This is a genomic window from Salmonella sp. 741265055_HSA (assembly GCF_046569525.1).
Taxonomy (GTDB): domain Bacteria; phylum Pseudomonadota; class Gammaproteobacteria; order Enterobacterales; family Enterobacteriaceae; genus Salmonella; species Salmonella enterica.
Window position 1 is genome coordinate 1 of the sequence record NZ_JBKFSQ010000033.1, and the last position, 48,898, is coordinate 48,898.

Annotated in this window: 40 protein-coding genes and 1 pseudogene; 23 read left to right on the forward strand and 18 right to left on the reverse strand. The window is 54.5% G+C overall.

Annotation, left to right across the window (positions count from 1 at the left end):
- Positions 1–75: 75 nt before the first annotated feature.
- The 4 genes from rtcB to ACLD4K_RS17010 all read left to right on the forward strand — a co-directional run bounded on the left by rtcB (position 76) and on the right by ACLD4K_RS17010 (position 3,108).
- On the forward strand, positions 76–1,290 hold the full coding sequence (gene rtcB, locus ACLD4K_RS16995) for an RNA-splicing ligase RtcB (protein ID WP_001105529.1): 1,215 nt from the start codon (positions 76–78) through the stop codon (positions 1,288–1,290).
- A gap of 3 nt (positions 1,291–1,293) precedes the next feature.
- Positions 1,294–2,313, forward strand: a complete 1,020-nt coding sequence (gene rtcA, locus ACLD4K_RS17000; RefSeq protein ID WP_411012201.1) for an RNA 3'-terminal phosphate cyclase — start codon at positions 1,294–1,296, stop codon at positions 2,311–2,313.
- Between the two features lie 256 nt (positions 2,314–2,569).
- Positions 2,570–2,830, forward strand: a complete 261-nt coding sequence (locus tag ACLD4K_RS17005) for a type II toxin-antitoxin system RelB/DinJ family antitoxin (protein ID WP_411012202.1) — start codon at positions 2,570–2,572, stop codon at positions 2,828–2,830.
- 2 nt (positions 2,831–2,832) lie between these two features.
- Positions 2,833–3,108, forward strand: a complete 276-nt coding sequence (locus tag ACLD4K_RS17010) for a type II toxin-antitoxin system YafQ family toxin (RefSeq protein ID WP_001526148.1) — start codon at positions 2,833–2,835, stop codon at positions 3,106–3,108.
- An 87-nt stretch (positions 3,109–3,195) separates the two neighbouring features.
- Here the strand turns inward: ACLD4K_RS17010 and malT are convergent, their stop codons facing one another.
- Complete coding sequence (malT, locus tag ACLD4K_RS17015; RefSeq protein WP_411012203.1) at positions 3,196–5,901, reverse strand: HTH-type transcriptional regulator MalT; 2,706 nt, start codon at positions 5,899–5,901, stop codon at positions 3,196–3,198.
- A 594-nt stretch (positions 5,902–6,495) separates the two neighbouring features.
- On the opposite strand from malT, the gene malP reads away from it, so the two are divergent.
- Complete coding sequence (gene malP / locus ACLD4K_RS17020; protein ID WP_080095297.1) at positions 6,496–8,889, forward strand: maltodextrin phosphorylase; 2,394 nt, start codon at positions 6,496–6,498, stop codon at positions 8,887–8,889.
- 9 nt (positions 8,890–8,898) lie between these two features.
- Positions 8,899–10,977 (forward strand): 4-alpha-glucanotransferase, encoded by a 2,079-nt coding sequence (gene malQ / locus ACLD4K_RS17025; protein WP_108638884.1) that lies wholly within the window; start codon positions 8,899–8,901, stop codon positions 10,975–10,977.
- A 118-nt stretch (positions 10,978–11,095) separates the two neighbouring features.
- Here the strand turns inward: malQ and gntT are convergent, their stop codons facing one another.
- From gntT to gntX, 3 genes are all read right to left on the reverse strand, one after another.
- Entirely contained in the window at positions 11,096–12,412 is a 1,317-nt protein-coding gene (gntT, locus tag ACLD4K_RS17030) for a gluconate transporter (RefSeq protein WP_001131737.1), read from the reverse strand.
- 376 nt (positions 12,413–12,788) lie between these two features.
- Positions 12,789–13,364: a Fe-S biogenesis protein NfuA gene (gene nfuA, locus ACLD4K_RS17035; protein WP_000619387.1), complete on the reverse strand. Its 576-nt coding sequence runs from the start codon at positions 13,362–13,364 to the stop codon at positions 12,789–12,791.
- Between the two features lie 58 nt (positions 13,365–13,422).
- Entirely contained in the window at positions 13,423–14,106 is a 684-nt protein-coding gene (gene gntX, locus ACLD4K_RS17040) for a DNA utilization protein GntX (protein ID WP_000958733.1), read from the reverse strand.
- Between the two features lie 37 nt (positions 14,107–14,143).
- On the opposite strand from gntX, the gene bioH reads away from it, so the two are divergent.
- Positions 14,144–14,914, forward strand: a complete 771-nt coding sequence (bioH, locus tag ACLD4K_RS17045; protein ID WP_000998138.1) for a pimeloyl-ACP methyl ester esterase BioH — start codon at positions 14,144–14,146, stop codon at positions 14,912–14,914.
- 35 nt (positions 14,915–14,949) lie between these two features.
- Here the strand turns inward: bioH and ACLD4K_RS17050 are convergent.
- From ACLD4K_RS17050 to greB, 6 genes and pseudogenes are all read right to left on the reverse strand, one after another.
- Positions 14,950–15,876 (reverse strand): annotated as a pseudogene (locus ACLD4K_RS17050) (Rpn family recombination-promoting nuclease/putative transposase).
- Between the two features lie 234 nt (positions 15,877–16,110).
- Entirely contained in the window at positions 16,111–16,347 is a 237-nt protein-coding gene (gene feoC / locus ACLD4K_RS17055) for a [Fe-S]-dependent transcriptional repressor FeoC (protein WP_000157587.1), read from the reverse strand.
- 12 nt (positions 16,348–16,359) lie between these two features.
- Positions 16,360–18,678, reverse strand: a complete 2,319-nt coding sequence (gene feoB, locus ACLD4K_RS17060; protein WP_000736983.1) for a Fe(2+) transporter permease subunit FeoB — start codon at positions 18,676–18,678, stop codon at positions 16,360–16,362.
- An 18-nt stretch (positions 18,679–18,696) separates the two neighbouring features.
- Positions 18,697–18,924 (reverse strand): ferrous iron transporter A, encoded by a 228-nt coding sequence (gene feoA, locus ACLD4K_RS17065; protein ID WP_001160955.1) that lies wholly within the window; start codon positions 18,922–18,924, stop codon positions 18,697–18,699.
- 436 nt (positions 18,925–19,360) lie between these two features.
- Positions 19,361–21,691 carry a Tex family protein gene (locus ACLD4K_RS17070; RefSeq protein ID WP_023138606.1) on the reverse strand — a complete coding sequence of 777 codons (2,331 nt, stop codon included), beginning with the start codon at positions 21,689–21,691 and terminating at the stop codon, positions 19,361–19,363.
- A gap of 98 nt (positions 21,692–21,789) precedes the next feature.
- Positions 21,790–22,263, reverse strand: coding sequence for a transcription elongation factor GreB (greB, locus tag ACLD4K_RS17075; RefSeq protein WP_000856695.1), 474 nt, complete (start codon positions 22,261–22,263; stop codon positions 21,790–21,792).
- A gap of 225 nt (positions 22,264–22,488) precedes the next feature.
- Here greB and ompR point away from each other — a divergent pair, with 225 nt between their 5' ends.
- Together ompR and envZ are read left to right on the forward strand one after the other, a co-directional pair.
- A complete protein-coding gene (ompR, locus tag ACLD4K_RS17080; RefSeq protein ID WP_001157751.1) occupies positions 22,489–23,208 on the forward strand; it encodes a two-component system response regulator OmpR in 720 nt (239 codons plus the stop codon).
- On the forward strand, positions 23,205–24,557 hold the full coding sequence (gene envZ, locus ACLD4K_RS17085) for a two-component system sensor histidine kinase EnvZ (protein WP_411012204.1): 1,353 nt from the start codon (positions 23,205–23,207) through the stop codon (positions 24,555–24,557). The genes ompR and envZ overlap by 4 nt, the downstream gene beginning before the upstream one ends.
- A 74-nt stretch (positions 24,558–24,631) precedes the next feature.
- Here the strand turns inward: envZ and pckA are convergent, their stop codons facing one another.
- Positions 24,632–26,251: a phosphoenolpyruvate carboxykinase (ATP) gene (gene pckA / locus ACLD4K_RS17090; RefSeq protein ID WP_001265689.1), complete on the reverse strand. Its 1,620-nt coding sequence runs from the start codon at positions 26,249–26,251 to the stop codon at positions 24,632–24,634.
- Positions 26,252–26,630: 379 nt separating this feature from the next.
- Here pckA and ACLD4K_RS17095 point away from each other — a divergent pair, with 379 nt between their 5' ends.
- On the forward strand, positions 26,631–28,340 hold the full coding sequence (locus tag ACLD4K_RS17095) for a DUF4153 domain-containing protein (protein ID WP_411012205.1): 1,710 nt from the start codon (positions 26,631–26,633) through the stop codon (positions 28,338–28,340).
- A 108-nt stretch (positions 28,341–28,448) separates the two neighbouring features.
- On the opposite strand, the gene hslO is transcribed toward ACLD4K_RS17095, so the two are convergent.
- From hslO to igaA, 4 genes are all read right to left on the reverse strand, one after another.
- Positions 28,449–29,327 (reverse strand): Hsp33 family molecular chaperone HslO, encoded by an 879-nt coding sequence (gene hslO, locus ACLD4K_RS17100; RefSeq protein ID WP_001135571.1) that lies wholly within the window; start codon positions 29,325–29,327, stop codon positions 28,449–28,451.
- Between the two features lie 24 nt (positions 29,328–29,351).
- Positions 29,352–29,753 carry a ribosome-associated heat shock protein Hsp15 gene (gene hslR, locus ACLD4K_RS17105; protein WP_411012206.1) on the reverse strand — a complete coding sequence of 134 codons (402 nt, stop codon included), beginning with the start codon at positions 29,751–29,753 and terminating at the stop codon, positions 29,352–29,354.
- Between the two features lie 10 nt (positions 29,754–29,763).
- The gene (yrfG, locus tag ACLD4K_RS17110; protein ID WP_001520508.1) at positions 29,764–30,432 is read right to left on the reverse strand and encodes a GMP/IMP nucleotidase; all 669 of its coding nucleotides are present in this window, start codon (positions 30,430–30,432) and stop codon (positions 29,764–29,766) included.
- Between the two features lie 64 nt (positions 30,433–30,496).
- Positions 30,497–32,629 carry an intracellular growth attenuator protein IgaA gene (gene igaA / locus ACLD4K_RS17115; RefSeq protein WP_000104092.1) on the reverse strand — a complete coding sequence of 711 codons (2,133 nt, stop codon included), beginning with the start codon at positions 32,627–32,629 and terminating at the stop codon, positions 30,497–30,499.
- A gap of 322 nt (positions 32,630–32,951) precedes the next feature.
- Here igaA and nudE point away from each other — a divergent pair, with 322 nt between their 5' ends.
- A complete protein-coding gene (nudE, locus tag ACLD4K_RS17120) occupies positions 32,952–33,515 on the forward strand; it encodes an ADP compounds hydrolase NudE (RefSeq protein ID WP_411012207.1) in 564 nt (187 codons plus the stop codon).
- A 95-nt stretch (positions 33,516–33,610) separates the two neighbouring features.
- On the opposite strand, the gene mrcA is transcribed toward nudE, so the two are convergent.
- Complete coding sequence (mrcA, locus tag ACLD4K_RS17125; RefSeq protein WP_023237398.1) at positions 33,611–36,163, reverse strand: peptidoglycan glycosyltransferase/peptidoglycan DD-transpeptidase MrcA; 2,553 nt, start codon at positions 36,161–36,163, stop codon at positions 33,611–33,613.
- Positions 36,164–36,283: 120 nt separating this feature from the next.
- On the opposite strand from mrcA, the gene ACLD4K_RS17130 reads away from it, so the two are divergent.
- The 12 genes from ACLD4K_RS17130 to trpS all read left to right on the forward strand — a co-directional run bounded on the left by ACLD4K_RS17130 (position 36,284) and on the right by trpS (position 46,569).
- Positions 36,284–37,063 (forward strand): DNA utilization protein HofM, encoded by a 780-nt coding sequence (locus ACLD4K_RS17130; protein ID WP_411012208.1) that lies wholly within the window; start codon positions 36,284–36,286, stop codon positions 37,061–37,063.
- Entirely contained in the window at positions 37,063–37,602 is a 540-nt protein-coding gene (locus ACLD4K_RS17135; protein ID WP_000951390.1) for a PilN domain-containing protein, read from the forward strand. The genes ACLD4K_RS17130 and ACLD4K_RS17135 overlap by 1 nt, the downstream gene beginning before the upstream one ends.
- On the forward strand, positions 37,586–38,059 hold the full coding sequence (locus ACLD4K_RS17140; protein ID WP_411012209.1) for a hypothetical protein: 474 nt from the start codon (positions 37,586–37,588) through the stop codon (positions 38,057–38,059). The genes ACLD4K_RS17135 and ACLD4K_RS17140 overlap by 17 nt, the downstream gene beginning before the upstream one ends.
- Positions 38,049–38,450, forward strand: a complete 402-nt coding sequence (locus tag ACLD4K_RS17145) for a HofP DNA utilization family protein (protein WP_411012210.1) — start codon at positions 38,049–38,051, stop codon at positions 38,448–38,450. The genes ACLD4K_RS17140 and ACLD4K_RS17145 overlap by 11 nt, the downstream gene beginning before the upstream one ends.
- Positions 38,365–39,603 carry a DNA uptake porin HofQ gene (gene hofQ, locus ACLD4K_RS17150; protein ID WP_017441586.1) on the forward strand — a complete coding sequence of 413 codons (1,239 nt, stop codon included), beginning with the start codon at positions 38,365–38,367 and terminating at the stop codon, positions 39,601–39,603. The genes ACLD4K_RS17145 and hofQ overlap by 86 nt, the downstream gene beginning before the upstream one ends.
- 464 nt (positions 39,604–40,067) lie before the next feature.
- On the forward strand, positions 40,068–40,589 hold the full coding sequence (aroK, locus tag ACLD4K_RS17155; RefSeq protein WP_000818621.1) for a shikimate kinase AroK: 522 nt from the start codon (positions 40,068–40,070) through the stop codon (positions 40,587–40,589).
- Between the two features lie 56 nt (positions 40,590–40,645).
- On the forward strand, positions 40,646–41,734 hold the full coding sequence (gene aroB / locus ACLD4K_RS17160; RefSeq protein WP_000439824.1) for a 3-dehydroquinate synthase: 1,089 nt from the start codon (positions 40,646–40,648) through the stop codon (positions 41,732–41,734).
- Positions 41,735–41,831: 97 nt separating this feature from the next.
- The gene (gene damX, locus ACLD4K_RS17165; protein ID WP_411012211.1) at positions 41,832–43,109 is read left to right on the forward strand and encodes a cell division protein DamX; all 1,278 of its coding nucleotides are present in this window, start codon (positions 41,832–41,834) and stop codon (positions 43,107–43,109) included.
- A gap of 180 nt (positions 43,110–43,289) precedes the next feature.
- Complete coding sequence (gene dam / locus ACLD4K_RS17170; protein ID WP_000742132.1) at positions 43,290–44,126, forward strand: adenine-specific DNA-methyltransferase; 837 nt, start codon at positions 43,290–43,292, stop codon at positions 44,124–44,126.
- A 17-nt stretch (positions 44,127–44,143) separates the two neighbouring features.
- On the forward strand, positions 44,144–44,821 hold the full coding sequence (gene rpe / locus ACLD4K_RS17175) for a ribulose-phosphate 3-epimerase (RefSeq protein ID WP_000816287.1): 678 nt from the start codon (positions 44,144–44,146) through the stop codon (positions 44,819–44,821).
- Positions 44,814–45,572, forward strand: coding sequence for a phosphoglycolate phosphatase (gene gph, locus ACLD4K_RS17180; protein WP_411012212.1), 759 nt, complete (start codon positions 44,814–44,816; stop codon positions 45,570–45,572). The genes rpe and gph overlap by 8 nt, the downstream gene beginning before the upstream one ends.
- Entirely contained in the window at positions 45,565–46,569 is a 1,005-nt protein-coding gene (gene trpS, locus ACLD4K_RS17185; protein ID WP_000165562.1) for a tryptophan--tRNA ligase, read from the forward strand. Before gph ends, trpS begins: the two co-directional genes overlap by 8 nt.
- Before the next feature lie 143 nt (positions 46,570–46,712).
- Here the strand turns inward: trpS and ACLD4K_RS17190 are convergent, their stop codons facing one another.
- Both ACLD4K_RS17190 and ACLD4K_RS17195 read right to left on the reverse strand, forming a co-directional pair.
- Positions 46,713–46,883 carry a YhfL family protein gene (locus tag ACLD4K_RS17190; RefSeq protein WP_000472323.1) on the reverse strand — a complete coding sequence of 57 codons (171 nt, stop codon included), beginning with the start codon at positions 46,881–46,883 and terminating at the stop codon, positions 46,713–46,715.
- 193 nt (positions 46,884–47,076) lie between these two features.
- Positions 47,077–48,898 (reverse strand): autotransporter outer membrane beta-barrel domain-containing protein (locus ACLD4K_RS17195; protein WP_411012213.1); only part of this gene is annotated, 1,822 nt, incomplete at its 5' end.

Sequence of the window (48,898 nt, forward strand, 5' to 3'; positions counted from 1 at the left end):
CTGTCCGTGTCCAAACTGGCTGCGCCAATAACGCCTGGTGGGATAGGCTCTTAACAAATAAATTGAGAAAAAATAATGAATTACGAATTAATGACCACCCAGAACGCACCGGTAAAAATGTGGACCAAAGGCGTACCGGTAGAAGACGATGCCCGTCAGCAACTGATCAATACGGCGAAAATGCCGTTTATTTTCAAACATATTGCCGTCATGCCGGATGTGCATTTGGGGAAAGGATCGACCATCGGTAGCGTGATCCCGACGAAAGGGGCGATTATTCCGGCGGCGGTGGGCGTGGATATCGGTTGTGGAATGAACGCGCTGCGTACCAGCTTAACGGCGGCCGATCTGCCGGAAAATCTGGCGGAACTGCGTAGCGCCATAGAGGCCGCTGTGCCTCACGGGCGTACCACCGGACGCGGGCGTCGCGATGTGGGCGCATGGGGAAACCCGCCCGCCAATGTTGATGAAAAATGGGCGCAACTGGAAGCGGGATATCAGTGGCTAACGCAAAAATATCCGCGCTTTTTGAATACCAATAACTATAAGCACTTGGGAACGTTGGGAACCGGTAACCACTTTATTGAGATCTGTCTGGATGAAACCGATCGGGTATGGATCATGCTGCACTCCGGTTCGCGCGGGATCGGTAACGCCATCGGCACCTATTTTATCGGCCTGGCGCAGCAAGAAATGCAAGAGCAGTTAGAAACGCTGCCGTCCCGCGATCTGGCGTATTTTAATGAAGGAAGCGAATATTTTGACGATTACCTGAAAGCGGTACACTGGGCGCAGCAATTCGCCAGCCTGAACCGCGAGGCGATGATGGAAAACGCGCTGGCGGCGCTCCAGCGCTGCGTGGAAAAACCGATCGCCCTCGATATGGATGAGATCAACTGCCACCATAACTATGTGCAAAAAGAGCAGCACTTTGGCGAAGAGATCTATGTGACGCGTAAAGGGGCGGTTTCGGCGCGGCGCGGTGAGTTCGGTATCATTCCCGGTTCGATGGGAGCGAAAAGCTTTATCGTGCGCGGGCTGGGTAACGAAGAGTCGTTCTGTTCGTGCAGCCACGGCGCCGGACGTGTGATGAGCCGAACGAAAGCGAAGAAACTGTTTAGCGTTGACGATCAGATTCGCGCCACCGCGCACGTCGAATGCCGTAAAGATGCGGACGTGATCGACGAGATCCCAATGGCGTATAAAGATATTGATGCGGTGATGGCGGCGCAGTCTGACCTGGTGGAAATCATGTACACCCTGCGGCAGGTGGTGTGCGTTAAAGGATAGAAAATGGTAAGGATCATCGCGCTGGATGGCGCACAGGGAGAGGGCGGCGGGCAGATTTTGCGTTCGGCGCTGAGTTTATCAATGATAACCGGCCAGCCGTTTGAAATGAGCGGCATCCGCGCCGGGCGCGCCAAACCGGGGCTGCTGCGCCAGCATTTAACGGCGGTGCGGGCGGCGACGGAAATCTGCGGCGCGCAGGTGAACGGCGACGAGCTGGGCTCGCAACAGTTGCGTTTTACGCCGGGGCCGATTCGCGGCGGCGAGTACCGTTTCGCGATTGGCAGCGCGGGCAGTTGTATGCTGGTGCTGCAAACCGTCCTGCCCGCGCTGTGGTTTGCCGATGGTTCATCCCGCGTGGAGGTTCACGGCGGGACGCATAATCAGGCCGCGCCCAGCGCCGATTTTATCTGCCGCGTCTGGGAGCCGCTGTTGGCGAGGATGGGCATCAGCCAGCGCACCACGCTGATAAAACACGGCTTTTATCCGGCAGGCGGCGGCGCGGCGGCAACGGTCGTCGAACCGGCGGCTTCTTTACGCGGGCTAACGCTGATATCGCGCGGCGAGACGCTGCGCACCACCGCCGAAGCTTTGCTGGCGGCGGTTCCTTACCACGTTGGCGAACGTGAAGTCGCAACGCTGGAGGCCCACTTCCCGCTGGCGGAGAAAAACGTCGTTGCGCTGGAAGGCGGCTGCGGGCCGGGCAATGCGCTGTCGCTGATGATTCAAAGCGAACAACTGACCGAACTGTTCGCCGCGTTCGGCGTAAAAGGCACCAGCGCGGAAGCGGTAGCTAATCAGGTTGCGCATGAAGCGCGGCGCTATCTCGCAAGCCCGGCGGCGGTGGGAGAGCATCTGGCCGACCAGCTGATTTTACCGCTGGCGCTGGCGGGCGAAGGCGCGTTTACCGTGGCGCGGGCTTCCGCTCACTTGCTTACCAATATTGCGGTGGTGGAACGGTTTTTGCCGGTCAGATTTTCCTGTGAATTAACCGAAAGTGGCTATCTTGTCCGGGTAAGCGACTAAGAGCCTATCCCACCAGGCGTTATTGGCGCAGCCAGTTTGGACACGGACAGCGCGCAAAAACCGGAGCGTACACGTAGTACGTGAGGATTTTGAGCACTGCCCAGGACCAGAATGGCAAGTAAAATAGCCCTAATGGGATAGGCTCTAAGTCATCTTTACGAGCATTGCAAGGCAAACATCCAGGCCCTGTTTGTATGTGTGTCTCAGTTGAGCTACAATTTGAACTGTATAGAGACACAGTACAGGAGACTAATCGATGGCTGCAAATGCGCTTGTTCGTGCCCGTATCGACGAAACGCTGAAGAATCAGGCGGCAGATGTTTTAGCTGAAATGGGGTTAACCATTTCTGATTTGATGCGGATTACACTGACTAAAGTTGCGCGTGAAAAGGCATTGCCTTTTGATTTGCGCATACCCAATGAGTTAACGTCCCGAACGATAGAAAATAGCGAAGCTGGCGTTGATATTCATAAAGCCAAAGATGCTGATGATTTGTTTGACCAGTTAGGGATCTGACTATGGGGCAAAGGGAAATTGAATATTCGGGACAGTTCCAGAAAGATGTAAAACGGGCACAAAAGCGTCATAAGGATGTCGGCAAACTTAAAACACTTATGACGCTTCTGATTCACCACCCTTTTCCCCTTCCTGCCATTTATAAAGATCACCCGTTACAAGGTTCATATAGCGGATACCGGGATGCCCATATTGAGCCTGACTGGATTCTTATTTATAAGATAACGGATGAATGCCTGCGATTTGAACGAACAGGAACGCATGCCGATTTATTTTGAAGGCACCGTTTTTGCCCATATGTTAACCGGTGCTTTCAGGTTTTATGATTAAACAAATTTACACACCAGAGCGTTGCCTGTTTTGCCTCAAACCCCGTACCCCATCATCTTCAGCAACTGCTGCGCGTGCTGTACCGCGTCCTGACGGTGCGCGACGCCGAGTTTCTGGTAGAGGTTGCGGATATGCGTCTTAATGGTGGTTGCGGCCACCGCCAGTTCGCCGGCAATCTGTTCGTTGCTGTAACCGGAATAGATAAGCCCTAACACCTGCCATTCACGCTGGGTGAGCGGGCTGGTGCGAATAAGCTCCGGGACATCCGGATGGTTAAGCAGGCGCTCGACGAAGCCCTCGTCAAAATGGGCGAATTTATGCCGGTGATGTTGGTTAATCTCTCGCAGGATGCGCTGCGCGCGATGCTGCTCCATCTCCGGCAGCGTATTGAGCTGGATAAGCTGACGCAATTGTTGCGCCATGGCTTCGCCTTCAATCACAAAATGGCTGATAAATCCGGTGCGGTTGGCAAGCTGTAAGGCATCAAGCAATACGCGCTGGGCGTCGTTTTTCCGCCCGGATTGCCAGTAAAGCTGATTGAGTAACAGCAGATTGCGGTTTAAATCGCTCATTAAGCGCAGGCTACGGGCATTCTCATTTAACTCTTCCAGCACGATTTCCGCAGGCTCGAATTCGCCCAGCAGGATCTGCGCGCGGGCGATATTCCGCCATTGTCCTTGCAGAAAATGGTTATTGGCAAACGCCGGTTTGGGCGTATGGCGCAACCAGTTGGCGGCGGATTTTTTGTCGCCGGTTAACTGCCAGTAAATGACACGCACTTTATCGGCGTTAGAGATCCAGTCGCAGTGATAACGGCCATTGCCTAATAAGTTTTCCAGTCGGTTAAGCTGACTACGGGCATTATCCAGATCGCCGCGCGCCAGCGAGCACTGCACCAGTAACGTCAGGCACTGCAACTGTTGTTGCGGCTGGAAGGTGGACAGCACAGCGATACCGCTGCGCGCCGAGGCTTCCGCTTCGTCAAGGCGCGCCCACGCCCACAGCAATTGCGCGCGGATACGTACCAGAAACTCATGCATCGGCAGTTGTTCCAGATGTTGCTCTTTGATCAACTGGAAGGCTCTCTCCTGCGTTTCCCATGCGGCCTGCAGGAATCCCTGGGCGAACTGAATTTCGCTTTGTTGAATTAAGCTCCACAGCGCGTAATGCCAGACGTCATGATGGCGCGCCATTTGTTCAGTTTGCTGCATCAGCGATAAAGACTGGCTGAGATCGCCTTTACAGTGCAGCACTTCGCCGTGAACGGAGGTCGCGACAATGCGGCTATAAAACCAGGCGAGAGGAAGCTCATCCAGCGCCAGTTTCGCCAGCCGCTCTGCTTCTTCCGGATTGCCGTCGTTGATGGCGACCTGGGCGCGCAGCGCGTTAAATTCAGCATGTAGCGTGCCGTCCATGACCCCTTTGATCTCTTGCTCGGCGCGCGCCAGCAGCGTATTCACTTCGCTGTAGCGGTGTTGGCTTTGCATCAGCCAGGCCTGTAACAACACCAGCCGCGGATTTTCCAGCAGGCTTTCCCACGGCAGCGCTTTTAATGACTCTTCCAGCAGCGCCAGTTCACTGTGATTAAACAGCCCCCACGCATGGTTAAGCAGGATATCGCGTAGCATTTGCGCGTCACCCGCCGCCAGCGCATGATGTATAGCTTCGCTGGGAAAACCCTGTTCCATCCAGCTTTCCGCGGCCGCACGGTGGATCTCCGGCAGTTCCGCCGCCAGTTCCCACTGGCAACGCTGGCGCAGAAAGCTACCAAACAACGGGTGATAGCTAAACCATTCGCCTGTGTCGTCCATGCGTTGCAGGAATAACCCCTGACGCTCAATCTCCTCCAGCCGCATCTGGCCATTTTCTTCGCCGGTCACGCGCACGATCAACGCGTCATTCATTGAGCGTAAGATCGCGCTTTTAAGTAAGAAATGTCGGGTGCTGACATCCACATTATCCAGTACTTCGTCCACCAGATAATCAGAAAGGTGGCTGGCATTAATCCCGGCAAGACGGCGGGCGGAGTGATGCGCAGAGGTATGGTTCTGGCGCGCGGAGAGGGCGATCAACTGTAGCGCAGTGGCCCAACCGGCCACATCATCGCACATGCGGCTGCTCTCAGCGGCTTCAATGGGCGACGAAAGACGACGGTCAAAAAATTGCTTTGCTTCCTGATGGTTAAAAGCCAACTGCTGGCTACCGATTTCCAACAGCTGATCGCGCACGCGCAGGTTAGCGATGCCCAGTTGCGGTAAATTACGCGATAACACCACCAGGGTGAAATTTTCCGGCTGATGCCGTAAGAAAAAGCGCATCGCGTCGTGAATCACCGGATTGGTAATCAAATGGTAGTCGTCAATCACCAGATAAAGCGGGCGATGCCACTGCGCCAGTTCAATAAAGAGCTGTGCGAAGAGGGACGTCAGGCTGGCGTACTGACGTTTTTGCGCCATCGCTTCGCTGGTAGTGCAGTGTCCGCCGGTGGCCTGCTGGATAGCGGCAATTAAGTAACTGGCGAATCGCTCTTGCTGGTTATCGCCTTCGTCGAGAGAGTACCAGCCTAATTCATTTTTGCCCGCCGCCCACTGTGAGACAAGCGTGGTTTTCCCATAGCCAGCAGGACTGGTTACCAGGGCGAGCCTGAAATTGTTCGCGCCGGAAAGTTTAGCCAACAGCCGCTCACGAACCACGGTATGGTCGAGACGAACCGGACGACTTAATTTAGACGGAATCAACATAGCAATCACTTCACTGTGGGAAATGGGGGGAACTGCGATTTTTTTTGCGCTTCGTAATTAATAGATATAAGGTCGGCCAGAAAGCATTTTAATGCAAGCTAAGCAGACTTTTTATGTGTCTGAATTTGCACTCTGTCACAATTCTAAATAACGGTATTAAAAAAGTATTCGGCGCGGTTGAAACGAGCGTCAGAGCTGGGCTGAGGTCATATTTTCGTTATTGTAAATAATGTCCTGGACATCATCCGGATTTAACACAATGGCGATACCAGGCGTTTAATTAATTATGTTTAGTGAGTGAATCTCCCGCCGCTGAATATTTCAGGTAAGAAACTATTTCGGCGTTCATATAATCTTTCGAAAATACCCCTTCGCGATTTACTGTTATTTCTGTTTATTCATTTGATTATGCGTAACACTGGGTGTCGTTGACAGGAATCGGCGCGTTTATACAGGGGTAAGTGGCGGCGATCACACTTTTATGCTCATCCCCGCTCCTCCTCCCTCCCTAATCATTGCCGGGAGGAGGAAGGTCAACATCGAGCCTGGCAAACTAGCGATAACGTTGTTTTATTACCCGAGGACGGATTTCCTATGTCACAGCCAACCTTCAATAAAGATCAATTCCAGGCCGCCCTGACGCGTCAGTGGCAGCGTTTCGGTTTACTGTCGGCGTCCGACATGATGCCTCGTCAGTGGTGGCAGGCCGTTAGCGGCGCGCTGGCGGAATTACTGAGCGCGCAACCGGTAGCGCAGCCGACGAAAGGCCAGCGTCATGTGAACTACATTTCGATGGAATTTTTGATTGGCCGCCTGACGGGAAATAACCTGTTAAATCTGGGATGGTACCAGGACGTTAGCGATGTACTGAAAGCGCACGATATTAATCTGACCGATCTGCTGGAAGAGGAAGTCGATCCGGCGCTCGGCAACGGTGGTTTGGGACGTCTGGCCGCCTGCTTCCTCGATTCGATGGCCACCGTCGGGCAGTCCGCTACGGGCTATGGTCTGAACTACCAGTATGGGCTGTTCCGTCAGTCATTTGTTGAAGGCAAGCAGATGGAAGCGCCGGATGACTGGCATCGCGGCAGCTATCCGTGGTTCCGCCACAACGAGGCGCTGGACGTCCAGGTTGGGATCGGCGGTAAAGTCACCAAAGAAGGGCGCTGGGAGCCAGGTTTTGTGATTACAGGCCAGGCCTGGGATCTGCCGGTGTTAGGCTATCGTAACGGCGTCGCGCAACCGCTGCGTTTGTGGCAGGCGACCCACGCGCATCCGTTTGATCTGACCAAATTCAACGACGGCGCTTTCCTGCGGGCGGAACAGCAGGGTATCGATGCGGAAAAACTGACGAAGGTGCTTTATCCCAACGATAACCACACGGCGGGCAAAAAACTGCGTCTGATGCAGCAATACTTCCAGTGCGCCTGCTCGGTAGCGGATATTCTGCGTCGCCATCATCTGGCCGGACGCAAACTGCATGAGCTGGCGGATTACGAGGTCATTCAGTTGAACGATACTCACCCGACCATCGCCATTCCGGAACTGCTGCGCGTGCTGATTGACGAGCACCAACTGAGCTGGGATGACGCCTGGGCTATCACCAGCAAAACCTTCGCCTACACCAACCACACCCTGATGCCGGAAGCGCTGGAGTGCTGGGATGAGAAGCTGGTGAAAGCGCTGCTGCCGCGTCATATGCAGATTATCAAGCAGATTAACGATCGCTTTAAGACGCTGGTCGATAACACCTGGCCTGGCGATAAGCAGGTATGGGCAAAACTGGCGGTGGTGCACGACCGTCAGGTACGCATGGCCAATATGTGCGTGGTCAGCGGCTTTGCGGTCAACGGTGTGGCGGCGCTGCACTCCGATCTGGTGGTGAAAGATCTGTTCCCGGAATATCACCAGCTTTGGCCGAACAAATTCCACAATGTCACCAACGGCATTACGCCGCGTCGCTGGATCAAACAGTGCAATCCGCAGCTTGCGGCGTTGCTGGATAAAACGCTGAAAAAAGAGTGGGCTAACGATCTCGACCAGTTGATCAACCTCGAAAAATACGCTGACGACGCCACATTCCGTCAGCAGTATCGCGACATCAAGCGGGCGAACAAAGAACGGCTGGTGAAATTTATCCAGGCCCGTACCGGGATTGAGATTTCGAGCCATGCGATTTTTGATATTCAGATCAAACGTCTGCACGAGTACAAGCGTCAGCATCTGAATCTGTTGCATATTCTGGCGCTGTACAAAGAGATTCGCGAAAACCCGCAGGCTGACCGCGTACCGCGCGTATTCTTGTTTGGCGCGAAGGCGGCGCCGGGCTATTACCTGGCGAAGAACATCATTTTTGCTATCAATAAGGTTGCGGAAGCCATTAATAACGACCCGGCGGTGGGTGATAAGCTGAAGGTGGTTTTCCTGCCGGATTACTGCGTCTCGGCGGCGGAAATGCTCATTCCGGCGGCGGATATTTCCGAGCAAATTTCCACTGCCGGGAAAGAGGCGTCCGGCACCGGCAACATGAAACTGGCGCTGAATGGGGCGTTGACTGTGGGAACGCTGGACGGCGCTAACGTTGAAATCGCTGAGAAGGTGGGTGAAGAGAATATCTTTATCTTTGGCCATACTGTGGAAGAGGTCAAGGCGCTCAAAGCCAAAGGCTACGATCCGGTGAAATGGCGTAAAAAAGACAAAGTGCTGGATGCGGTGCTAAAAGAGCTGGAAAGCGGTCAATACAGCGATGGCGATAAACATGCCTTTGACCAGATGCTGCATAGCCTCGGCAAACAGGGGGGCGATCCGTACCTGGTCATGGCGGACTTCGCCGCTTATGTCGAGGCGCAAAAGCAGGTGGATGCGCTGTATCGCGACCAGGAAGCGTGGACGCGCGCCGCGATCCTCAATACCGCGCGCTGCGGTATGTTCAGTTCCGATCGCTCTATTCGCGATTATCAGGCCCGTATCTGGCAGGCAAAACGCTAAGGGAGCGCGATGGAAAATAAACGTCTCGATAGTGCCGCGCTGGCGGCGGGGATCAGCCCCAGTTACATCAATGCTCATGGCAAACCGCAGTCTATTGGCGCTGAAACCAAGAGACGTTTGCTGGCGGCGATGCACGGCACGACAACAGGACCACAGGCGGTCGTGCCGAATGTGAAGGTTTATACCGCGGGTAAAAAAATGGCGTTGCCGGTAGAGGGACGCGGTGAGTTTGCCTGGCTGCTGACTACGGAAGAGGGCGTGCATTACAAAGGGCGCGTGACGGGCGGTAAAAAACTTAACCTTCCGGCTACATTGCCGGAGGGCTACCACACCCTGACGTTGACCCTGGATGAACAGCGTACGCACTGCCGGATTATCGTCGCCCCGCCGCGATGCTATGAGCCGCAGGCGCTGCTGGAAGGGAAAAAACTGTGGGGGGCCTGCGTCCAGCTTTATACTCTGCGTTCAGAAAAAAACTGGGGTATTGGCGATTTCGGCGATTTGAAGTCGATGCTGGTCGACGTGGCGACACGCGGCGGCGCGTTTATCGGCCTGAACCCGATCCACGCGCTTTATCCGGCGAATCCGGAGAGCGCCAGTCCCTACAGCCCCTCGTCTCGTCGCTGGCTGAACGTGATATATATCGACGTCAACGCCGTCGAAGATTTCCGCCTGAGCGAAGAGGCGCAGGCATGGTGGCAAATGCCCGCCACACAGCAAAAGCTGCGACAGGCACGCGATGCGCAATGGGTGGATTACGCTACCGTTACCGCGCTGAAAATTACGGCGCTGCGGATGGCGTGGACGCGGTTTGCCGCTCGCGACGATGCGCAAATGGCGGAGTTTCGTCACTTTATCGCCCGCGAAGGCGAGAGCCTTTACTGGCAGGCGGCATTCGACGCGCTGCATGCGTATCAGGTAAAAGAGGATGAGCAGCGCTGGGGCTGGCCAGCCTGGCCGGAGGCGTACCAGTCGGTAGAGTCTTCCGCTGTAAAACAATTCTGTGAAGCGCACCGCGAAGAGGTGGAGTTTTACCTCTGGCTTCAGTGGCTGGCCTGGCGCCAATTCGCCGCCTGCTGGGATACCTGCCAGAGTTTTAAACTACCGATTGGTCTGTACCGCGATCTGGCGGTTGGCGTAGCGGAAGGCGGCGCGGAAACCTGGTGCGACCGGGAGCTGTACTGCCTGAAAGCATCTGTCGGCGCGCCGCCGGATATCCTCGGCCCGCTCGGTCAGAACTGGGGGCTGCCGCCAATGGACCCGCATATTATTGTCGCCCGGGCCTATGAGCCCTTTATCGACCTGCTGCGCGCCAATATGCAAAACTGCGGCGCGTTGCGCATTGACCATGTTATGTCGTTGCTGCGTCTGTGGTGGATACCGTATGGCGAAACAGCGGATCAGGGGGCTTACGTCCATTATCCGGTTGACGATCTGTTGGCTATTCTGGCGCTGGAGAGCCAACGTCACCGTTGTATGGTGATAGGCGAAGATCTGGGGACGGTGCCAGTTGAGATTGTCGGCAAGCTGCGCGATAGCGGGGTCTATTCTTATAAAGTGCTGTGGTTTGAAAATGACCTTGAGAAAAACTTCCGCGCGCCAGGCGCATATCCGCAACAATCGATGGCTGTCGCCTCGACGCACGATCTCCCCACGCTGCGCGGCTATTGGGAATGCGGTGACCTGACGTTGGGTAAAGCTCTGGGGCTTTATCCGGATGAAGTGATTCTGCGCGGGCTGTATGAGGATCGCGAGCGGGCGAAACAGGGGCTATTGGACGCGCTGCATAAATATGGCTGTCTGCCAAAACGCGCCGGGCATAAGGCATCGTTAATGTCGATGACGCCAACGCTAAATCGCGGGCTTCAGCGCTATATCGCCGACAGTAACAGCGGTCTGTTGGGGCTTCAGCCGGAAGACTGGCTGGATATGGCCGATCCGGTTAACGTACCGGGCACCAGCGATCAGTATAAAAACTGGCGGCGGAAATTGTCTGCATCTCTTGAGGCCATGTTTGCCGATGAGGGCGTAAACAAACTGATTAAGGATTTGGATAAGCGCCGAAAAGCGGCCGCGAAGAAGAAGTAATAAAGCCGGGGATTTCCCCGGCTTTATGATGGTGAGAGCACGTAGGCCTGATAAGCGCAGCGCCATCAGGCAATCCTGGCGCAAATTGCTGCCTTATCCGGCCTACAAGCCGCCTCGCTTAAACCACCATACCCAGTAGCAGACAGCCGATCAGGCCGCAGACGGAGATGATCGTTTCCAGCATCGACCAGGATTTAATGGTCTCGCCGATAGTCAAATTGAAATACTCTTTGAACAGCCAGAAGCCTGGGTCGTTGACGTGAGAGAAAATCACGCTCCCGGAACCGACCGCGATAACCATCAGTTCAGGGCTAACGCCGGTAGTGGCGATCAGCGGCGCCGCAATGCCGCCTGCGGTAATCGCCGCGACAGTCGCAGAGCCCAGCGCGATACGCAGCACCGCCGCGATAGACCACGCCATCAACAGCGGAGAGACATTGGTTTCATGCATCATTGAAGCGATGTATTTATCCACGCCGCTATCGACCAGCACCTGCTTGAACGCGCCGCCGCCGCCGATGATCAGCAGCATCATGGCGATAATTTTGATGGAAGAGACCAGCGTATCGTTAATCTGATCCATGGAACGCCCGCGGTTCAGGCCAAAGGTGAACATCGCAATCAGTACGGCAATTAACGTAGCCATTACCGGGTCGCCCAGGAACTCGGCAACGGGCAGGAAAGCGTGGCCTTTTGGCAGAATCATCTCGGCAATCGCACGCATCGCCATCAGAATAACCGGAACCAGCGACGTCCAGACGCTGACGCCAAAGCCCGGCATCTCTTCTTCCGTAAAAGTTTTCGCGCTGTACAGGCCTTCCGGGATCGGCTTATCGATGCCTTTCAGGAAACGGGCGTAAACCGGTCCGGCAAGGATCACGGTCGGGATCGCCAGAATCGTACCAAACAGCAGCGTCTTACCCATATCGGCATGGAAAATCGTGGCGATCGCGGTTGGACCCGGGTGCGGCGGCAGGAAGCCGTGTGTGACGGAGAGCGCCGCGGCCATCGGCACGCCGACGTACAGTAACGGGATATTCGCCGCTGCGGCAATGGTGAATACCAGCGGCAGCATCAGAACGAAGCCCACTTCATAGAACAGAGCGAAGCCGACGGTAAAGCCGGTTAACACTACGGCCCACTGAATATGCTTTTTACCAAATTTCGCGATCAGGGTAGTGGCGATACGTTGAGCGCCGCCGCAGTCGGCAAGCATTTTGCCCAGCATGGCGCCGAACCCCATAATCAGGGCCAGACTGCCAAGCGTACCGCCGACACCGGCTTTGATGGAGCCGATGACTTTATCCAGCGGCATTCCCTGCATCAACCCGACAGCGAGCGCTACCAGGACAAGGGCGATAAATCCGTTCATTTTGAAGCGGATCATCAGAAGAAGTAACAAGATAACACCGATAGCAACGATGACTAATGGCATGATTTACCTGGCCTTTACTTTGTTATGGGTAACGTCATTGTTTCGACGACAAATTCCTGTTGTTCCCGACGGGAACAGAGTCGCAATAGCACCAATACTGATTACCGTTGAAACGAATGAGCGTAGTCAGATGTTATATGGATGTTAGGTGCCCATAAGAATGATACGGGTAACATATGGGTGTTGAAAATGACCCTGGCAGGCAAAATTTAAATTATGAGACACAGGTCATGTTATCGGCGAAAGAAGAAGAACCATTGTTCTGAGATGTGGCTGATGGCGCAGAATGGCGGCGTAGACGCCTTATTCGGCCTACGGTGGGGCAGACAAGGCCCGACAGGCGCAAGCGCCATCGGGCATGGATGCGGGGAAAATCTTAGTAGTAGGAGTGCTCGCCGCGCTGGTGTTCGGTCAGATCGCGAACCCCTTTCAGTTCCGGGAATTCATTCAGCAACTGTTTCTCGATCCCTTCTTTCAGCGTGACGTCAACCATCGAGCAACCGTTACAACCGCCGCCAAACTGCAGAATTGCATAGCCTTCATCGGTAATTTCCATCAGCGAGACGCGACCGCCGTGGCCCGCCAACTGTGGGTTAATCTGCGATTGCAGAGCATATTCCACGCGCTCCATCAGCGGCGCGTCATCGGCCACTTTGCGCATCTTCGCGTTTGGCGCTTTCAATGTGAGTTGAGAACCTAGCTGGTCGGTCACGAAATCAATTTCCGCGTCTTCCAGATAGGGCGCGCTCAGCTCGTCGACATAAGCGGTCAACAGGTCAAATTTTAGTGCAGTATCGGTGGCTTCTACGGCGTCGGGCGGACAATAAGAAACGCCGCACTCTGCGTTAGGAGTGCCGGGATTAATGACAAATACGCGGATTTGCGTCCCTTCTTCCTGATTTGCCAGCAGTTTGGCAAAGTGCGCTTGTGCAGCATCGGAAATACGGATCATAGTAATGGCCTAATAGTTGACTATTTTAGTTGGTTATAATACGCCCATCATCGAGGCTCTACAAGGTTCGACACAGGCACCATACCTGGACAGTCGCTGCGCCGTTGCGCAAAAGCAGTTGCGCGATTTCCGCGACGGTACTTCCGGTAGTGACGACATCATCCACAATAACCATATGGAGACCCTGTACCGGCAATTCAAGGCGAAACGCGTTTTTCAAATTGCGCTTACGTAACCTGGCACTGAGATGATGTTGTGTTGCGGTCGCCCGTACCCGCGTGATGGTCTGGCTGTCCCACGCGCAGCCAAGCCAGCGCGCTAACGGTTGACATAACAGATCGCTTTGGTTAAATCCCCGCCGCCAGTGTCGGCGCGACCAGAGCGGAACGCTGACGATTCTGTCGGGAAGCTGCAAGCCAGTGCTGCGGCGCGCCATGAGTACTTCCTGCAACAGTAGACGCGCCAGAGCGGCGGCAATTTCGCTGCGGCGGGTAAATTTAAGCTGATGCACCAGTAAACTCAAGGGCGGCGTATAGTCACTGACGCTCACCAGACGCTGCCAGGGCGGAGGTTTTTGCAGGCAGCGACCGCAGGGGAGCGAAGGATGCGCGGCAGGTAATCCGCATTGCGGACACAGACTGACGCGCTGGCGGACGGCGCGCGCGCATACGGAACAAATCCCCCAGTGGCTTAACGCCAGCGGCATTCGGCATAGCCAGCATAATCCCGGTACTGTTAGCATAGGTGCATCCTTGTTAGACAAAAGAGAACAGTAACTGATGAATGACATCTGGTGGCAGACCTACGGCGAGGGAAATTGTCATCTTGTGCTGCTGCACGGATGGGGATTGAACGCGGAGGTATGGCATTGCATTCGCGAGGAACTCGGCTCGCATTTTACGCTGCATCTGGTCGACTTGCCGGGCTATGGCCGTAGTTCGGGGTTTGGCGCTATGACGTTTGAAGAGATGACGGCGCAGGTAGCGAAAAACGCGCCGGACCAGGCTATCTGGCTTGGCTGGAGCCTGGGTGGCCTGGTGGCGAGTCAGATGGCGCTCACCCACCCTGAACGCGTTCAGGCGCTGGTGACAGTCGCCTCTTCGCCATGCTTTAGCGCGCGTGAGGGGTGGCCGGGAATAAAACCGGAAATCCTCGGCGGATTCCAGCAGCAGCTTAGCGACGATTTTCAGCGCACGGTGGAGCGTTTTCTGGCGCTGCAAACGTTAGGGACGGAGACTGCGCGTCAGGATGCCCGCACCTTAAAAAGCGTGGTGTTGGCGCAGCCTATGCCGGATGTAGACGTGCTCAATGGCGGACTGGAAATCTTAAAAACGGTCGATCTACGAGAAGCGCTTAAAAATGTGAACATGCCGTTTTTGCGTTTGTATGGTTATCTGGACGGTCTGGTGCCGCGTAAAATCGTGCCTTTGCTCGATACGTTATGGCCGCACAGTACATCACAGATAATGGCGAAGGCGGCCCATGCGCCGTTTATCTCGCATCCGGCGGCGTTTTGTCAGGCGCTGATGACGCTAAAATCATCGCTGTAACCAGGGCATTGCCGGGCCCGGACCATTCTGCAAGGTTAATGGCTTTCAGACGCCAGATCGGCAGGCGCCAGCCCGGTAACCCTAAGCACGGTATCGCGATCGAAACCATCGTTTAGCATGGAGCGGGCAATGCGCAATGCGGCGAGCCGTTGGCCTTCCTGCTTGCCTTGCTGTAGCCCTTTCTGTAACCCGTTACGATGCCCTTCCTGACGTAATCTTTCTGCGATAGTCATGATCCTCTCCTTATGCTGTGGGATACGCATAGCCACCTGGCGGATAAACGTATTGAAGCGCGCGGCGTCGCCAGTGTGCATCATGTAATTAAACAGACTTTGAAGCTGGGTGTCATTAGCGTATCCCTTAACCAGCAGGGCGACCAGCTGTTCGACAAGCCCCATCAGATCACGCTAGCGGATGTGTTTTTGTATGAGTTCCAGCAGCGCGACCCGTCGGTGCCGCATAATCTCGTCATCCGGCACGACCGTAATATCGACCAGAGGAAAGGCGGTGGCGTATAGCTTACGCGCCATCACCGGGTCGGCAAATTCATCCAGCCAGCATAATGAGAACGGATACGGGCTGCGGTTTCCGTGATAAAACAGCATTGGCACCACTAACGGCAACGTCTTATGCCCGGCCTCCAGGTGCCGTTGCATTGCAGCCATTGCGTAACGCATCAGCCGAAATGCCATATGCGCGTCCGGCGTACTCTGATGTTCAATAACCACGTAAATGTAACCTTCACCTTCACTCGTTTCCAACGACCACAGAATATCGGAATAATGGGGGCGTAAATCCTCTTCAATAAAGCTACCGGACTCCAGCCGTAACGTATTCAGATTACAGATTTGACGTAATGTCGTCGGGAGATGAATTTCCAAAAAATCCCGTGCAGTATCGGGGTGGCATAGAAACTGTTTGAATACCGCGTCATGCGGCGTGGATGTTGTTGAGGTCGCCATATCGATCCGTCATCGGTGAAGTTCAATGGCGTGACACTACGCGCAGACCGGGCTGATTGCAGTAGAGGATTAGTGCGCTTGCGAGGCGCGTGGGGAGATAAATGCGCACGGCGGTAACGCTTTCATCTTTGTGGAAGGCATGACGCAAAATTGCCCGGCAGCGTGACGCGTACCGGGCAACATAACGCGGGATAAAGGCCGGATAAGACGCGTTATGTCGCTACCCGGCGAAGGTTAACGCAAGGCCCACCATTCGCGCAGGCAGGCTTTACCTTCCGGACAACTTTTACAGCTGCCTGAAAGGCAGCCGTCCGCTTCTTCCGGGATACGTACCGCTTTACCCATGATCTCCAGTTGATTCAGCATGGCGTCGATCATGGGCTGCGGAGCGTGCAGCGTATGGCTGATCTGCGTTGCCTCCATACGCCCCCGTAGCGCCAGTAGATCGCGAACCTGTATCAATGAAGCCATTTTTTACATCCCTTAGTGACAATTGCCCGCAGTGCCCGAACAACAGGAACTGACGTTTTTGCGGGTTGCCAGCAGTTCAATGTCTACACGGCTGCGGGCGCGGCGCAACAGGCTTAACACCACAACGTTAAAGACGATCACTGCCAGAATACAGATCAGGCTGTATGTCGGGTGTTGACTGAAGCTGGTAACCTGGTAGAACAGCGTGGCGAGCGAATAGGCGATATTCAGTCCCCACAGGATGGAGAAGCCCATCCAGCCGCGGCTGGACTCGCGGGCGATAGCGCCCATTACCGAGATACACGGTACGTAAAGCAGGACGAAAATCAGGTAACTGTACGCCGCCGCGGCGCTGCCGAATTTTTGATCCATCACGCCCATCGCGCCGGTCGCCATTTCGCCGTCGCCTTTACTCGCTTCGATCGGGTTAGCCAGTACGCTCAGGCTAAAGGTGTCTTTCAGGCTTTGCCAGGTATCGTCAACCGCGCCCAGCAGTTCATCGCCGAGGTGGAAGTCGGCAGGATTAAACGCTTCGTCCTGAATATTTTCGGCGGTATAGAGCGTGTTCAGCGTACCGACGACAACTTCTTTCGCCATGGCACCCGTAAACAGACCTACGGTCGCTTGCCAGTTATCCTCATGGACGCCGATCGGTTTAAAGACTGGCGTGATGACGCGGCTTACGGAGGCGAGGGCGGAGTCATTAATGTTATCGACGATTTTGCCGCTCAGCGAGAAACTGTTAAACGCGCTCAGGAAAATACTCACGATGATAATGACTTTACCGGCACGTAGTACAAAACCTTTCAGGCGTTGCCAGGTCTGGATGATCAGGCTCTTGATATGCGGGACGTGGTAAACCGGCAGCTCCATCACAAACGGAGAAGCTTCGCCGCGCATAATGGTATGCTTCAGCATCAGGCCGGTTAATACCGCCATGACAATACCCAGCACGTACAGCGAGAAGACCGCCAGCGCGCCGTTTTGCCCGAAGAAGGCGGCGGCAAAGACGGCGAAAATCGCCAGGCGCGCGCCACAGGACATAAACGGCGCCATCATGATGGTCATCAGGCGTTCGCGCGGAGCGTCAAGCGTGCGGGCGCCCATCACGGAAGGTACGTTACAGCCGAAGCCGACAATCAGCGGCACGAAGGATTTACCCGGTAGTCCCAGCGCCTGCATCAGGCGATCCATGACGAAGGCCGCGCGCGCCATATAACCGGAGTCTTCAAGGAAGGAGAGGAACAGGTACATCATCCCGATTTGCGGCACCAGCGGCAGGACGGTATTGATCCCGCCGCCAAGACCTTGCGCCAGGAAGATGGTTAACCAATCCGGGAAGTGCAGCGTGTAGCCAATCCATTGAATGCCATGAATAAAGATGGCGACGGAACCGGCATCAAACAGGGGTTGCAACGCGCCGCCGATGTTAATGGCGAGCAGGAACATCAGGTACATCACGAACAAAAAAATCGGTAAGCCGAGGAATCGATTCAGAATAATTTTATCGACCGCCCTAGTGAAGCGGCTGGGTTCGGCTGTCAGGGTATTGCTGACCACGTCGCAAATAGCGGCGATACACTGATAACGGGCGTCGGCGATATGCAGCGCCGGGTCGTCCATTTCGTCCTTCAGACGGGCCAGGGAGGTGTCCAGGTTTTGCGCCGCCTCGCCTGCGTAAGCCCGGCTGTAGATATCGCCCTCCAGCATTTGCAGACCCAGCCAGCGGCGCTGTTGTAAAGGCATCTCCTGGGCCATCGCGTCGGCCAGGAAACCTGCTTCGCGCAGCAGCGGCTGGGCATAATGCACCAGTTCGACGTTGTCGTTAGCGTTGTGACGGTCAATGGCCAGTTTCAGCGCCTCGATACCGCGACCGCGAGTCGATACCAGCGGTACGACAGGGCAACCCAGACGCGTGGACAGAGCGTCGACATCAATACGAACCTGCTGTTTTTCGGCGATATCCAGCATGTTGAGCGCGACAATACAGGGGATACCCAGCTCCAGCAGTTGCAGCGTCAAATAGAGGTTGCGCTCCAGATTGGAGGCGTCTACAACGTTTATCAACAGGTCGGCGTCGCCGCTCAGGATGTAGTGGCAGGCGATCTGTTCGTCGAGAGAGGTTTGTGACGAGATGGTCGTCAGAGAATAGGTGCCGGGTAAATCTACCAGCGTGACCTGGTGGTCAGTTGTCGCGAACTGGCCCTCTTTACGCTCGACGGTGACGCCCGCCCAGTTCCCCACGCGCTGACGCGCGCCGGTGAGTTGGTTAAATAAGGTGGTCTTGCCGGAATTAGGATTACCAATTAAACCAATGGTTAATTTTTTCATTTTTATAGACTCACTGTATTAACAGGAAACCGCTTCCACTTCTATTAACGCCAAATCCTTTTTACGCAAAACCAGACTCACGCGTCGTGTTTCGATATGGATCGGATCGCCTAAGGGCGCGACGCGGACAACATTAAATGAAGAGCCGGGCAACATGCCGAGCGAAAGCAGTTTTTGACGATACGCCGGGCTGATTTCACGCGCAAAGCCGGTGATTTTCCACGCAGTGTCAGGAGTGAATTGCATACGACCTACTTGTTTCTTACTAACTGGATGTATACCTCATGCGGCGCTCAGGGGGGCGGCAGGAGACCCGATGTTTAGCCAACGAAGGAAAGAGTAAATAATCAACAACACAATGATAATGAGAATGGTTTCTATCTTCAACGATTAAAATGTGACGGAATGTACAAATAAGCGATAATTTGCGCCGATGTTGATATGGCTCAACATTTATTTGTCTTTTTGCAAATACCCCTGATGTGCAAATATTCACCGTTTTTAATGTTTAATTAAGGTTTCATCTGTTAATAAAGTGATAATTAATAGTGCGGATAGCAGAAGAAAATTAATTAACAGATTCTAATGGGTAAGATTTAATTGTTAATTAAAAAAGAAAGGGTTGGACGTATTGCAAAATCGCAGGCCGGATAAGAAGTAACCCGGCCTGCGTATTACCCGATTAGCGTTTTTTTCCCATTGCGGCTGCCAGCGCGTCCATCATGGCGCTGTTACCGGCTGGCTGGGCGTCACGACCGCGCGGTTTCGCCGCTTTTGATGCCGGGCGGTTGCCCTGAGCGCGATCGGCGCCGCCGCCGCGGCGAGCGGCGGTTTCGCCGGGCTGTTCGTCCAGACGCATCGTCAGCGCGATACGCTTACGTTGCAGATCCACTTCCAGCACTTTCACCTTCACAATATCGCCCGCTTTCACCACGGTGTGTGGATCTTCAACGAACTTATTCGAGAGCGAGGAGATATGCACCAGGCCATCCTGATGAACGCCGATATCGACAAACGCGCCGAAGTTAGTGACGTTAGTGACCGCCCCTTCCAGAATCATCCCCGGCAGCAGGTCGTTCATGGTTTCAACGCCATCGGCGAATTGCGCGGTTTTAAATTCAGGACGCGGGTCGCGGCCCGGTTTTTCCAGCTCTTTGATGATATCGCTCACGGTCGGCACGCCGAATTTATCGTCGGTAAAATCAGCGGCCTTGAGGTGACGCAATTCGTTGCTGTTGCCCATCAGATCTTTTAGCGCTTGCTGCGTCGCCGCAAGAATGCGTTCGACAACCGGATAGGCTTCCGGGTGGACGGTGGACGCATCCAGTGGGTTATCGCCGTGGTTAATACGCAGGAAGCCCGCGCACTGCTCAAACGCTTTCGGCCCCAGACGGCTCACCTTCAACAGTTGCTGGCGGTTCTGAAACTGACCGTTCTCATCGCGCCAGGCGACGATGTTTTGCGCCATCATGCGCGTTAAGCCCGCGACGCGGGTCAGCAGCGGCACGGAGGCGGTATTCAAATCGACGCCGACGGCGTTTACGCAGTCTTCGACCACCGCATCCAGTTTACGGGCCAACTGGGTCTGGCTGACATCGTGTTGATATTGGCCGACGCCGATCGATTTCGGATCGATTTTCACCAGTTCCGCCAGCGGATCCTGCAGACGACGCGCGATAGAGACCGCGCCGCGCAGGGAGACATCGAGATCCGGAAACTCCTGCGCCGCCAGCTCAGAAGCGGAATACACGGACGCCCCCGCTTCGCTGACGATCACTTTCTGCGCCGTCACGTTCGGGAACTGTTTTTGTACGTCGAGATAGAAGCGTTCGGTTTCACGCGAGGCCGTACCGTTGCCAATCGCGACCAGTTCGACATGGTATTTTTCGCACAGCGCGGCGATCACGGTAGCCGCTTTAGCCGCCTGACCGGTATGCGGATAAATGGTATCCGTCGCCACCAGCTTGCCGGTGCCGTCAACGACAGCGACTTTTACGCCGGTACGCAGGCCAGGATCAAGGCCCATTGTGGCGCGTAGGCCAGCGGGGGCTGCCATCAGCAGGTCGTGCAGGTTACGGGCAAACACGTTAATCGCTTCATCTTCCGCACGTTCGCGCACGGTGCCCATCAGTTCGGTTTCGAGGTGCATTAAGACTTTGATACGCCACGTCCAGCTCACTACGCCTTTGCGCCAGCTATCCGCCGGGGCGTTATTTAGCCGCAGGCCGAGATGGTCCATGATGATTTGCTCGCAGTAGCTTTCTTTCGGCGGCTCATCAAACTGTGGGTCGGCATTGAGCGAAAGTTGCAGAATGCCTTCGTTACGACCACGGAACATGGCCAGCGCACGGTGAGACGGGACGTTAGCAATGGGCTCATGATGGTCGAAATAGTCGCGGAATTTTGCCCCTTCTTCCTCTTTGCCGTTCACGACCGTGGCGACCAGATGGGCGTTCTTCCACAGGTAATCACGCACTTTCGCCAGCAATGCGGCGTCTTCGGCAAAGCGCTCCATCAGAATGTAGCGTGCGCCGTCGAGCGCGGCTTTCGTGTCCGCCACGCCTTTGTCGCCATCAATGTACTTTGCCGCTTCCACGTCAGGATCGTGGGACGGTTCGTTCCAGAGCAGATCGGCCAGCGGCTCAAGGCCGGCTTCAATGGCGATTTGTCCACGGGTGCGGCGTTTAGGTTTATAGGGCAGGTAGAGGTCTTCGAGCTCGGTCTTACTTAACGTAGCGTTGATGGCGCCAGCCAGCTCATCGGTCAGTTTGCCTTGTTCGGAAATGGACTTGAGAATGGCCTGACGCCTGTCTTCCAGCTCACGCAGATAGCCCAGACGCGTTTCCAGGTTACGCAACTGCGTGTCATCCAGACCGCCGGTGATTTCTTTACGATAACGTGCGATAAACGGCACGGTGTTCCCTTCGTCAAGCAGGCGAACGGCAGCTTCAACCTGCCCGGCATTTGCCTGGATTTCACCCGCAATAATGCGGCAGAAAGAATCATTCATCATGGGTTAGCTTCGTCTTCAGGATAAAAATCAGGGGATAGTTATACGGATTGGCTGGCAAAAATGCCAGCCATCAGCGGGGGCTTAGGATTCTTCTTGTCTTATTTGACGTATTCGATCGCATTGACGTACCAGTTTGCTTCGCCGACAGGGGTGTTGACCACCGCCAGATCGCCCACTTCTTTTTTCAGTAGCGCCCGCGCCATCGGCGAGTCGATAGAGATGTAATCCTTACGTCCGAAAATTTCATCGTAGCCGACAATGCGGAACTTCAGCGTATCGCCGTCATCATTTTCGATTTCCACCCAGGCGCCGAAGAAGACTTTGCCCTCCTGCTGCGGGGAATAATCCACGATTTTGAGATTTTCCATGCATTTGGTCAGATATCTGACGCGTCTGTCGATCTCACGCAGGCGCTTTTTATTATACTGATAGTCGGCATTCTCGCTGCGGTCGCCCAGACTCGCAGCCCAGGTCACTTTTTTGGTGACCTCCGGGCGCTCTTCACGCCAGAGATAATTGAGCTCTTGTTTGAGTGTTTCGTACCCTTCGCGGGTGATCAGGGGCGTTTTCATCTCGTTGATTTACCTTTGCTGTCGATATTGCGCACACGGGGTATAACGTGATCGTCCCGACAGAATAAATAATGGGGTTGCCGATTAATTGTATATTTAAGCTGCTGTTAAATATGCTTTGTAACAATTTAGCCTGAAATTCATACCAGAATTTGCTGGTGACTCACGTGAGCTTTTTTAAGAATACACACTTACATTTGTTGCGAACCTTTGGGAGTACAGACAATGCAAGAGAATTATAAGATTCTGGTGGTTGATGACGATATGCGTCTGCGGGCGCTACTGGAACGTTATCTGACCGAGCAGGGCTTCCAGGTTCGAAGCGTCGCTAACGCCGAGCAGATGGATCGTCTGCTGACCCGTGAATCTTTCCATCTCATGGTACTGGATTTAATGCTGCCAGGTGAAGATGGTCTGTCGATTTGTCGTCGCCTGCGTAGTCAAAGTAATCCAATGCCGATCATTATGGTCACGGCGAAGGGTGAAGAGGTTGACCGTATCGTCGGGCTGGAAATCGGCGCCGATGACTACATTCCTAAACCGTTTAACCCGCGCGAGCTGTTGGCGCGTATCCGTGCCGTGTTACGTCGTCAGGCAAACGAACTGCCCGGCGCGCCGTCGCAGGAAGAGGCCGTTATCGCGTTCGGTAAGTTTAAACTGAACCTCGGTACGCGCGAGATGTTCCGTGAAGATGAACCGATGCCGCTGACCAGCGGGGAGTTTGCGGTACTGAAAGCGTTAGTCAGCCATCCGCGCGAGCCGCTCTCTCGCGATAAGCTGATGAATCTGGCCCGTGGCCGCGAGTATTCCGCGATGGAACGCTCCATCGACGTCCAGATCTCCCGCCTGCGCCGTATGGTGGAAGAAGATCCGGCGCATCCGCGTTATATTCAAACCGTATGGGGCCTGGGCTACGTCTTCGTACCGGACGGTTCTAAAGCATGAGGCGAATGCGCTTCTCGCCGCGAAGTTCATTTGCCCGCACGCTGTTGCTCATCGTCACCTTGCTGTTCGTCAGCCTGGTGACGACCTACCTGGTGGTGCTGAACTTCGCGATTTTGCCGAGCCTCCAGCAGTTTAATAAGGTTCTGGCTTACGAAGTCCGTATGCTGATGACCGATAAGCTGCAACTGGAGGACGGCACGCAGTTAGTCGTGCCGCCTGCGTTTCGCCGGGAAATCTATCGCGAGCTGGGGATCTCTCTCTACACCAACGAAGCCGCTGAAGAGGCCGGGCTGCGTTGGGCGCAACACTACGAATTCTTAAGCCACCAGATGGCGCAGCAATTAGGCGGCCCGACGGAAGTGCGGGTTGAGGTCAACAAAAGCTCGCCCGTCGTGTGGCTCAAAACCTGGCTGTCGCCCAATATCTGGGTGCGCGTGCCGCTGACTGAAATTCATCAGGGCGATTTTTCTCCGCTTTTCCGTTACACGCTGGCGATCATGCTCCTGGCGATAGGCGGCGCGTGGCTGTTTATTCGTATACAGAATCGACCGTTAGTGGATCTTGAACATGCCGCTTTGCAGGTAGGGAAGGGAATTATTCCGCCGCCGCTGCGTGAATATGGCGCCTCTGAGGTGCGCTCTGTGACCCGGGCGTTTAACCATATGGCAGCCGGCGTGAAACAATTGGCCGATGACCGTACGCTATTGATGGCGGGCGTCAGCCACGACTTGCGCACGCCGCTGACCCGTATTCGTCTGGCGACGGAGATGATGGGCGAGGACGACGGTTATCTCGCGGAGTCGATCAATAAAGACATCGAAGAGTGTAACGCCATTATCGAACAGTTTATTGACTATCTGCGTACCGGTCAGGAAATGCCAATGGAGATGGCGGATCTCAATTCCGTGCTGGGCGAGGTGATTGCGGCGGAAAGCGGCTATGAGCGTGAGATTAACACTGCGCTTCAGGCAGGCAGTATCCAGGTGAAAATGCACCCGCTCTCGATTAAGCGCGCGGTGGCGAATATGGTGGTCAATGCTGCCCGTTATGGCAACGGTTGGATTAAGGTCAGCAGCGGCGCCGAGTCGCATCGCGCCTGGTTCCAGGTAGAAGATGACGGGCCGGGCATTAAGCCGGAGCAGCGTAAACATCTGTTCCAGCCTTTTGTGCGCGGCGACAGCGCCCGTAGCACCAGCGGCACAGGGCTGGGGCTGGCGATTGTGCAGCGTATTATCGATAACCATAACGGGATGCTGGAGATTGGCACCAGCGAGCGTGGCGGATTGTCGATTCGCGCCTGGCTACCGGTTCCTGTGGCTCGCGTCCAGGGGACGACAAAAGAGGCATAAGAAAGGGAGGTATTACCCTCCCTTTCTTCTTAACGCCGGATGACGCCGTTCAAAGCCGCCATCCGGCCTGTTCCTTACAGCTTCGGTCCGGCGCTAACCAGCGCTTCGCCTGCCGGGGTATCCGTATACTTCTCGAAGTTCTCAATGAACAGTTTCGCCAGCGCGGTGGCTTTTTCCTGCCATTGTTCCGGCGACGCGTAGGTGTTACGCGGGTCGAGGATGTGGGTATCCACGCCTGGCAGTTCAGTCGGGATCGCCAGATCGAACAGCGGCAGACGGAAGGTTTCCGCGTTATCAAGAGAACCGTTCAGAATGGCGTCGATAATCGCGCGCGTATCTTTGATGGAGATACGTTTGCCGGTGCCATTCCAGCCGGTGTTAACCAGATAAGCCTGCGCGCCTGCTGCCTGCATACGTTTTACCAGCACTTCAGCATACTGCGTCGGGTGCAGCGTCAGGAACGCGGCGCCGAAGCAGGCGGAGAAGGTGGGGGTCGGTTCGGTGACGCCGCGTTCGGTGCCGGCCAGTTTAGCGGTGAAACCCGACAGGAAGTGGTACTGCGTCTGGTTAGCGGTTAAACGGGAAACCGGCGGCAACACGCCGAAAGCATCCGCCGTCAGGAAGATAACCTTGGTGGCGTGACCTGCTTTGGATACGGGCTTAACGATGTTATCGATATGATAGATCGGGTAAGAGACGCGGGTGTTTTCGGTTTTGGAACCATCGTCGAAATCTACGGTGCCGTCTTCGCGCACGGTGACGTTTTCCAGTAGCGCATCACGGCGAATCGCATGATAAATTTCTGGCTCCGCTTCTTTCGACAGTTTGATGGTTTTGGCGTAGCAGCCGCCTTCAAAGTTGAACACGCCGTCGTCATCCCAACCGTGCTCATCATCGCCAATCAGACGACGTTTCGGGTCGGTGGACAGAGTGGTTTTTCCGGTACCGGAAAGGCCGAAGAAGACCGCGACATCGCCTTTTTCACCCACGTTGGCGGAACAGTGCATTGAGGCGATACCTTTGAGCGGCAGCAGGTAGTTCATTACCGAGAACATCCCTTTTTTCATTTCGCCGCCGTACCAGGTGCCGCCAATAAGCTGAATACGTTCAGTCAGGTTGAACGCCACGAAGTTTTCCGAGTTCAGCCCTTGCTCTTTCCACTGCGGGTTGGTGCACTTCGCGCCGTTCATGACAATAAAGTCAGGTTTGAAGCCTACCAGCTCTTCGTCCGTTGGGCGAATGAACATATTTTTAACGAAGTGGGCCTGCCAGGCGACTTCCGTAATAAAGCGCACGGAAAGACGCGTATCGGCATTTGCGCCGCAGAACGCATCAACAATGAATAAGCGTTTACCGGAAAGCTGATGCGTCACCAGACCTTTCAGGTGTTGCCAGGTTTCCTGAGAAAGCGGCTTATTATCGTTTTTACCTTTACCCTTATCGGACCACCACAGCGTATCACGCGTGGTGTCGTCGCGAACAATATACTTATCCTTAGGCGAACGACCGGTAAAAATACCGGTATCAACGGCAACAGCGCCCAGGTTAGTTAACACGCCACGCTCATAGCCTTCCAGACCAGGATTAAGTTCTTCCTGATAAAGGGTGTCGTAGCTGGGATTGTAAACGATATCCTGGACGTCGTTGATACCATAAGCCTTGAGATCTTGCGGGGTTAAATTGTTAACGCGCATATCACTGCTCCTTAGCCAATATATATTACCGAAAATAGTAAGGTTTTTTGAGGTTGGTTAACCGCGACAAGGCTCATAGATTTACGTATCTGGACAAAATCACGATTGACGAAAAACACTGTGACTCCTGTCACGCAGCGGCGGTTATTATGGCAGGAAACCTACTTTTGTTGTGGAAAATGTTCTGAAAACGTTAAAAGGAAGTGTTTTTGACCGACATAATGTGACTGTAATCGCATTCATGTAAGAAAGTTACGTAACACCAACATTAACAATATCGATTCACCTCTCTGCGTTTTTTTCTGAATTATGCATGACGACGTCTGGCGGTGAACAGATGATGCAATAATGCGACTTTCTCATCATTCTGGATAACGACATGGAAAGTGTAGCGCTTTCACGTACTACTCGCTGGGGGATGTTGCTCACCGGTTTGCTGCAGGGCGTCTTGTGCTACCTGCTGATGGCCTGGTTGGTACCACAAAATAGCGACTGGCTGTTCTATGGTATGCCTGCGACGATAGCGTTGTCGTCAATGCTATTGCTTACCGTGGTCTCTTTTAAACAGCGCGCGCTGTGGGGCTGGCTGGGGCTGATCTTTGTGGTCGTGCTGGCAATGAGCGGCTGGCTGAAATGGCAGGTTGAGGCGGTGGAGAAATGGCGCCTGGCCGAGCTCCTCTGGCTGTATGGTCTCCGGCTTGTGTTGATGGCGATGCTGGTCTTACCCTGGATGCAATATCAGTTACATTCGCAAACCGGTTCGGCGCGTTATCCCCAGTTTTATCTGCGGTTATGGCATAACGTACTGACATTGTTTATCGTCCTGGTCGCCAACGGGCTGTTCTGGCTGGTGCTTCTGCTCTGGAGCGCGCTATTCAGGCTGGTGGGCATCCGCTTTTTCAGCACCCTTTTCTTTGAAACTGAAGCCTTTATTTATGTGACCATCGGCCTGATTACGGCGCTGGCGGTCATTCTCGCCCGCACACAGTCGCGCCTTGTGGCGGCGGTGCAAAAGCTGCTGACGCTGATCGCGACGGGTTTACTGCCAGTGGTGTCGCTGCTGGCATTGCTGTTTATTGTGACGTTACCCTTTACCGGACTGGAGGCGATTTCTGCGCGTGTTTCCGCTGCGGGGCTGCTATCCACGCTGACGCTGATGCTGCTGCTCCTCGTGGCGATTGTCAACGAACCGCAAAAGCGCGTATTACCCTATCCGCGCGTATTACGCGGTTTGATTAGCGCCTCGCTGTGCGTTGCCCCGATATATATGCTGCTGGCGGGCTGGGCGTTATGGGTACGCATTCAGCAATACGGCTGGACGCCGGATCGTCTGTATGGCGCGCTGACGGTGTCTGTCTTGCTGGTATGGTCCTTCGGTTATCTGATCGGTCTGTTACGCCGCGGACGCGACCCTGGTGAGTGGCAAGGCAAGGTGATACTGAGCGTCTCTTTGTTAACGCTGGTGATATTGCTGTTGCTGGCCTCGCCTGTACTTGATGTCTGGCGTATTAGCGTCAACAGCCATATGGCGCGTTACCATAGCGGTAAAATTACTGCGGATCAGATCAGCCTGTATATGCTGGATCACAGCGGCAAACTAGGCCAGGAAGCGCTGAAATCGTTGCGGGATGACGAGGCGTTTACGCAGAACAGAAAGCGCAATCGTGAACTGATGACGTTTTTGCAGAGAAATAAGGTCTCTCCGACGGCGGACGATTTAGCGCGGGTGGTGATGATTGCGCCCGGTAGCCAGAAGCCGGATGCCGCATTTTGGGCGTTTGTCAAAGAGCAGAGTTATTCGGGCGCTTCCTGCCTTGAACCGGATGCCTGCGTGCTGGTGAGTCAGGATCTTAACGGTGACGGTCAGCCTGAGCAGGTGCTGTATAACTTTATTGTTGCCGAGAGCCAGGTCTACGGCTTAAAAGAGGGGAAATGGACGCAGAAAGCGTTCGCCCAATTGCCGGACGGGTTTTCTAAGACGCAACTGTTGCACGCGATTGCCGGGCATCAGTTAGACTCAGCCCCCAAAGCCTGGCGCGATATCATTGTTGATGGTCAGCGGTTGGATGTGGATTACTACAACGAGTAAGCTTTTTGCCGGATGGCGGCATAAATGCCTTATCCGGCCTACGGAGCGGGATGCTGTAGGCCAGATAAGCGCCGCCATCAGGCAATGATGTTGTCGACTGAAAGGCGATTAATGAACCTGTGGATCGGCAGGAGAGGCGTTGTTACGGATCTCCGCGATATCCATCGCATTGAACAGGTAATGATTGCCGCAGTAATCGCAGTGCATATCGATTTCGCCTTCTTCCGCCAGAATGCTGTCCACCTCTTCATCCGGCAATGTTTTCAGCGCGCCCGCGCAACGTTCGCGTGAACAGGTGCATTTGAACTCAACATCTTGCGGATCGTAGAGCGTGACTTCTTCTTCGTGATACAAACGCCATAGCACGTCATTTGCCGGTAACGTCAGCAGCTCTTCGCTTTTAATGGTTTCCGTCAACATGGCCAGATGGTCGAAATCCTCCGCCTGCGCGTTCTGTGCCGGCATCACCTGGAGCAACATTCCACCTGCCGCCGGTTTACCGTCGACATCGCCGGTACGGATAAACAGACGCGTCGGCAACTGCTCGGAGCGCAGGAAGTAATCTTCCAGGCACGCCGCCAGAGTATCGCCTTCCAGACCCACCACGCCCTGATAGCGTTCACCCTCTTCCGGCGTAATGGTGATCACCAGATAGCCGTTGCCAACCAGCGTTTTGAGATCCGCATTGTCAGGGATGTCGCCCTGAACGCGAGCCACGCCGCGCATCTGCTGCTGATTATTGCCATTGATCACCGCCAGGCTTAACGGCCCGTCGCCCTGGAGCTGTACCGTAATGTCACCGGCAAACTTCAGCGTTGCGGTCAGCAGGCTAGTGGCGACCAGCAGTTCGGCCAGTACGGTTTTCACCGGCTGCGGATAGGTATGATTGTCGAGGATCTGTTGCAAGGTTTCCGAAACGGTCACCAGCTCGCCGCGAACGGCAAAGTTTTCAAACAGATAACGATGTAATTGGTCATGTTGCGGCATAATCATCTCTCTTGCGGGTGACAGTTATTCGCTGTCGCCGTGTTTAAATCGTAACAGGTCGCGGCGCTCTTTCTTGTCCGGTCGCCTGTCCGGATGCGGCATGGTTAGGGCGTTAAGCTTGCGCGCCAGCGCCATTTTTTCGCGTTTTTCCACGCTTTCCGCCGTCTCTTCATACAGAGCGACGGCTTCGCTGGCCGGACGGCGCTGTTCGGTGATGGCTTTAACGATCACCGTCCGTTCGTCATTTCCCTGACGCAGGCTAAGGGTAGCGTTCAGCTCGACGATTTTGCTCGGCTTACTGCGCTGGCCGTTGTAATGCACCTTACCGCCTTCAATCATCTCGCGGGCCAGCGCGCGGGTTTTATAAAAACGCGCGGCCCACAGCCATTTATCCAGTCTGACCTCAACGGAGGACTTTTCTTTCATGGCGTCTCCTTCACATCAGCGAGGGGATCAGACGGCGGTAGTCGTTCAGGGACGGATGGCGCGTATAGTGCTTTTCCGCCAGACCGGAATCAGGATTCGTCACGCCAAGACAGTAGCGAATACCAAACCGGGCGGCGGCGTCGAGAATCGGTTCGCTGTCATCGATAAACAGCGTTTTCTCTGCGCTTATTCCCGTTTCCTCAGTGACAGCGCGCCATAACCGCTGATCCTCTTTGGGATAACCAAATGTGTGGGTGGAAAGTAATAAATCAAGGTGTGAGGCCAGACCGGTATGCTCCAGCTTCACCGCCAGGTTATGTGGATGCGCATTGGTGAGCAGAATCCGACGTTTCCCGCTGGCTTTTAACGCATTCAGAAACGGTACGGTATCGTCGCGCAAAACGGCGCGCGGTCCTTGCGCCGTCGTCATGGCGCAAATATCCAGACCCAGACGCTCGCTCCAGTAATCCAGACAGTACCAGTTTAGCGTATGCTGTACGGCATGATACTGCTGACGAATATATTCCTGCGCGTCCTGCGGCGAAATACCCTGCTGCGCGCCGTAGGTTTCCGGTACCAGCTTTTGCCAGAAATAGTTATCGAACGCGAGATCGAGCAGCGTGCCGTCCATATCCAGCAAAACGGTATCCACGTTTTGCCAGTCAATATCAATATGCATGGGGAACTCCAGGGTAACGCAATTTGCGCGACAGGGTAGCATACCCTGTCGCACGGCGGCGCTATCAGATGAGATTTTCCGGAGAGACGGTTAACCTGGGATTGAGGCAGCTTTCATAGTATTCCTGGATGTCCGCCATACGGGTACGGTGGCGTTGATAACGTCTGAACGCCTGAATGCCGTTGTAGACCGCGCTCACTATCATTGCCAGCATCAGCAGCGTGGTGCCGAGGTAACGCCACCAGCCGGATTTATCGGGGATACGATGCAGGCTGATATGCTGCGTGCCGTTGGCATCGGTATACACGCTGGTGACAATGCCCTCGGCGCTAAATGGCGTCTGCATGAGCGTTTGCGCCAGACGCTGGAAGGCGCTCCACTGTTCCTGCGCGGGATAGTCATACAGCGGCGTTGACGGCCAGGCCTGATCAACCAGTTCGCTGCCTTCATCGCTGGCGATCAGGAATCCGCCGGGAGCGGGGCTATTCAGCGACTGGGCGGCACGCGCGGTCTCGCGAGAAATAAACGGCGCCGTTGAGGTCGTGACCAGATTTTCCAGCGACTCTGCGCTTACGGGGCGTAGCAGTACGTTGACGCCGTCCAGTTTGCCAGCGTTCGCGCGTTTCACCAGCGCGTTCCAGTCCTTACTGTTACCGAGATTAACCAGCGCATTTTTCAGGCGCACGCACTCGTCTTCCGCCGCGCACAAATCAGCGGTTTTCAGAACAATATCGCCAAAGTCATCTAATAATACCATGCCCGATTTTTGGATCGCGGAGCGTAAAGATGCGCTGACGCGCGAGTCGTCTTCGGGTTTTGGATGGAGCTGACGATTTACCGCCTGGCTTAGCGCCATCGCTTTATTCACCAGGTCTGATTCCGGTAGCGGTAACGCAGGCGCGTCATTCCAGATGATTTGCGAGCAATCGAACGGCATAAACGGTGAGTTAGACTGCCCGCTCCAGGTCGCGCCGGAATGAATATTACACATTCCTTTACCGCTCAGGTGCAGCGTATCGCCCACCCGCACGCCAGCTTTTTCAAGCTGTTTTACCGTTGTCGCTTCAATGGTTTGCGCGCCTTTCATCCACGATAGCGTGAACTTGATTGGCATATCCAGCGGGATCCAGAACAGCAGCATAAACAACACCAGCAGCGAACCGATAGCAATAACAGTGCTGCGTAACCAGTGCTGCAACGGAAAGTTTTTCACTTCATCATGCAGGGATAAAAATCGGCCCTGGCGGGCGACATGGCGATCAAGGTAAATATCAATATCCGTTTGTTGCCCAAGATCCTGCGTAATGTAGGGTTGCCAGTGAGCAGGGTAAATAAGGTCGATGATGCCCAGCGAAATATTGTTAATCTGCTCCTGATTATTCTCCCCAAACAGTCCCCAGCGGCGGGGCGTTCCCCGCAGACAGTGAATTTCCCGCAGCGCGCTTTTCGACGGCGGCGCAAAAAGTCCCCAAAGTCCGGCTGCCAGCAGCAGGATCGCGCCGCCTATCATCCACGGAACAAAAACGTCTGGCGTTATCAGACAGAAAAAGAATAACAAAAAGGAGGCGACGATTAACAACGCTTCGCGCAAGCCAGCCGGGCGGCTGAGCGCATATTCTTCGTGGGTCTCCTGACGGATATTCAACAGCTCAATCTGCTCGCTCTCTTCGCCGCGAATCGACGCCTGCGTAGAGGCCGTATTCTGTAGCGCGTAGCCGCGCGACTCCTGCATATACTCTTGCAGCGTATGGCCGTTTAAAGAGATCACCAGCGGCAGCGTATCCGTGAGGATCAGCTCAACGTTGTTTTCATCATTGATGTACTGTTCCCAGAAAGGCGGCAGATGGACTTCGACGGAGTCGAGGTAGTAGCGCCATTTATTAGGATCGTCAGTGGTAATGCCGTAGCGGGTGATGGAGTGGGTCAGTATCACGACACTGTTGCTTTCCGCGTTCAGCGTCAGCGAGATGGGCGCAGCACTGGCGCCTGTCGGCCCCGGAACTTGCTGGATCTGGCTAAGGTTATCGAGATAGTTTTCTACCGCGCTGCGCTCTTCGGGCAACAGTTTACGCGTTTGCGCGTCCTGAAAGGCGCTGATCCACGGTAAGCTCCCTCGTCTGGACTTTACCCGGAACCGCCATATTGCCAGTAGAGAGCAGGCCAGCAAAGCAGCTATAAAAATCAGAATGGTGCTCATGCTTTCCCCATCTTACTAAGTCTGTCAGGCGTGGTCAGTCGCACCCTGTCCAATAAACATTTTTCTGTGGTTGGCTATCGGCAAGCGTGGAGTTGAACTTGAGCATTGTAAAGCGCATCCCAGTGAAGGCAAATCATAGCAATACCACCAAAAACGGAATATCAGCAAATTCCTGGAGTTATTTCAACCTATTGACTTTTAATTTGAAATAAGAAGTAATTTTTATTACGTTACATAAATGTAAATAAACGGCAATTCGCATTGCCGAAACCGTGCGGTATGTCGCACAATGACCACAGATTACACTGCAAAGATTCTCACAATGAGCAAATCATTACAAAAACCCACCATTCTGAAAGTGGAAACCGTCGCACAATCCCGACTGTTTAACGTAGAAAGCGTGGATCTGGAGTTCAGCAACGGCGTGCGTCGCGTGTATGAACGTATGCGACCATCAACCCGTGAGGCGGTAATGATTGTGCCGATCGTTGATGAGCATCTGATTCTTATTCGTGAGTATGCGGTGGGAACCGAAACCTATGAGCTGGGCTTCTCGAAAGGATTGATCGACCCGGGCGAGACCGTTTTTGAAGCGGCGAACCGGGAGCTCAAAGAAGAGGTCGGGTTTGGCGCGCATAACCTGACCTTCTTAAAAAAACTCAGCATGGCGCCCTCTTATTTTTCCAGCAAAATGAATATCGTGGTGGCGGAAGATCTCTATCCGGAGTCGCTGGAAGGCGACGAGCCTGAGCCATTGCCGCAGGTACGCTGGCCGCTGGCGCATTTAATGGATCTGCTGGAAGACCCCGATTTTAACGAGGCCCGCAACGTCAGCGCGCTGTTTCTGGTACGCGAGTGGTTGAAAGCGCAGGGACGAATTGCCTGATGGCGCGGCGTTGATCAAGCCAACGGAAAGTTCGTCTCCCCGTTCGCCGTCATCCGCTAAACACAATAAAAAAGGCGCCGGAGCGCCTTTTTTGATCAGAACAGTTCGTGTGTTTCACCATTATCAATAATGGTGGTTCCCACCTCGTGTACCGCCTGTTGTGTCGGCTGCGTGCCTTCGATGAAATACTCTTCACGGCTGTTACCGCCGCTCGCCAGTTGTCCGGTACTGCGGTCGATATTCACCGTGACAATGCCCGGCGGCGGCGTTAGCGGCTGTTCCGGCACGCCTTCCAGCACGGCTTTCATATAGGCGTCCCATGCAGGTTGCGCGCTCTTCGCGCCGCCCTCATAGCCGGAGATTTGATCTTTGATCGCGCCGGAAGCGGTGGTGCGGCCTAAATCACGGCGGTGATCGTCAAAGCCGATCCATACGGAAGTGACGACGCCAGGACCATAGCCGGAGAACCATGCGTCTTTCGAGCTGTTGGTCGTACCGGTTTTGCCGCCGATATCGCGACGTTTAAGGTCGCGCGCCGCACGCCAGCCGGTACCCATCCAGCCGGGTTCGCCGAAGATATTGGTGTTCAGCGCGCTTTTGATCAGAAACGCCAGCGGCGTATTGATCACATGCGGCGCGTACTCCTGCGTGCCGTTTTGCGCGACCAGCGCCTGGTTTGCCTGTTCCAGCTCAGGCATCGGTACGGCGCTGTTTTGCTGCTCTTGCGAAACTGCGACCTCTTCCACATTGGTGTTTTCCAGCACGTCGGATTTCTGCGTATTGCCGTAAATGACCGGGATATCGCACTCCGGGCAGGCGATTTTCGGTTTCGCTTCGAAGATCACGCCGCCCTGATCGTTCTCAATCTTGCTGATGAAATACGGGTCGATCAGGAAACCGCCGTTCGCCATCACCGCATAACCGCGCGCAACCTGCATCGGCGTGAAGGAGGCGGAGCCCAGCGCCAGCGATTCGGTATGCACGATATTCTGCGCCGGGAAGCCGAAGCGTTGCAGATACTCCGCCGCATAGTCGACGCCCATGGCGCGCATGGCGCGTACCATCACCACGTTTTTCGACTGCCCCAGCCCCTGGCGTAAACGAATCGGTCCGGCGTACTGCGGCGGGGAGTTTTTCGGACGCCAGTCTGAACCTGCCCCGGCGTCCCAGCGGGAAATCGGCACATCGTTGAGCATACTGGCGAGCGTCAGCCCTTTATCCATTGCGGCGGTGTAGAGGAACGGTTTGATGTTCGACCCCACCTGACGCAAAGCTTGCGTCGCGCGGTTAAATTTACTCTGATTAAAATCGAAACCGCCGACCAGCGCCAGTACCGCGCCAGTTTGCGGGTTAAGCGAAACCAGCGCGGAGTTCACTTCCGGTACCTGCGCCAGCCACCAGTCGTTATCCACCTGACGAACCCAGATTTGCTGACCTGTCTGGACGACATCGGTAACTTTACGCGGCGTCGGCCCCTGCTGTGTATCCGAGCGGTAAGGCCGCGCCCAACGCATTCCTTCCATATGTAGCGAAACGAACGTACCGTCGGCAAGCGCAGCGGTCGCCTCTTGCGGATTAGCGCTGGTGACCACGGCGGGAAGCAGCGGTCCGTAGGTCGGCAACGCTTTTAACGTATCGGTAATTTTTTTACTGTCCCACGCCGTTTCGCCCACTTTCCATAGCACATTCGCCGGGCCGCGATAACCGTGGCGCATGTCATAGTCCAGCACGTTATTACGCACCGCCTGTTGCGCGGCCTGCTGCACTTTGCGGGTGATGGTCGTGTAAATACGATAACCATCTTCGTAGGCGCTTTCGCCATAACGGTTATACATTTCCTGGCGCACCATTTCCGACAGATAAGGCGCGGAGAAGGCGATTTCCGGCGCGTGATAATTTGCGTCGATAGGTTCGCTACGGGCCTGATCGTACTGCGCCTGAGTGATATATCCCTCGCTTAACATTCGCGAAAGCACTACGTTACGGCGCGCTATCGCCCGATCCATCGAGTAGAGCGGGTTAAAGGTAGAAGGCGCTTTAGGTAGCCCGGCGATAACCGCCATTTCGCTTAGGCTAAGCTGGTCGACCGTCTTACCAAAGTAGACCTGTGCCGCCGCGCCAACGCCATAGGCGCGGTAGCCGAGATAGATCTTGTTCAGATAGAGTTCGAGGATCTCATTTTTATTCAGCAACTGCTCAATACGAATCGCCAGAAACGCTTCCTTGATCTTGCGCATCAGCGTGCGTTCGGGGCTAAGGAAGAAGTTTCGCGCCAGTTGCTGGGTAATGGTACTTGCTCCCTGCGATGCGTGACCGGAGAAGAGCGCGACGCTGGCCGCACGGAAAATACCTACCGGGTCAATGCCGTGATGCTCATAAAAGCGGCTATCTTCGGTGGCGATAAAGGCGTTGATCATTTCCGGCGGAATTTGATCGAGCGTAACGGGAATACGACGTTTTTCGCCATATTGCGCGATAAGTTCGCCATCCGCGCTGTAAACCTGCATCGGAATTTGCAAACGCACATCTTTCAATGTCGCGACGTCAGGTAGCTGCGGCTCAATATAGCGATAAAGGCCATAAATCGAGCCTGCTCCCAGCAGGATGCAACATACTGCAAGGATCAATAAATACTTTACGAACTTCACTGGAGATTTCCCATTTAGTGTCATTTGGGCAGTTTATAAACAAACGCGCGGTAGTATAAAGGCAAGCCAGACGCATTGATATACCCGTTAACGCGACGGGTGATAAGGAGATCGACCGTTATGGCTTTTAAAACCTGGCAAATAGGATTGCATATTCAGCAGCATGAAGCGCTGGCCATCGCCGTTATTCGCGGCGCATCGGGCTGGTCCCTGCAACGTTGGTGGCGACTGCCGCTGATGAACGCCTCCACGGCAGAGGGTACGATTCCTGACCCGCAATCGCTGGCTCACGTACTGCGCCCCTGGAGCCGCGAGCTGCCGCTACGTCACCGTATTTATCTCTCTTTTCCCGCAAATCGGACATTGCAACGCGCTTTTCCACATCCGCCGATGCGGCTGCGGGAACGTGAGCAAATCGCATGGCTTTCACAAACGATGGCGCGTGAGCTGGATATGGATCCGGACTTATTGCGTTTCGACTTTCAGGATGATGCGCTGAGCCCCGCGTTCAACGTTACCGCCGTGCAAAGCAAAGAAATTTCAGCGCTGTTAACGCTGGCGCAAACGCTCAATGTGCGCATCGCTGCTGTAACGCCCGATGCCTGCGCGTTACAGCGCTTGCTGCCGTTTATACCTTCGGGGCGGCAATGTCTGGTCTGGCGCGATGAGAGCCAGTGGCTGTGGGCGACGCGCTATGCGTGGGGGCGTAAATCGGCGCGCGAGGCGACGACGCTGCATGACCTTGCCGCGACGTTATCCGTCGTGCCGGAACATATTTCGTTATGCGCCGAAGGCGAATTCGACCCCTGGCGCGCCGTTACCGTCCGCCAACCGCCGGTTCCGCCGGACGGTTATCGCTTTGCGATTGCGCTGGGTTTAGCCATAGGGGAGATACGCTGATGGCGCATTCTGTCAATTTGCTCCCCTGGCGGCGCCAACATTATGTAGCGCGTCTGCGGCTGTGGTGCGTGGTATGGGGCGCGTCCCTGCTGCTGATAGCAAGCCTCGCGACGATCGCCCGGTTGGTTTTTTGGCAGGAGGGGAGGATTAATGAACTGCTACTGACGGCGGAAAACGGACGCACGACGGCGCTTGCGGCGAACATACCGCAGTTGCAGCAGCGTCAGCGACAGCAACAGGCGCGATTACAACGTCAGGCGCAGCGTGAACTGACGCAAGCCTGGCAATCTATCTTGACTGACCTTGCCAACCTGTTGCCAGAACAGGCATGGCTGACAAGCCTCAATTATCAGCAAGAGACGCTAGAGCTGGAAGGGCTGGCGAGAACGTTTGACGCCCTGCTCACGCTTGAGACATCGCTTCGTCACTATGTCAGTTTTCCGCTAAACCGCACGGGCGCCACGCGGCAGGATGCGCAAGGGCGCTGGCAGTTCCATTATCAGTTAACGAGGAGCGCCGCCCGTGAACGCGCTCTTTGATATCTGGTACGGGATGTCGCGCCGTGGTCGGGTTTTTTGTTGGTGTGTAGGGGTGCTGTGCCTGACGCTGACGGTCGCGTTATCTGTGGGCTATCCCGGCTGGAAGACGCTGGATACGCAACATACGCGGTTAAGCCAGCAGCGCGAGGCCGCCCGGCAACAGTGGCGTCATCTGCGCCGTCTGAGCGTCGCGGCTGAACCGCTTTTCGGGCGCACCGTTGAAAATCCGCGTCCTTTTTCGCCGTTAGATTTCCAGGCGCCTCCTCTGCGTTTGCTGCACTGGCAGCCATCGGCGCAGGGGGGCGAAATGGCGCTGAAAACGTCCTGGGATGCGGTGCCGTCGCTGTTTGTTCGGTTGGCCGAAAGCGAGATGAGCGTAAGTCGGTTTTCATTGCGTAGAGAGGGGGCGGAATTATTGATAACGCTGCAACTGGAGCGTCTGGCGAATGAAGGCTAGCCGCAGTGTATTGCTCTGTTTTTGTTTGCTGACGTTGACGGGAATGCGCGATCCCTTCCGCCCGCCGGAAGATCGTTGCCGGATAGCGGAACTCGCGCAGTGGCGGTATCAGGGCGCGGTGCGTAAAGGCGAGCGATGGACAGGCATTCTTAAAGACAGTCAGCAAAAATGGCAACGAGTGGAAGAAGGGCAGACGCTGGAAAACGGTTGGACGATTGTCCGCCTGACGGCGGAGGCCTTAACGTTAACGACCGGTAAAAATTGTGCGCCGCCGCAGTGGCGGTGGCTACGTCAGGGAGCGGGCAATGAAGCGATGGATAGCCATAATACTGATAGCCTTGATGCCCGCCGCGCAGGCGGGAAAAGCGGCGAAAGTGACGCTGGTGGTTGACGACGTCCCTGTGGTGCAGGTTTTGCAGGCTTTAGCCGAACAGGAGCGGCAGAATCTGGTGGTGTCGCCGGACGTCAGCGGGACATTATCGCTACATCTGACGGATGTGCCGTGGAAACAGGCGCTGCAGACGGTGGTCAATAGCGCGGGGCTGGTGCTGCGTCAGGAGGGGAATATTCTCCATGTTCATTCACAGGCCTGGCAGAAAGAACACAGTGCGCGGCAGGATGCCGAGCGGTTAAGGCTTCAGGCTAATTTACCGCTGGAAAACCGCAGCATTAGCCTGCAATACGCCGATGCCGGCGAACTGGCGAAAGCGGGCGAGAAACTCCTGAGCGCGAAGGGAACCATCATGGTCGATAAGCGCACCAACCGCCTGCTGTTGCGCGATAACCGCGCGGCCCTGGCGGAGCTGGAAAAATGGGTATCGCAAATGGATCTGCCGGTGGCGCAGGTGGAGCTGGCGGCGCATATCGTCACCATTAACGAAAAGAGTCTACGGGAACTGGGCGTAAAGTGGACGCTGGCTGACGCGACGCAAGCGGGCGCGGTGGGTGACGTGACGACGCTTTCCAGTGATTTATCCGTCGCCGCCGCCACCTCACGCGTCGGGTTTAACATCGGGCGCATTAACGGACGCCTGCTGGATTTAGAGCTATCAGCGCTGGAACAAAAGCAGCAGTTGGATATTATCGCCAGCCCCCGGCTGCTGGCTTCGCATCTGCAGCCAGCCAGTATCAAGCAAGGCAGCGAAATTCCTTATCAGGTTTCCAGCGGCGAAAGCGGCGCGACCTCCGTGGAATTTAAAGAAGCGGTGCTGGGAATGGAGGTGACGCCCACCGTTTTGCAAAAAGGGCGCATCCGCCTGAAGTTACATATCAGCCAGAATGTTCCCGGTCAGGTACTACAACAGGCTGACGGTGAAGTGCTGGCGATAGATAAACAGGAAATTGAAACGCAGGTAGAGGTAAAAAGCGGCGAGACGCTGGCGCTGGGCGGTATTTTTTCGCGAAAAAATAAATCGGGTAGCGATAGCGTGCCGCTATTGGGGGATATTCCCTGGCTTGGTCAGCTCTTCCGCCATGACGGTAAAGAGGACGAGCGACGCGAATTAGTGGTGTTTATCACCCCCAGACTGGTGGCGACAGAATAATTTATGCATAAAAAAGCGCTGTTTTTGCACTGAACGCATCTGCGGGATTTGACGTGCGGATGTATTTAGCATACAAGGAGTACCGATTTGAGAGTCGTGCTTTTCGTTGCTGACGCATTGATTAATGCGCTTTGCCTTGCCGAAGGTGTGCATAAGACCGATGATAAACGGCTGAATGTCCGCTGATGCAGACGTATTGGTTCTGCGGATTGCGCACAATTGTTTGAAAGTAGAGCAATTTGTAGGCCGGATATGTTGTTCTGGTCGCCATCCGGCAACGCTAACTCGGGTTTTGCAACAATCAGGCTTGGTGATTTATTCAGTTGCCAAACCCGCTTGAGTATTGAGATAATTTTCAGTCTGACTCTCGCAATATCTTATGAGGTTTCAGTTCATGTCCTGCTGCGCTGGGTGTCTGTGAAGCGGGTTTACCATTAACGAATAGTCTTAGTAGTACCGAAAAAATGGCAGAGAAACGCAATATCTTTCTGGTTGGGCCTATGGGTGCCGGAAAAAGCACTATTGGGCGCCAGTTAGCTCAACAACTCAATATGGAATTTTACGATTCTGATCAAGAGATTGAGAAACGAACCGGAGCTGATGTGGGCTGGGTCTTCGATGTTGAAGGTGAAGACGGCTTCCGTAATCGTGAAGAAAAAGTTATCAACGAATTGACGGAAAAACAGGGTATTGTGCTGGCAACCGGCGGTGGCTCTGTAAAATCGCGTGAAACGCGTAACCGTCTCTCCGCGCGTGGCGTCGTGGTCTACCTTGAAACGACCATCGAAAAACAACTGGCGCGCACGCAGCGTGATAAAAAACGCCCGCTGTTGCAGGTTGAAGCACCGCCTCGCGAAGTTCTGGAAGCGCTGGCTAACGAACGCAATCCGCTGTACGAAGAGATTGCCGACGTCACCATTCGTACCGACGATCAAAGCGCTAAGGTTGTGGCAAACCAGATTATTCATATGCTGGAAAGCAACTAATTCAAGCAGAATACGCTGGGTAAGCGGGCACAAGTAACTAAGGTGGATGTCGCGTCATGGAGAGGATTACAGTCACTCTCGGGGAACGTAGTTACCCGATCACCATCGCGGCTGGTTTGTTTAACGAACCAGCTTCATTCTTGCCGCTGAAATCAGGCGATCAGGTCATGTTAGTGACCAACGAAACCCTGGCGCCGCTTTATCTGGACAAGGTTCGCGGCGTACTCGAACGGGCGGGCGTTAACGTAGACAGCGTGATTCTTCCTGACGGCGAGCAGTATAAGAGCCTGACGGTGCTGGATACGGTGTTTACGGCGTTACTGAAAAAACCGCATGGTCGTGATACCACGCTGGTCGCGCTTGGCGGCGGCGTAATTGGCGATCTCACCGGTTTTGCGGCGGCCAGCTACCAGCGAGGCGTTCGTTTCATCCAGGTGCCAACTACCTTACTGTCGCAGGTTGATTCTTCCGTGGGCGGGAAAACCGCCGTCAACCATCCCCTTGGCAAAAACATGATTGGCGCGTTTTATCAACCCGCTTCTGTGGTCGTCGATCTTGATTGCCTGAAAACGCTTCCCGCACGCGAACTGGCATCGGGACTGGCAGAGGTGATCAAATACGGCATTATACTTGACGCGGACTTCTTCACCTGGCTTGAGGGTAATCTGGATGCGCTATTGCGTCTGGACGGCCCGGCGATGGCGTACTGTATTCGTCGTTGTTGCGAGCTGAAAGCCGAAGTTGTTGCCGCCGACGAGCGTGAAGCGGGCTTACGTGCTTTACTGAATCTTGGACATACCTTTGGCCACGCCATTGAAGCGGAAATGGGATATGGCAATTGGTTACATGGTGAAGCCGTTGCCGCAGGTATAGTGATGGCTGCGCGCGCATCCGAGCGTTTGGGGCAGTTCAGTTCTGCTGATACGCAGCGCATCATCGCTCTACTCGAACGGGCCGGGCTGCCAGTCAATGGCCCTTGCGAGATGTCCGCGCAGGACTATTTGCCGCACATGCTGCGAGATAAAAAAGTGTTAGCGGGGGAGCTGCGTTTAGTGCTTCCGCTGGCCATAGGGAAAAGTGAAGTGCGCGGCGGAGTGTCGCACGAAGTCGTTCTTAGCGCGATTGCTGACTGTCAGCAGGCGTAACAACAAGAAAGGTCAGACTGATATTGCGTAGCTGTCAGTCTTTTAGCTTCAGGTTATGTGCAATGTCGTAAGCATTAACCTTTGAGTGGGGTGTTAAATGGATGAATTCAAACCAGAAGACGAGCTGAAACCCGATCCCAGCGATCGTCGTACTGGTCGTTCTCGTCAATCTTCAGAACGCGATAATGAGCCGCAGATCAACTTTGATGACGTTGATCTGGATGCCGACGATCGCCGTCCGACGCGTACGCGTAAAGCGCGTAGTGAAGAACCTGAAGTTGAAGAAGAGTACGAATCCGATGAAGACGATACGGTGGATGAAGAGCGTGTTGAACGCCGTCCACGTAAGTGTAAAAAAGCGGCCCATAAGCCAGCCTCTCGTCAGTACATGATGATGGGCGTTGGCGTGCTGGTGCTGCTGCTATTGATTATCGGTATCGGCTCCGCGCTGAAAGCCCCCTCAACGTCTTCCAGCGAGCCGTCGGCCTCTGGCGAAAAGAGTATCGATCTTTCCGGTAACGCCGCCGATCAGGCGAATGCGACCCAGCCTGCGCCGGGCGCCACCTCCGCAGAACAAACCGCGGGCAATACGTCGCAGGATATTTCGTTGCCGCCGATTTCTTCAACGCCGACGCAGGGACAGTCGCCTGTGGTCGCTGACGGTCAGCAGCGCGTGGAAGTGCAGGGCGATCTGAATAATGCGCTGACGCAGAATCCAGAGCAGATGAACAATGTTGCGGTGAACTCTACGTTGCCGACAGAGCCTGCAACCGTCGCGCCAGTTCGCAATGGCAGCACGACGCGTCAGGCGGCGGTTAGCGAACCTGCTGAGCGTCATACCACGCGTCCGGAACGTAAACAGGCCGTCATTGAACCTAAGAAACCGCAGACCACGGCGAAAACCACGACTGCGGAACCGAAGAAACCGGTCGCGCCAGTGAAACGCACGGAACCGGCAGCGCCAGCCGCGACGCCGAAAGCGACCACCACGACGGCTGCGCCGACAGCGACGGCAAGTGCTGCGCCGGTACAAACCGCGAAGCCAGCGCAAGCCTCGACGACGCCTGTCGCAGGCGGCGGGAAAAGCGCCGGCAACGTTGGCGCGTTAAAGAGCGCGCCATCCAGCCACTACACATTGCAGCTCAGTAGTTCTTCAAATTACGACAACCTGAACGGTTGGGCGAAGAAAGAGAATCTGAAAAATTATGTGGTATACGAGACAACGCGTAATGGACAACCGTGGTATGTGTTGGTAACGGGGATGTATGCTTCGAAAGAAGACGCTAAACGTGCGGTGTCTACCTTACCTGCCGATGTGCAGGCGAAAAACCCGTGGGCAAAACCGTTGCATCAGGTTCAGGCCGATCTGAAATAATCCAGGCTGTGTCCTGCAATTGCCTGTGAGTGTCGCTGACAGCTATTTTTGTTCAGGACAGGCGCGAGGGGCGCATTTGCTACCGTCAAATGCGCCGTAAAGCAACGCGGCACAGCCTAAAGCGCAGGATGCTGTCGGAGCTTTCTCCACAGCCGGAGAAGGTGTAATTAGTTAGTCAGCATGAAAAAAAATCGCGCTTTTTTGAAGTGGGCAGGGGGAAAATACCCTCTGCTTGATGATATCAAACGACATTTGCCAAAAGGCGAGTGCCTTGTCGAACCTTTTGTGGGTGCCGGATCGGTGTTTCTTAACACCGACTTTTCTCGTTATATCCTCGCCGATATCAACAGCGACCTTATTAGCCTCTATAACATCGTGAAGTTACGTACTGACGAGTATGTACAGGCTTCGCGCGAGCTGTTTATGCCTGAAACTAACCAGGCTGAGGTCTATTACCAACTCCGTGAGGAGTTCAACACCTGCCAGGACCCCTTTCGTCGGGCGGTACTGTTTTTATATCTGAACCGCTACGGTTATAACGGACTCTGTCGCTATAACTTACGCGGGGAATTTAATGTACCGTTTGGTCGTTATAAAAGACCTTACTTCCCGGAAGCGGAGTTGTACCACTTTGCAGAAAAAGCGCAGAATGCGTTCTTTTACTGTGAGTCATACGCAGACAGTATGGCGCGTGCGGACAAGTCATCGGTGGTCTATTGCGATCCGCCTTATGCGCCGTTGTCCGCCACGGCTAACTTCACAGCGTATCACACCAATAGTTTTAGCCTGACGCAACAAGCGCATCTGGCGGAAATCGCTGAGAATCTGGTCAGTAACCGGATACCGGTGCTCATTTCCAACCATGATACGGCGCTCACACGCGAGTGGTATCAACTCGCAAAATTGCATGTCGTCAAAGTTAGACGCAGTATAAGCAGCAACGGCGGCACACGTAAAAAGGTGGATGAACTGCTGGCTCTGTACCAACCAGGAGTCGCAACGCCTGCAAGAAAATAATTCTCAAGGAGAAGCGGATGAAACAGTATTTGATTGCCCCCTCAATTCTGTCGGCTGATTTTGCTCGCCTGGGTGAAGACACCGCAAAAGCGCTGGCTGCCGGTGCTGATGTTGTACACTTTGACGTCATGGATAATCACTATGTGCCGAACCTGACTATCGGCCCGATGGTGCTGAAATCCCTGCGCCAATACGGTATTACCGCGCCTATTGATGTCCACCTGATGGTCAAGCCAGTCGACCGTATCGTGCCCGACTTTGCCGCCGCTGGCGCGAGCATCATTACCTTTCACCCGGAAGCCTCCGAACATGTTGACCGCACGCTACAACTGATTAAAGAACACGGTTGTAAAGCGGGGCTGGTATTCAACCCGGCAACGTCGCTCAGTTATCTCGATTACGTCATGGACAAACTGGATGTGATCCTGCTGATGTCCGTGAATCCAGGCTTCGGCGGCCAGTCTTTTATTCCGCAGACGCTGGATAAACTGCGCGAAGTGCGTCGCCGCATTGATGCGTCCGGTTACGACATTCGCCTGGAAGTGGATGGCGGCGTGAAGGTGAACAATATCGGCGAGATTGCCGCAGCAGGCGCGGATATGTTTGTTGCGGGGTCGGCAATTTTCGATAAACCCGACTACAAAAAAGTGATTGATGAAATGCGCAGTGAGCTGGCAAAGGTAACTCATGGATAAGTTGCAGAATATTCGGGGCGTCGCCTTTGATCTTGACGGTACGCTGGTGGATAGCGCGCCGGGTCTTGCCGCGGCGGTGGATATGGCGCTGTATGCGCTGGAACTGCCGGTCGCGGGCGAGGAGCGCGTGATTACCTGGATTGGTAACGGCGCAGACGTATTGATGGAACGCGCGCTGACCTGGGCTCGCGAGGAGCGCGCCACGCTGCGTAAGACGATGGGGAAACCGCCCGTTGATGAAGATATTCCTGCCGAGGAACAGGTACGCATTCTGCGTAAACTGTTCGACAGGTATTATGGCGAAGTGGCAAAAGAAGGCACCTTTTTATTTCCGCATGTCGCCGACACGCTGGGCGCGCTGCACGCCAGCGGATTGTCATTAGGTCTGGTGACGAATAAGCCGACGCCGTTCGTCGCGCCGTTGCTGGAGTCGCTTGATATCGCCAAATACTTTAGTGTGGTTATCGGCGGCGATGATGTGCAAAATAAGAAGCCGCATCCGGAGCCGCTGTTGCTGGTGGCAAGCCGACTGGGCATGATGCCGGAGCAGATGCTTTTTGTCGGCGATTCGCGTAATGATATTCAGGCTGCAAAAGCGGCGGGCTGCCCTTCGGTTGGCCTGACATACGGCTACAATTATGGCGAAGCGATCGCCCTTAGCGAGCCGGACGTCATTTATGACAGTTTTAACGATCTTTTGCCCGCACTTGGGCTTCCGCATAGCGATAACCAGGAAATAAAAAATGACTAAGCCCATCGTTTTTAGTGGCGCACAGCCCTCAGGTGAATTGACCATTGGCAACTATATGGGGGCATTGCGTCAGTGGGTAAACATGCAGGATGACTATCATTGCATCTACTGCATTGTAGACCAACATGCTATTACCGTGCGTCAGGACGCGCAGCAGCTACGTAAAGCGACGCTGGATACGCTGGCGCTGTACCTGGCATGTGGTATTGATCCTGAAAAGAGCACTATTTTCGTTCAGTCCCATGTGCCGGAACATGCGCAGCTTGGCTGGGCGCTGAACTGCTATACCTATTTCGGCGAGCTGAGCCGTATGACGCAGTTTAAAGATAAATCTGCGCGCTATGCGGAAAACATTAACGCCGGCCTGTTTGATTATCCGGTGCTGATGGCGGCAGACATCCTGTTGTATCAAACCAATCTGGTGCCGGTAGGCGAGGATCAGAAGCAGCATCTGGAACTGAGCCGCGATATCGCCCAGCGTTTTAACGGGCTGTATGGCGATATTTTCAAAGTACCGGAACCGTTTATTCCAAAATCCGGCGCGCGCGTGATGTCGTTGCTGGAGCCGACGAAGAAAATGTCCAAATCGGACGATAACCGTAATAACGTGATCGGCCTGCTGGAAGATCCGAAATCGGTAGTGAAGAAAATCAAACGTGCGGTCACTGACTCCGACGAGCCGCCGGTAGTGCGTTATGATGTGAAAGAGAAAGCGGGTGTCTCTAACCTGCTGGATATTCTTTCCGCCGTGACCGGTCAGAGCATTCCTGAACTGGAAAAACAGTTTGAAGGTAAAATGTATGGCCATTTGAAAGGCGAAGTCGCGGAGGCGGTTTCCGGAATGCTGTCTGAGTTGCAGGAGCGCTATCACCGTTTCCGCAACGACGAAGCGTTTTTGCAGAAGGTGATGAAAGACGGGGCGGAAAAAGCCAGCGCACGTGCGGCCGAAACGCTGAAAGCCGTTTACGAAGCCATTGGCTTTGTGGCGAAACCGTAACGGTTATTGCTTGCCCGATGGCGCGAGCTTATCGGGCCTACAAACGAGCGTAAGTTGGACAAGGCACCTGCGCCGTACTGTTTATCAGACCTGTAAAAAAACCGGGAAATCCCGGTTTTTTTGTATCTGCGCAGTTGTTTCTATTATTGATCGGCAGCCGGGCCGCAACCACCAATAATTTTAGAAATAGAAATTGCAGGGTGCAGCAAATAATCGTAGCTACAGTTATTTTTTTTGTTTTCGATATGACCAGTACAGGCGGTGAGCGTTGCCAGAACCCCTGCCACAACGGCAATTTTTACAAATTTGAACATGTCAAAATCCTTGTTGATAAAACAAACACTACTGGTGGAATAAATATAAGATCTATTTAGCGTATAGTACGATAGCAATTAATAAACCATGCAGGTAGTCCAAATAAGGACTTCATCTTTACCAGTAAATATGATTTAAAAAAGGCCGCTTAATAATAAGCGGCCTGTATTAGTGTTATATAATGTCGTTTATTTAACGAAATGTTTTCTTAACGTTAAGCATAAAGCCTTTATCGCTGATACCGTCTTCCTTCCACTGGTAGGCATCCAGATGTAGCGCGGTATCATTGCTGCTGTATTTCACGCCGATGGTTGCCAGGCCATTAACGCCGCCGCCTTTTTGACCGTCATCCATGCCGAACGATTGACCCGCCGCACCCTGTAATGACGCTGTACGCTGGCTCTTGCTGTAGCTCAGGTTCGGGCCGCCTTCCAGGGTAGCGGTGGCGCTCCAGCCGTCTTTCCCGGCGTAATCCAGCTTCAGACCGACAATAGAGTCTACCGCCGTTTCGTTGCCAGAGTTCATGGACAGGTTAAAATCTCCGGCGCTGTGCTCTTTATAGCCATCTTCCAGAGTGTGACGGAATTTCACCCCGGCATACGGCGTGACTTTCAGCGTATCACTCATCAGGGTGAAGGTTTTTGCCCCTTCGCTGCGGAACTCAAGGTACTGCTGACGTACGTCGGAATCCGCCACCTTGTTGGTATCGCCATACGAGACGAAACGGCTGCTGTCGAGATTGTGGACGTCATAACGCAGGCTGTTATTCCACGCCAGACCGTCATCAAACGCCATGCTGTGCTTCAGACCAAAGAACTGACTGTAGCCGCCGGTCAGGCCGTTATCGCCCGCGGTTTTCGAACCGTCGCCATCCAGACGCGCAATACCGTACTCCAGCGTCAGATTCTGGCTGGCGGTGAGATCCAACGTCTGGCGTAATGCCAGCATGTCGTATTGGGTGTCATTGCCCAGCTCCGCGCGCGGGTCGCCTTTCGCCACCACGTTAAACGCCAGGCCGTCTTTAATCTGCGGGGCGGCGTCGGCCAGCATGTTGAAGCGGTTACTGAGGATGCGCGCTTCGCGGAACACGGTAGTTGCCTGAGCGCCGCTCACCTGTTTCAGGGCGTTGTTCAGTTCGGCGGTGGTACCCACGTTGAGGCTGGTGTACAGCTCGTTGTTGGTGTAACCGGCGTCCAGCGCACTTGCCACGCCAGAAACGCTGGCGTCGGTGGCCACATCGGCATAGGCGTTTTTGGTCATCGTGACGTCAACGTTACCGTCGCTGTCAGTACTTCCCTGTGCGTTCCACACCACGGTAGTGGACTGGATGGCGCCTGCGTCAGACAGGTTGCTGCCTTCGACTACGTTGTCAAAGCTGACGGTGGTGTCGGCGGTGCCTGCGGTAAAACCGGTGTTAATCTCCACGCCATTCATGCTGGCATTGCTGACCATCAACTTACCGGCGCTGCCATCAGCGCTGGTGCCGACCACATAGCCCGACAGGTTGTTGGTGGCAGATGAATCTGCACTGTCGCTGGTGGTAACGGTTGTCGTGCCATCGGTAATGGTGGGTTCCGTGGGGGCAGTGAATTCAACGTAATGCACTTCCGTACCGTCACCTTTTTCGCCGCTGCCTTCAATGGTTTTACCGTCCTGCTTGATAAATCCGGAGCCGGTCACGTTGTCATCAATGTAGACCGTGCCGTTGTTGACGATATGGCCGTTACTGCCCAACTGGCTGAAGGCGTAGGAGTTGCTGGCGTAAATATTGATGGTACCGTTGTTTTCGATCACCGCATCGGATTTTGCATCGGATTCCAACTGCATCCCGACCATGCCGGTTTGCGTGGTGCCTACTGTACCTACATTGATAGTGCCGTTATTGACCATCTTCGCGCTGCCGTGCGCGGACATCGCCACATTGTTGGTTTTATCAATGTTGATGGTGCCGTCGTTAATCGCTTTACTGCCGCCATTATTTTTCGAGGTAGTGACCTGTCCGTTAATGACGCCA

Excerpts from the sequence above, each read along its gene's own strand:
- rtcB (WP_001105529.1), top strand. The coding sequence starts at position 76 with ATGAATTACGAATTAATGACCACCCAGAACGCACCGGTAAAAATGTGG.
- rtcA (WP_411012201.1), top strand. The coding sequence starts at position 1,294 with ATGGTAAGGATCATCGCGCTGGATGGCGCACAGGGAGAGGGCGGCGGG.
- ACLD4K_RS17005 (WP_411012202.1), top strand. The coding sequence starts at position 2,570 with ATGGCTGCAAATGCGCTTGTTCGTGCCCGTATCGACGAAACGCTGAAG.
- ACLD4K_RS17010 (WP_001526148.1), top strand. The coding sequence starts at position 2,833 with ATGGGGCAAAGGGAAATTGAATATTCGGGACAGTTCCAGAAAGATGTA.
- malT (WP_411012203.1), bottom strand. The coding sequence starts at position 5,901 with ATGTTGATTCCGTCTAAATTAAGTCGTCCGGTTCGTCTCGACCATACC.
- malP (WP_080095297.1), top strand. The coding sequence starts at position 6,496 with ATGTCACAGCCAACCTTCAATAAAGATCAATTCCAGGCCGCCCTGACG.
- malQ (WP_108638884.1), top strand. The coding sequence starts at position 8,899 with ATGGAAAATAAACGTCTCGATAGTGCCGCGCTGGCGGCGGGGATCAGC.
- gntT (WP_001131737.1), bottom strand. The coding sequence starts at position 12,412 with ATGCCATTAGTCATCGTTGCTATCGGTGTTATCTTGTTACTTCTTCTG.
- nfuA (WP_000619387.1), bottom strand. The coding sequence starts at position 13,364 with ATGATCCGTATTTCCGATGCTGCACAAGCGCACTTTGCCAAACTGCTG.
- gntX (WP_000958733.1), bottom strand. The coding sequence starts at position 14,106 with ATGCTAACAGTACCGGGATTATGCTGGCTATGCCGAATGCCGCTGGCG.
- bioH (WP_000998138.1), top strand. The coding sequence starts at position 14,144 with ATGAATGACATCTGGTGGCAGACCTACGGCGAGGGAAATTGTCATCTT.
- feoC (WP_000157587.1), bottom strand. The coding sequence starts at position 16,347 with ATGGCTTCATTGATACAGGTTCGCGATCTACTGGCGCTACGGGGGCGT.
- feoB (WP_000736983.1), bottom strand. The coding sequence starts at position 18,678 with ATGAAAAAATTAACCATTGGTTTAATTGGTAATCCTAATTCCGGCAAG.
- feoA (WP_001160955.1), bottom strand. The coding sequence starts at position 18,924 with ATGCAATTCACTCCTGACACTGCGTGGAAAATCACCGGCTTTGCGCGT.
- ACLD4K_RS17070 (WP_023138606.1), bottom strand. The coding sequence starts at position 21,691 with ATGATGAATGATTCTTTCTGCCGCATTATTGCGGGTGAAATCCAGGCA.
- greB (WP_000856695.1), bottom strand. The coding sequence starts at position 22,263 with ATGAAAACGCCCCTGATCACCCGCGAAGGGTACGAAACACTCAAACAA.
- ompR (WP_001157751.1), top strand. The coding sequence starts at position 22,489 with ATGCAAGAGAATTATAAGATTCTGGTGGTTGATGACGATATGCGTCTG.
- envZ (WP_411012204.1), top strand. The coding sequence starts at position 23,205 with ATGAGGCGAATGCGCTTCTCGCCGCGAAGTTCATTTGCCCGCACGCTG.
- pckA (WP_001265689.1), bottom strand. The coding sequence starts at position 26,251 with ATGCGCGTTAACAATTTAACCCCGCAAGATCTCAAGGCTTATGGTATC.
- ACLD4K_RS17095 (WP_411012205.1), top strand. The coding sequence starts at position 26,631 with ATGGAAAGTGTAGCGCTTTCACGTACTACTCGCTGGGGGATGTTGCTC.
- hslO (WP_001135571.1), bottom strand. The coding sequence starts at position 29,327 with ATGCCGCAACATGACCAATTACATCGTTATCTGTTTGAAAACTTTGCC.
- hslR (WP_411012206.1), bottom strand. The coding sequence starts at position 29,753 with ATGAAAGAAAAGTCCTCCGTTGAGGTCAGACTGGATAAATGGCTGTGG.
- yrfG (WP_001520508.1), bottom strand. The coding sequence starts at position 30,432 with ATGCATATTGATATTGACTGGCAAAACGTGGATACCGTTTTGCTGGAT.
- igaA (WP_000104092.1), bottom strand. The coding sequence starts at position 32,629 with ATGAGCACCATTCTGATTTTTATAGCTGCTTTGCTGGCCTGCTCTCTA.
- nudE (WP_411012207.1), top strand. The coding sequence starts at position 32,952 with ATGAGCAAATCATTACAAAAACCCACCATTCTGAAAGTGGAAACCGTC.
- ACLD4K_RS17130 (WP_411012208.1), top strand. The coding sequence starts at position 36,284 with ATGGCTTTTAAAACCTGGCAAATAGGATTGCATATTCAGCAGCATGAA.
- ACLD4K_RS17135 (WP_000951390.1), top strand. The coding sequence starts at position 37,063 with ATGGCGCATTCTGTCAATTTGCTCCCCTGGCGGCGCCAACATTATGTA.
- ACLD4K_RS17145 (WP_411012210.1), top strand. The coding sequence starts at position 38,049 with ATGAAGGCTAGCCGCAGTGTATTGCTCTGTTTTTGTTTGCTGACGTTG.
- hofQ (WP_017441586.1), top strand. The coding sequence starts at position 38,365 with ATGAAGCGATGGATAGCCATAATACTGATAGCCTTGATGCCCGCCGCG.
- aroK (WP_000818621.1), top strand. The coding sequence starts at position 40,068 with ATGGCAGAGAAACGCAATATCTTTCTGGTTGGGCCTATGGGTGCCGGA.
- aroB (WP_000439824.1), top strand. The coding sequence starts at position 40,646 with ATGGAGAGGATTACAGTCACTCTCGGGGAACGTAGTTACCCGATCACC.
- damX (WP_411012211.1), top strand. The coding sequence starts at position 41,832 with ATGGATGAATTCAAACCAGAAGACGAGCTGAAACCCGATCCCAGCGAT.
- dam (WP_000742132.1), top strand. The coding sequence starts at position 43,290 with ATGAAAAAAAATCGCGCTTTTTTGAAGTGGGCAGGGGGAAAATACCCT.
- rpe (WP_000816287.1), top strand. The coding sequence starts at position 44,144 with ATGAAACAGTATTTGATTGCCCCCTCAATTCTGTCGGCTGATTTTGCT.
- gph (WP_411012212.1), top strand. The coding sequence starts at position 44,814 with ATGGATAAGTTGCAGAATATTCGGGGCGTCGCCTTTGATCTTGACGGT.
- trpS (WP_000165562.1), top strand. The coding sequence starts at position 45,565 with ATGACTAAGCCCATCGTTTTTAGTGGCGCACAGCCCTCAGGTGAATTG.
- ACLD4K_RS17190 (WP_000472323.1), bottom strand. The coding sequence starts at position 46,883 with ATGTTCAAATTTGTAAAAATTGCCGTTGTGGCAGGGGTTCTGGCAACG.